The organism is Flavobacteriales bacterium, from assembly GCA_016779935.1.
GTDB lineage: Bacteria > Bacteroidota > Bacteroidia > Flavobacteriales > UBA7312.
On sequence record JADHMQ010000010.1, the window covers coordinates 1 to 57,671 of the forward strand.

General features: G+C 35.9%; 47 protein-coding genes and 2 tRNA genes (1 of these 49 running past the window's edge). 24 read left to right on the forward strand and 25 right to left on the reverse strand.

What is annotated here, in order from left to right; all coding sequences use genetic code 11:
* Position 1 precedes the first annotated feature (1 nt).
* The 3 genes from ISP73_05955 to mutS all read right to left on the reverse strand — a co-directional run bounded on the left by ISP73_05955 (position 2) and on the right by mutS (position 2,826).
* A tRNA-Leu gene (locus ISP73_05955) sits at positions 2–87 on the reverse strand.
* Positions 88–133: 46 nt separating this feature from the next.
* Positions 134–205 (reverse strand) — tRNA-Gly (locus ISP73_05960).
* Between the two features lie 59 nt (positions 206–264).
* The gene (mutS, locus tag ISP73_05965) at positions 265–2,826 is read right to left on the reverse strand and encodes a DNA mismatch repair protein MutS (protein MBL6658129.1); all 2,562 of its coding nucleotides are present in this window, start codon (positions 2,824–2,826) and stop codon (positions 265–267) included.
* 88 nt (positions 2,827–2,914) lie between these two features.
* Here mutS and ISP73_05970 point away from each other — a divergent pair, with 88 nt between their 5' ends.
* Positions 2,915–3,439: an RNA methyltransferase gene (locus ISP73_05970; GenBank protein ID MBL6658130.1), complete on the forward strand. Its 525-nt coding sequence runs from the start codon at positions 2,915–2,917 to the stop codon at positions 3,437–3,439.
* Between the two features lie 2 nt (positions 3,440–3,441).
* Here ISP73_05970 and ISP73_05975 read toward each other — a convergent pair whose 3' ends face one another.
* Entirely contained in the window at positions 3,442–4,965 is a 1,524-nt protein-coding gene (locus ISP73_05975) for an OmpA family protein (protein MBL6658131.1), read from the reverse strand.
* Between the two features lie 156 nt (positions 4,966–5,121).
* Here ISP73_05975 and ISP73_05980 point away from each other — a divergent pair, with 156 nt between their 5' ends.
* A complete protein-coding gene (locus ISP73_05980) occupies positions 5,122–6,801 on the forward strand; it encodes a hypothetical protein (GenBank protein ID MBL6658132.1) in 1,680 nt (559 codons plus the stop codon).
* A gap of 47 nt (positions 6,802–6,848) precedes the next feature.
* Here the strand turns inward: ISP73_05980 and ISP73_05985 are convergent, their stop codons facing one another.
* Together ISP73_05985 and folK are read right to left on the reverse strand one after the other, a co-directional pair.
* Positions 6,849–7,478 carry a deoxynucleoside kinase gene (locus ISP73_05985; GenBank protein MBL6658133.1) on the reverse strand — a complete coding sequence of 210 codons (630 nt, stop codon included), beginning with the start codon at positions 7,476–7,478 and terminating at the stop codon, positions 6,849–6,851.
* Positions 7,475–7,960, reverse strand: coding sequence for a 2-amino-4-hydroxy-6-hydroxymethyldihydropteridine diphosphokinase (folK, locus tag ISP73_05990; protein ID MBL6658134.1), 486 nt, complete (start codon positions 7,958–7,960; stop codon positions 7,475–7,477). Before folK ends, ISP73_05985 begins: the two co-directional genes overlap by 4 nt.
* Before the next feature lie 105 nt (positions 7,961–8,065).
* Between folK and sppA the strand changes: the two genes are divergently transcribed.
* Positions 8,066–9,817: a signal peptide peptidase SppA gene (gene sppA / locus ISP73_05995; GenBank protein MBL6658135.1), complete on the forward strand. Its 1,752-nt coding sequence runs from the start codon at positions 8,066–8,068 to the stop codon at positions 9,815–9,817.
* 14 nt (positions 9,818–9,831) lie between these two features.
* Positions 9,832–10,506, forward strand: a complete 675-nt coding sequence (locus tag ISP73_06000; protein MBL6658136.1) for a queuosine precursor transporter — start codon at positions 9,832–9,834, stop codon at positions 10,504–10,506.
* Here the strand turns inward: ISP73_06000 and ISP73_06005 are convergent.
* Positions 10,503–11,270, reverse strand: coding sequence for a DUF2797 domain-containing protein (locus ISP73_06005; GenBank protein MBL6658137.1), 768 nt, complete (start codon positions 11,268–11,270; stop codon positions 10,503–10,505). The genes ISP73_06000 and ISP73_06005 overlap by 4 nt on opposite strands.
* A 68-nt stretch (positions 11,271–11,338) precedes the next feature.
* Here ISP73_06005 and ISP73_06010 point away from each other — a divergent pair, with 68 nt between their 5' ends.
* Entirely contained in the window at positions 11,339–12,859 is a 1,521-nt protein-coding gene (locus tag ISP73_06010) for a GH3 auxin-responsive promoter family protein (GenBank protein ID MBL6658138.1), read from the forward strand.
* Between the two features lie 33 nt (positions 12,860–12,892).
* On the forward strand, positions 12,893–13,507 hold the full coding sequence (locus ISP73_06015) for a deoxynucleoside kinase (GenBank protein MBL6658139.1): 615 nt from the start codon (positions 12,893–12,895) through the stop codon (positions 13,505–13,507).
* A 76-nt stretch (positions 13,508–13,583) separates the two neighbouring features.
* Here ISP73_06015 and ISP73_06020 read toward each other — a convergent pair whose 3' ends face one another.
* Positions 13,584–16,091, reverse strand: a complete 2,508-nt coding sequence (locus ISP73_06020) for a sodium-translocating pyrophosphatase (protein ID MBL6658140.1) — start codon at positions 16,089–16,091, stop codon at positions 13,584–13,586.
* A 30-nt stretch (positions 16,092–16,121) separates the two neighbouring features.
* Entirely contained in the window at positions 16,122–17,105 is a 984-nt protein-coding gene (locus ISP73_06025; GenBank protein MBL6658141.1) for a pyruvate dehydrogenase complex E1 component subunit beta, read from the reverse strand.
* Between the two features lie 163 nt (positions 17,106–17,268).
* On the opposite strand from ISP73_06025, the gene ISP73_06030 reads away from it, so the two are divergent.
* Genes ISP73_06030 through ISP73_06060 form a run of 7 tightly spaced genes read left to right on the forward strand, consistent with a single transcriptional unit; the run spans position 17,269 to position 23,654 of the window.
* Positions 17,269–18,015 (forward strand): electron transfer flavoprotein subunit beta/FixA family protein, encoded by a 747-nt coding sequence (locus tag ISP73_06030; GenBank protein MBL6658142.1) that lies wholly within the window; start codon positions 17,269–17,271, stop codon positions 18,013–18,015.
* A gap of 2 nt (positions 18,016–18,017) precedes the next feature.
* Positions 18,018–18,983 carry an electron transfer flavoprotein subunit alpha/FixB family protein gene (locus tag ISP73_06035; GenBank protein ID MBL6658143.1) on the forward strand — a complete coding sequence of 322 codons (966 nt, stop codon included), beginning with the start codon at positions 18,018–18,020 and terminating at the stop codon, positions 18,981–18,983.
* Positions 18,983–19,570: a bifunctional nuclease family protein gene (locus tag ISP73_06040; protein MBL6658144.1), complete on the forward strand. Its 588-nt coding sequence runs from the start codon at positions 18,983–18,985 to the stop codon at positions 19,568–19,570. Before ISP73_06035 ends, ISP73_06040 begins: the two co-directional genes overlap by 1 nt.
* A 9-nt stretch (positions 19,571–19,579) precedes the next feature.
* Positions 19,580–21,247, forward strand: a complete 1,668-nt coding sequence (locus tag ISP73_06045) for a Na+ dependent nucleoside transporter (protein MBL6658145.1) — start codon at positions 19,580–19,582, stop codon at positions 21,245–21,247.
* Between the two features lie 3 nt (positions 21,248–21,250).
* The gene (locus ISP73_06050; GenBank protein ID MBL6658146.1) at positions 21,251–22,045 is read left to right on the forward strand and encodes a thymidylate synthase; all 795 of its coding nucleotides are present in this window, start codon (positions 21,251–21,253) and stop codon (positions 22,043–22,045) included.
* Complete coding sequence (locus tag ISP73_06055) at positions 22,045–23,157, forward strand: saccharopine dehydrogenase NADP-binding domain-containing protein (GenBank protein ID MBL6658147.1); 1,113 nt, start codon at positions 22,045–22,047, stop codon at positions 23,155–23,157. The genes ISP73_06050 and ISP73_06055 overlap by 1 nt, the downstream gene beginning before the upstream one ends.
* Positions 23,154–23,654 carry a dihydrofolate reductase gene (locus tag ISP73_06060; GenBank protein MBL6658148.1) on the forward strand — a complete coding sequence of 167 codons (501 nt, stop codon included), beginning with the start codon at positions 23,154–23,156 and terminating at the stop codon, positions 23,652–23,654. The genes ISP73_06055 and ISP73_06060 overlap by 4 nt, the downstream gene beginning before the upstream one ends.
* Here ISP73_06060 and clpX read toward each other — a convergent pair.
* The 3 genes from clpX to tig form a co-directional block, all read right to left on the reverse strand.
* Positions 23,651–24,889 carry an ATP-dependent Clp protease ATP-binding subunit ClpX gene (gene clpX / locus ISP73_06065; GenBank protein MBL6658149.1) on the reverse strand — a complete coding sequence of 413 codons (1,239 nt, stop codon included), beginning with the start codon at positions 24,887–24,889 and terminating at the stop codon, positions 23,651–23,653. The two genes, ISP73_06060 and clpX, sit on opposite strands and share 4 nt — an antisense overlap.
* A gap of 68 nt (positions 24,890–24,957) precedes the next feature.
* A complete protein-coding gene (clpP, locus tag ISP73_06070; GenBank protein ID MBL6658150.1) occupies positions 24,958–25,635 on the reverse strand; it encodes an ATP-dependent Clp endopeptidase proteolytic subunit ClpP in 678 nt (225 codons plus the stop codon).
* A 13-nt stretch (positions 25,636–25,648) separates the two neighbouring features.
* Entirely contained in the window at positions 25,649–26,989 is a 1,341-nt protein-coding gene (gene tig / locus ISP73_06075; GenBank protein ID MBL6658151.1) for a trigger factor, read from the reverse strand.
* 198 nt (positions 26,990–27,187) lie between these two features.
* Here tig and ISP73_06080 point away from each other — a divergent pair, with 198 nt between their 5' ends.
* From ISP73_06080 to ISP73_06090, 3 genes are read left to right on the forward strand one after another with little or no spacing between them, the layout of a single operon-like run.
* Positions 27,188–28,315, forward strand: coding sequence for a hypothetical protein (locus ISP73_06080; protein MBL6658152.1), 1,128 nt, complete (start codon positions 27,188–27,190; stop codon positions 28,313–28,315).
* Positions 28,316–28,327: 12 nt separating this feature from the next.
* Entirely contained in the window at positions 28,328–29,623 is a 1,296-nt protein-coding gene (locus ISP73_06085; protein ID MBL6658153.1) for a discoidin domain-containing protein, read from the forward strand.
* Positions 29,623–30,408, forward strand: a complete 786-nt coding sequence (locus tag ISP73_06090) for a hypothetical protein (GenBank protein MBL6658154.1) — start codon at positions 29,623–29,625, stop codon at positions 30,406–30,408. Before ISP73_06085 ends, ISP73_06090 begins: the two co-directional genes overlap by 1 nt.
* Here the strand turns inward: ISP73_06090 and ISP73_06095 are convergent.
* From ISP73_06095 to ISP73_06110, 4 genes are all read right to left on the reverse strand, one after another.
* Positions 30,401–30,745: a GNAT family N-acetyltransferase gene (locus ISP73_06095; GenBank protein MBL6658155.1), complete on the reverse strand. Its 345-nt coding sequence runs from the start codon at positions 30,743–30,745 to the stop codon at positions 30,401–30,403. The two genes, ISP73_06090 and ISP73_06095, sit on opposite strands and share 8 nt — an antisense overlap.
* Before the next feature lie 463 nt (positions 30,746–31,208).
* Complete coding sequence (locus tag ISP73_06100) at positions 31,209–32,921, reverse strand: M3 family oligoendopeptidase (GenBank protein ID MBL6658156.1); 1,713 nt, start codon at positions 32,919–32,921, stop codon at positions 31,209–31,211.
* A 5-nt stretch (positions 32,922–32,926) separates the two neighbouring features.
* Positions 32,927–33,355 carry a DUF5606 domain-containing protein gene (locus ISP73_06105; GenBank protein ID MBL6658157.1) on the reverse strand — a complete coding sequence of 143 codons (429 nt, stop codon included), beginning with the start codon at positions 33,353–33,355 and terminating at the stop codon, positions 32,927–32,929.
* Positions 33,356–33,419: 64 nt separating this feature from the next.
* Positions 33,420–33,881 carry a type I restriction enzyme HsdR N-terminal domain-containing protein gene (locus ISP73_06110; GenBank protein MBL6658158.1) on the reverse strand — a complete coding sequence of 154 codons (462 nt, stop codon included), beginning with the start codon at positions 33,879–33,881 and terminating at the stop codon, positions 33,420–33,422.
* A 16-nt stretch (positions 33,882–33,897) separates the two neighbouring features.
* On the opposite strand from ISP73_06110, the gene holA reads away from it, so the two are divergent.
* The 4 genes from holA to yidC all read left to right on the forward strand — a co-directional run bounded on the left by holA (position 33,898) and on the right by yidC (position 40,703).
* Positions 33,898–34,896 (forward strand): DNA polymerase III subunit delta, encoded by a 999-nt coding sequence (gene holA, locus ISP73_06115; GenBank protein ID MBL6658159.1) that lies wholly within the window; start codon positions 33,898–33,900, stop codon positions 34,894–34,896.
* Between the two features lie 30 nt (positions 34,897–34,926).
* On the forward strand, positions 34,927–37,176 hold the full coding sequence (locus ISP73_06120) for a TonB-dependent receptor (protein MBL6658160.1): 2,250 nt from the start codon (positions 34,927–34,929) through the stop codon (positions 37,174–37,176).
* An 87-nt stretch (positions 37,177–37,263) separates the two neighbouring features.
* Positions 37,264–38,886: a CTP synthase gene (locus ISP73_06125; GenBank protein ID MBL6658161.1), complete on the forward strand. Its 1,623-nt coding sequence runs from the start codon at positions 37,264–37,266 to the stop codon at positions 38,884–38,886.
* Positions 38,887–38,891: 5 nt separating this feature from the next.
* Positions 38,892–40,703, forward strand: coding sequence for a membrane protein insertase YidC (gene yidC, locus ISP73_06130; GenBank protein ID MBL6658162.1), 1,812 nt, complete (start codon positions 38,892–38,894; stop codon positions 40,701–40,703).
* Here the strand turns inward: yidC and ISP73_06135 are convergent, their stop codons facing one another.
* Both ISP73_06135 and ISP73_06140 read right to left on the reverse strand, forming a co-directional pair.
* A complete protein-coding gene (locus tag ISP73_06135) occupies positions 40,704–41,432 on the reverse strand; it encodes a menaquinone biosynthesis protein (GenBank protein ID MBL6658163.1) in 729 nt (242 codons plus the stop codon).
* Entirely contained in the window at positions 41,404–41,916 is a 513-nt protein-coding gene (locus tag ISP73_06140; protein MBL6658164.1) for a DUF456 domain-containing protein, read from the reverse strand. The genes ISP73_06135 and ISP73_06140 overlap by 29 nt, the downstream gene beginning before the upstream one ends.
* A gap of 91 nt (positions 41,917–42,007) precedes the next feature.
* On the opposite strand from ISP73_06140, the gene ISP73_06145 reads away from it, so the two are divergent.
* Positions 42,008–44,062, forward strand: a complete 2,055-nt coding sequence (locus ISP73_06145; protein MBL6658165.1) for a T9SS type A sorting domain-containing protein — start codon at positions 42,008–42,010, stop codon at positions 44,060–44,062.
* Positions 44,063–44,171: 109 nt separating this feature from the next.
* Positions 44,172–45,524 carry an adenylosuccinate lyase gene (gene purB / locus ISP73_06150; GenBank protein ID MBL6658166.1) on the forward strand — a complete coding sequence of 451 codons (1,353 nt, stop codon included), beginning with the start codon at positions 44,172–44,174 and terminating at the stop codon, positions 45,522–45,524.
* On the opposite strand, the gene ISP73_06155 is transcribed toward purB, so the two are convergent.
* From ISP73_06155 to ISP73_06175, 5 genes are read right to left on the reverse strand one after another with little or no spacing between them, the layout of a single operon-like run.
* The gene (locus ISP73_06155; GenBank protein ID MBL6658167.1) at positions 45,521–46,069 is read right to left on the reverse strand and encodes a hypothetical protein; all 549 of its coding nucleotides are present in this window, start codon (positions 46,067–46,069) and stop codon (positions 45,521–45,523) included. The genes purB and ISP73_06155 overlap by 4 nt on opposite strands.
* Positions 46,070–46,075: 6 nt before the next feature.
* Positions 46,076–47,275, reverse strand: coding sequence for an L-2-hydroxyglutarate oxidase (gene lhgO, locus ISP73_06160; protein ID MBL6658168.1), 1,200 nt, complete (start codon positions 47,273–47,275; stop codon positions 46,076–46,078).
* An 8-nt stretch (positions 47,276–47,283) separates the two neighbouring features.
* Positions 47,284–48,132, reverse strand: a complete 849-nt coding sequence (locus tag ISP73_06165) for a hypothetical protein (GenBank protein ID MBL6658169.1) — start codon at positions 48,130–48,132, stop codon at positions 47,284–47,286.
* Positions 48,125–48,664, reverse strand: a complete 540-nt coding sequence (locus tag ISP73_06170) for a YceI family protein (GenBank protein ID MBL6658170.1) — start codon at positions 48,662–48,664, stop codon at positions 48,125–48,127. Before ISP73_06170 ends, ISP73_06165 begins: the two co-directional genes overlap by 8 nt.
* A gap of 28 nt (positions 48,665–48,692) precedes the next feature.
* Positions 48,693–49,997 (reverse strand): MFS transporter, encoded by a 1,305-nt coding sequence (locus ISP73_06175; GenBank protein MBL6658171.1) that lies wholly within the window; start codon positions 49,995–49,997, stop codon positions 48,693–48,695.
* Between the two features lie 101 nt (positions 49,998–50,098).
* Between ISP73_06175 and ISP73_06180 the strand changes: the two genes are divergently transcribed.
* Complete coding sequence (locus tag ISP73_06180) at positions 50,099–51,694, forward strand: SulP family inorganic anion transporter (GenBank protein ID MBL6658172.1); 1,596 nt, start codon at positions 50,099–50,101, stop codon at positions 51,692–51,694.
* Positions 51,695–51,737: 43 nt separating this feature from the next.
* Here ISP73_06180 and ISP73_06185 read toward each other — a convergent pair whose 3' ends face one another.
* Entirely contained in the window at positions 51,738–54,722 is a 2,985-nt protein-coding gene (locus ISP73_06185; GenBank protein ID MBL6658173.1) for a T9SS type A sorting domain-containing protein, read from the reverse strand.
* Positions 54,723–54,975: 253 nt separating this feature from the next.
* Complete coding sequence (locus ISP73_06190; GenBank protein ID MBL6658174.1) at positions 54,976–57,243, reverse strand: aconitate hydratase; 2,268 nt, start codon at positions 57,241–57,243, stop codon at positions 54,976–54,978.
* A 99-nt stretch (positions 57,244–57,342) separates the two neighbouring features.
* On the opposite strand from ISP73_06190, the gene ISP73_06195 reads away from it, so the two are divergent.
* Positions 57,343–57,671 carry the 5' portion of an ABC transporter permease gene (locus tag ISP73_06195; GenBank protein MBL6658175.1) on the forward strand. Its footprint extends 901 nt past the window's final position, so only the first 329 of its 1,230 coding nucleotides appear in the window; the start codon lies at positions 57,343–57,345; its stop codon lies off the right edge, out of view.

Below are 57,671 nucleotides of genomic sequence, written 5' to 3' on the forward strand. Positions count from 1 at the left end.
GTACCCAGGGCGGGACTTGAACCCGCACGGACATTACTGTCCATTGGATTTTAAGTCCAACGTGTCTACCAATTCCACCACCTGGGCTTGGGGTAATACAATAAAAATCCTCTTTTATTCAAAGAGGATGTTGAGCGAGTGATGGGATTTGAACCCACGACCCTCACCTTGGCAAGGTGATGCTCTACCCCTGAGCTACACTCGCAGTAGGGAGGGCAAATGTAATACATTTTTCAGATTGCACAAACCCTCCTTTTAAATTTTTTATTGACCTATAACCTTTTTTATCTCATTCAACTTCATAAGCGCCTCGACTGGTGTAAGTGAATTAATATCTAAATCTTTTATTTCATCGCGAATACGCTCTAATATAGGGTCATCGAGCTGAAAGAAACTCAATTGTAAATCGTTATCATTTCTTGATTCAATTACTCTGGACTTTCCTTCTGACGAATGGGCTTTTTCAAGACGCTTCATTATTAGCTTTGACCTATCTACCACTTGCTTTGGCATACCTGCCATTTTTGCTACATGTATTCCGAAGCTATGTTCACTACCACCTTCAACTAACTTTCTCAAGAACAAAATTTGATTATCTATTTCCTTAACCGACACATTGAAATTCTTTATGCGTTTAAATGTAGACGTCATATCGTTTAACTCGTGGTAATGAGTAGCAAATAGGGTTTTTGCCTTGGTAGAGTGTTCATGTACGAACTCAGCAATTGCCCAAGCAATGGAAATACCATCATAAGTGCTTGTTCCACGACCAATTTCATCCAGTAATATTAGGCTGCGATCTGAAATATTATTCAAAATACTCGCTGTCTCGTTCATCTCAACCATAAAAGTTGACTCACCTTGAGAAATATTATCAGACGCCCCTACTCTAGTAAAAACCTTATCGACAATGCCAATGCTAGCGCTTTCTGCCGGTATGAAGCAACCCATCTGAGCTAATAAAACGATTAATGCTGTCTGACGAAGTATTGCGGATTTACCTGACATATTCGGTCCAGTAATCATAATTATCTGCTGATCATCTCTATTTAAGTACACATCGTTAGCAATATATTCTTCTCCAACAGCCAGTTGCTGCTCAATAACAGGGTGTCGACCATTTTTAATACTTAATTCGTAGCCGTCGTTAATTTCTGGCTTGGTGTACCTATGTCGCTTTGATAGTTCAGCAAAAGACAATAAGCAGTCTAATTGCGATATGCGTTGAGCATTAATCTGTACTTCTGGAATGTAATCAATCAGACTCAATACTAAGTTGTTAAATAAACTAGTCTCTAAGGCTAAAATCTTTTCCTCTGCTCCTAATATTTTGGTCTCTAATTCCTTTAATTCTTGAGTAACATAACGTTCAGCGTTAACTAAGGTTTGCTTTCTTATCCACTCCTCTGGAACTTTATCTTTGTGTGTATTTCTTACTTCTAAGTAGTAGCCAAATACATTATTAAAAGCAATTTTAAGGGATGGAATAGCAGTACGTTCTGTCTCTCTTTCAAGAATTTGCTGCAAATGTGTGTGACTATGCTCAGCGATAGAACGCAAATCGTCTAGCTCAGAATTTACACCCTTTGAAATCACCTTACCCTTGCTCACCGCAATAGGTGCGTCATCATTAATTTCTTTAGCGACCCTATCTCTGATAATTTCACATAAATTTAGATGATCAGACAACTGTACAAGTGACTTATTATTGGATTTTTTGCAGTATGCTTTTATTGGCTCAATAGCATTCAACGCCTTCTTAAGCTGCACAACTTCTCTTGGATTAATACGTGCAGTAGCTACTTTGGAAATCAAACGTTCTAAATCACCTATTTCTTTAATATTAGAAGATAAAACGTCCGTTTCGGCAGTCATAAAGTAGTCAACAGCAGAAAGTCTATCTTCTATAAGGGTTTTTTCCTTCAAAGGAAAAGCCATCCATCGCTTTAACAATCGTGATGCCATTGGTGTAATGGTAAAATCAATGATGTCAATTAAAGTAATGGCATCCTCACTTGACGAGTTAAATAACTCCAAATTTCGAATTGTAAACCTATCCATCCACACATGATTAGACTCTTCAATCCTCTGAAGGTTAACGATGTGTTTAATGTGGTTGTGATGTGTTTCTGAAAGGTAATGCAAAGCTGCTCCTGCTGCAATAGTTCCTGCCGTCATGGACTCAACGCCGAAGCCTTTAAGAGAAAGGGTGCCAAAATGTGCCAATAACTTCTCTTTGGTAAAATCATCAGTAAACACCCAATCTTCTAGTGTACTGGTGTAATATTTATCCCCAAAAAGTTGACTGAATTTTTGGCTAAACTGTTTTTGAATAACTATTTCCGAAGGGTTAAAACTTTGAATAAGCTTACCCACGTATTCGTCCTTGCCTTGTGCTAGTAAAAACTCACCGGTAGAAATATCTAAAAAGGAAATTCCCATTTCTTTTGCCCCAAAATGAATGGAGGCTAAAAAATTATTGGACTTATGGTCAAGGACTTTATCATTGTAAGACACACCTGGAGTGACAAGCTCCGTTACCCCCCGCTTTACGATCGATTTGGTTGCCTTTGGGTCTTCTAATTGGTCGCAAATGGCTACACGTTGCCCTGACCTTACTAGTTTGGGAAGGTAGGTGTCTAAAGCATGATGAGGAAAGCCCGCTAGAGCATCATTCGAGGAACCGTTTGAACGCTTTGTCAGTGTAATTCCTAAGATTTTAGACGCTTTGACCGCGTCATCACCAAAAGTCTCGTAAAAATCACCTACCCTAAACAAAAGCATAGCAGTAGGGTATTTTGCCTTAATGCTGTTGTATTGCTTCATCAAAGGAGTAACCTTCTTCACACCACTTGTATTTTTTTTAGCTGCCAACGGTCTATTTTATATAATTTAGCAAACAGATTTTTAAAAGATGCGTAAGTTAAAAAATAAGGAGTTAAATCGTTTAAATTTAGAAGAATTTAAAAGTACAAAAAAATTACCGATTGTTATCGTGCTCGATAACGTTAGAAGTGCCCATAATGTAGGTTCAATATTCAGAACTTCAGATGCCTTTTTGATTGAAAAGGTAATGCTCTGTGGTATTTGTCCAACTCCACCAAAAAAAGAAATACGAAAAACTGCTTTGGGAGCAACCGAATCTGTTGATTGGGAATACTTCGAAAATACAATCGACTGCATTAAATCTCTATCTGAAGATAATTTTTCCATACTTAGCGTTGAACAAGCGGACAACTCTATTAAACTTCAGAATTTTGAGATTGATACATCAAAAAAAATTGCCTTAATTTTTGGCAATGAAGTAAGTGGAGTAAGTGATGATTGTATTGACTTAAGTAATGGAGTTATAGAAATACCCCAGCACGGAACAAAACATTCTTTCAACGTTTCAGTCAGTGCTGGGATTGTTCTTTGGGACTTAGCTAAAAAGCTATAGTCCTATTTCTTAATAAAGTCAACTCTTCTGTTCACTTCATTCATGTAGTCTTCTAAGTTGTAGCCACCGTTCTCTGAGTCTGCGCTGAAATTAGATTTTAGCAATAATGGACTTGTTTCACCTTTTGAAACCACTTCAAACCTATCAGCATCTACACCAAAGACATCAACAAGATATCGAATAGCGTTTTCTGCTCTTTCCTTTGCTAACTCTAAATTGAAGTCAACAGTACCTCTGTTGTCAGCATGACCAACGACAAAGTATTTATCGCCCTCATTTTCATTCATAATTTTTGCAGCTATTGCTAGCCTTTTGAAGTCTTCACTACGAATTTTAGTACTTGCTGTACTGAAGAAAATTGATGGCAGAACAGTTGATGATGAATTGGCAGATGACTTTTTAGATACTTCTATACCTTGATAATTTACTATAGCACCCTTAACAGAATTTTCTAAATCTCTACTGTCTGGAACACCGTCACCATCTGTATCTATTTCAACACCATCAGAATTTACCTTAGCATTTCTTGCTGTGAAAAGATCTTTATCTTGATAATCGAAAACACCATCATTATCTACATCCATAGGTACCCCTGAACCGTCTACACTAACACCTTCAGGCGTTTCATTATCTTTATCAAAGTAATCTGCAACACCATCTTCATCCGTATCTTTTGACATCTTTTGGACTTTTTGAGCAATACGTTTTTGAGTGTGATAAACTTCATTTAATGGATTATACCAAAGCACGGATTTCTTTTTTGAACCTAAAGAATAGTTCAGCCCTAGTGAAAATGACATAAATTTGTCTTTTGAAGCTAAAAGATCTCTTCTTCCTGAGTTTTGAGCGACATCAATATAATCTGAATTAATCAAATAATATTTAATTTTTGCAGCAAAGTCAAAACGATCATTAATTTTAAACAATACATGTGTTGCGGCTTTTACATATGCCTCTGTTTGCAAGTCTTTATTTTCTAAATCACTACTCTCATACCCTCTGTATCCTAAAACCTCATTATTTGATATTTTTCTATGCACTGAACGGAATGACATAAGGCCAGCTCCAAATTCACCCAAGACTGTAAATTTTGAAGGTTTGAGTTTAGAAGTGTTCAGAACAAAATTTGATAAATTAAGCAGTAAACTTCCATCAAAATTTGTGTAATGTGCCAAAAATTTTGTTGATTCAGAATCCAAACTAGCACTGTAATCTGAAGAAGTGCAATAATCACAACTGCCAAAAGCTCTTCTTATACCAGCTAACTTTCCAATACCAACCTCTGCTTGAAGGCCATAAACATTATTAAACATTTTTTTCACATTGACAGCTCCTGAAAATCGAAACTCATTAAAGTTCCCAACCCTTGAGGGATAAAAATCATGCTGTTTAATGTCACCCAAGAAAATATTGGAGGATAAGAAATCAGCACCGACAGAAAATGAATTAAATTGTGAACTTCTCGTCTGAGCATATGAACTTAAAGAGCCAAGAAGAAGTAAAAAGACTATTGTTAAATTTTTCATGATTTAAAATTATTTATTTTGCCCACAAAAGTACGTTATTTAATAAAACATTGTTAACAATGGTATATTTAAAATTATACCATGCACACACATCGTTTGTAACCTAATAAATATATATTTGCAATTATCAACTAACTTTAAATGAAATTCATGATAATGAAAAAGACAATTTTTTTCAAATCCTCAATAGTATTCACAGTTCTATTATTACTTAGTTCTTGTGGATTAGATTTAATGGTTTCTAAGTTCAACACTTTAGAATACTCAGTCACGCCAACTCAGGTTGAAGTTCATGGCGGCGTAATCAATATTGAATTGGATGTCAATATTCCAAAAAAATATTTTCAAAAAAACGCTTCTGCTGAGTTCAGACCCATGCTAGCAGAGAGTGCTGACAGCGAAAACAAAGTGTTTTTTGAGCCTGTAAAACTACAAGGTGAAAAAGTTTCCTCTAACGGCAAAACTATTGGCTACGTAACTGGCGGTAAGTTTACTTATGAAGGTAGCGTTAATTATACCGATGATATGTTTGCATACGATCTATTTGCAACAGCTACAGCCACTATGAATGACAATAGTAAATACTTAGGTTCATTGAAAATTGCAGATGGCGTTATGGCTACTGCTACAAGAGTAAAAGACAATGAAGAGCCAAAATTTGCTGACCACACTTATGAAAAAGAAACTATCCTTGAAGAAACTGCTGTTATATACTTTACCGTAAATAACTCTACTGTAAGATATTCACAAAAAAGTTCTGATGAAGTAAAGCGATTAAAAGAATTCGCTAAACAAGGATTTAAGACAAAAAATATTGAAATTTCTTCTTATGCTTCACCAGAAGGAAGCTTAGATGTTAACGATAAAGTTTCTAATAATAGATCTAAATCGACATTCTCCTACGCTAAGCGATTAATGAGGGATTTAAAAGTTGACGGAGCTTATAACGATGATATTTATATCAATAGTTCTAAAGGTGAAGACTGGGGCGGTTTCAATAAGCTTGTAAACTCTTCGGACTTAAAAGACAAAAGCAAGGTTTTAAATATTGTCAGAAATCAGAAAGACCCACAAAAACGAGAGGAAGCTATAAGGGATATGGCTGAAATTTATGACGCAATTGAAGATGATGTTCTTCCTAAACTAAGAAAAGCAACTATAACTCTTCGTGTGTATGAGCCTAAGAAAACGGATGAAGAAATTGCATCTTTAGCTATTTCCAACCCTTCTCAGTTAGACATGAAAGAAATGCTATTTGCTGCTACTTTGTTAAATGACAATTCAATTAAGAAAACCATTTATAAGGCAACTACAAAAGCATATCCAAACGACTATAGAGCCTATAACAATTTACTATGCCTGAATATCATTGAAAAAGACTTCAATAGTGCTAAAATGAATTTAGGTAAAGCTGAAAAGTTAGGCGCTAACGCAAAGGAAGTAAGTGAAAACAAAGGAATAGTGGCTGCTTTTGAAGGCGATTTTGAAGGGGCTAATTCATTGTATAACAAATCAGGAGCATCTGATTTAAATAAAGGCATACTAGCAATCAAAATGGGTAATTATAAATCCGCTAGCAGCAAACTAAAAGGTAATGGCTACAATGCCACACTTGCTCAAATCCTAAATGGGAATAATGCTACTACAAACGATAAAACAGCTGATGGATATTATCTAAACGCTATTTCAAATACACGCTCAGGCGATTTTGGTAAAGCTGTACAAAACTTAACTCAAGCAATAAGTCTTGACGCAAAACTATCAGACGAGGCTGCTAAAGACGTTGAGTTCTTAAAACTAAAAGATAACTTAGAATTTCAATCCTTAGTTAAATAATTTAATGAATTTCTAAAATTTAAAAAGTCCGTTGTAACGGGCTTTTTTTATATAATAATTCTATGTATTCCTTTATCATAAGTCTGTTCGGTAAGCTTCACTAACTTATGGAAAGTGAACTTATCAGCAACAAAATCTTTGTCTGAAACATCTACAATAAGAACAGGATAATCTGTTTGTTTTTTAAAAAAATCAAAATACTTATTCTGAATATCTAACAGATAAGTATCGGTAATATCTTGCTCATAATCTCGGCCTCTTTTAAGGATATTTTGTTGCAATCGATTTACATTAGAGTGCAAATACAAAATTAAATCTGGCTTTGGTAAGTTGTTAAGGGCAATATCAGAAAGTCTATTGAACAATAATAACTCGTCATCGGTTAAGTTATTCTTTGCGAACAACTTTGATTTAACGAAAAAATAATCTGAAACCAAGCCTTTTGAAAATAAGTTCTGGTCTCTAAGCTCACCAAGTTGACGATAGCGTTCAGCCATAAAAAACAACTCTAATGAAAAGGCATACCTTTCAGGGTTTTTATAAAATTTAGGAAGAAATGGATTATCAGCAAACTCTTCTAAAATAAGCTTATAGCCCAACTTTTCAGACAGCATATTTGAAAAGGTAGTTTTCCCAACCCCAATATTTCCTTCTATAGCTATGAATTGATAACTCATACCTTAACTACTTTTGAATAATCTGTACACTCCTTTAATAAATCACTGATAGTCATCTTCAATACTGGGTGAACAAAACGTTCTGCTATTTCACACAGTGGCAAAAGCGTAAAGCGTCTTTCCCAAATTCTAGGATGTGGAACGCTTAACTTCTTTGATTCTATAATGTCATTATTATAAAACAAAATATCTATATCAATTTCTCGCGCTAAATATTCAATAGAATTTAGCCTCACTCTCCCTAATTCTTTCTCAATAAGTTGACATTCGTCTAAAACCTTATCCACTTCAAAATCTGTTTTGATTAATAGCACTTTATTTAAAAATGAATTCTCATGACTAAACCCCCATGGAGGAGACTCATATAAAGAGGATTCTTTAACTACTTCTCCTACATTACGAAATATAAGACCTACAGCTTTATCAATATACAATTTAGAGTCTCCTAAATTACTACCTAAAAGCAGATAAACATAATTCATTCTACTAATTTAATTAAGCTTAAAGAATAAATCCTACAAATATTCTAAAAAAATGTAACTTTGAATTCAATTGTTAAGCAAAATCTCTCAGCTATGCTAAAATTCATTAAAAGCGTTTTCAAATCAGTTTTTGTTACTATAATTTCATTTTTTCTTATTGTCTTGATATGTGTTTTTATTGGTATTTCATCTTCTAGTTCAGAAAAAGAAGTTGTGGTGAAGGATAAAAGTATTCTTGAAATTAATCTAAATGATAAAGTGGTTGACAGAGGCTCAGAATTTGATTTTGATTTTAATTCAATACTCGATGAAGAAAATACATTTGGATTAAATACAATTCTCAAATCCATTGAAAAGGCTAAGTATGACGATAGAATTAGTGGTATTTATTTGAATATAGAAATGCCACAAACGAGCTCTGCAACAACTAACGAAATCAGAAATAAACTTCAAGAATTTAAGGACTCAACAGACAAGTTTATAATTGCTTATAGTGAGGTGTATTCCCAAAAAAGCTATTACCTATCATCAGTAGCAGATGAAATCTACTTACACCCAGAGGGTGCTATAGAATTTAAAGGCCTTTCATATGAAGGGATGTTTTTTAAAGGTGCTTTAGAAAAATTGGAAGTAGAACCACAAATAATCAGACACGGTAAGTTTAAAAGTGCCATTGAACCTTTTATTCTTGACAAAATGAGTGACGAAAATAGATTGCAAGTCAATCGTTTTCTTTCCTCTATATGGAATAATATGAAGATGGGAATTTCAAGGGCTAAGAATATTTCGGAAGATGAATTAAATACTCTTGCTGAAAATCTATCAGTTCAATCTCCTATTGACGCTGTTAACTTCGGATTGGCAGATGCTCTACTGTTTGAAGATCAAGTAAGCGATACCATCAGAAAAAAAATACAGATAGAAAAAGATGCTGAAATCAATAAAATATCTCTAAGAGAATATTCTGATGTAAGCGTTAAAACTGCTAAAAAGAAGTATTCCAAAGATAAGATTGCTGTTATTTACGCTCAAGGTGGAATTAGTAGTGGAGAGGGAGATAATTTAAATATTGGTTCTGTTACTACTTCAAAAGCAATTAAAGATGCAAGAGAAGATAAAAAAGTTAAAGCGATAGTCTTAAGAGTCAACTCACCTGGTGGAAGTGCTTTAGCCTCTGAAACTATTTTGAGAGAAATGGAATTAGCAAAAGAAAGTAAACCTGTTGTTGTATCCATGGGTGATGTTGCTGCATCAGGAGGTTATTATATTTCTTGCAAAGCTGACACCATAGTTGCAAACCCTACAACTATAACTGGATCAATTGGCGTATTTGGTATGTTGCCTAACCTTGAGAAAATGATGAAAAACAAACTCGGGATTACCACTGATAGAGTAAAAACAAATGCATATTCGGACTTGGGGTCACCATTTAGAGCTTTGACTACTAATGAAAGAGGTATTATACAAAATCAAGTTGAAAGAATTTATGACACTTTCATCACAAATGTTTCTGAAGGAAGAAATATGACAAAATCAGCTGTTGACTCCATTGGTCAGGGTAGAGTATGGACTGGAGAGGATGCCAAAGAATTAGGGCTCATAGATGTTCTTGGCGGATTAGAAGATGCTATAAATATAGCAGCTGAAATGGCAGGTTTAGATAATTACAGAATCAAAAATCTTCCTAAACTTAAAAATCCAATTGAAGAAATTTTAGAAGATTTGGGCGGTCAAGTCACAACGAGGTTAGTGAAAAATGAAATAGGTGAATCGTATCAGTATTACCAACAAATAAATAATATAATGCAAATGGAAAACGTACAAATGCGTATGCCTATGCAATTTGAGATTTATTAGTTAGATTTGCTTTTGTGAGAGAGCAAGCACAAACACTTTTCCTTATACTTAGCGGCGTTTTTATTGCTGCCTTAGTAAGTTGTAACCTAATTTTTCAAAAGTTTTTTAGCTGGTCCCCATTCGGACTATATACATTTGAGATTTCCGTAGGAATTTTACCTTACCCCATTACATTTCTAGTAACCGATATTATTTCGGAAATATATGGTAGAAAAAAAGCCAATAAAGTGGTTTTAGCAGGTTTATTTTCAAGCCTTTTTGTTCTTGCCATTATTATGGTAGCCAATGCCACTCAAGCAACAGAATGGTCACCCATTGACAACCAAGTATTTAGCAGTGTCTTTGGACTTACTGGCGTAGCTGTTGGTGCGTCTATGCTAGCATACTTACTGGCTCAATTTATAGATATACGTGTTTTTCACTTTTGGAAAAAACTAACTAAAGGAAAATATCTGTGGTTAAGAAACAATGCCTCTACTTTCACTTCTCAACTGGTAGATACTGCCACCATTTTGATACTATTATGTTTAAGCGAAAGTATTGCCTGGGACAAATTCTGGCTCTTGTTACTAAATGGCTTTCTATTTAAAGTGATTATGGCTATGATTGACACCCCAATACTGTATTTAATTATCGGTATTATCCGTAAAAAGTTTAACTTGAAAGCAGGTCAAGAATTAGACTTTTAATATTCCAAACTCACTACATAGCCCTGATGCTTTCTTATATTAAGAACATTCAGGTAATCAAGCATTAAGTATTGTCCTTTTATTCCAGTAAGTACTCCTTCAATAACAGGGAGTTTATCAAAACCTAAACTCTTTACCTTTTCAGGGTAATCAAGAACGGGGTAACTTAAATCCTGTAATTCAGAATCAACCACATACTTTCTTAAATCAGCGGACAGATTTTGAGTCATTTCCTTCTTTAACTCTACAAGGTTTATATTAGGGTTTATCTGGTTCTTCAACATCTTCTGCCAATGGGTTTTATCAGCAATAAAAGCTTTAAGAGATACTTCTATCATTCCCGCTAGGTATCTATTAGGCGCTTCAGCTAATATAATTGTTTGAACTGCCCCTTGGTCAATCCATCTAGTGGGAATTTGAGGTTTTCTGGTGATACCTACTTTAGCATTTGCTGTTAAAGCTAAATACACTATTTGTGGGGTTAAATGGTATTTGGCTTCCCATTCCATATCCCTTCCAATGCCTAAATGAGCTTGACACCTTTCTGGATGAATAATACATTCTGAAGCTAAAGGTGAACTTTGAAAACATGGGTAGCACATACCTTGATTAAATGACTTATACGTTTTTGCTCCACAATTAGTGCAGAAAATATCATTCTCATAAGTTAGGCGAATACGTTTGTTAATTAACAAGTTCATATCAATCAATTCCTCACCAATGGGTAAATGGTAATGTATAGGTGCCTTCAGCTCTGCCTTCATTTTTAGTAATCCACCTGTTATTTTCATTTCAAAATATTATTTTTATGCATCAATACTTTAACCAAGATATGATTTTTTCTTTAAAAAATTCATTAATGTCATGGGTAATGAGAAAACGAATTCATCAAATAGATTTGTTCAGAAATTACCCTCATGAAGTTCAGCAAGAATGGCTTGAATCTCTATTAAACACAGCTAAAAATACCGAATGGGGTAAGCAGTATAGGTTTAATGAAATACAATCTTATGAGGAATTCAAAAAAAGAGTTCCTATATCAGATTACAATGAACTTAGTCCATTTATCGACCGCTTAAGAAAAGGCGAAGAAAATATTTTATGGCCTAGCGAAAGTAAATGGTTTGCAAAATCATCTGGAACAAGTGGAAACAAAAGCAAATACATTCCCGTTACTAAAGAATCTCTCTATGATTGCCACTTTAAAGGCGGAAAGGATATGCTAACAATATACTGCGACAACTTCCCAGAAACACAAGTGTTCAACGGAAAAAGTGTAATAATGGGCGGTAGTCATGAACCCTCCTTGAATGAACAAAAAAAGGAAGGGGATTTGTCTGCAATTATAGTAGAAAACTTACCCTTTTGGGTAAACGTGCACCAAACCCCAAATAAAGAAATTCGCCTAATGAACGATTTTGAAAAAAAAATCGACCAAATGGCTTTAATTACATCACAAGAAGATGTTACTAATATTTCTGGAGTTCCTTCTTGGATGCTTGTTTTGTTTCATAAAATATTAGAAAAAACAGGGGCAAAAAATATCAGTGAAGTCTGGCCAAACCTTGAACTGTATATGCATGGCGGAGTACAATTTACACCTTATAAAAATCAGTTTAACACCCTTATTCCAAAAGGAGTCAACTACTTAGAAACCTACAATGCCTCAGAAGGTTTTTTCGGCATTCAAGATCAAAAGAATACCAATGACATGTTGCTTATGTTAGATTATGGTATTTTTTATGAATTTATCCCGACAGAAAAATTAAGCGAACGAGAAGCTATTGGCATTTGGGATGTAAAACTTGGAGTTGATTATGCAGTCGTGATTTCTACCAATGCAGGCCTTTGGAGATACCTTATTGGTGATACGATACAATTCACCTCAATAAAGCCCTACCGCTTTATTATAAGTGGACGAATTAATCAATTTATAAATGCTTTTGGTGAAGAAATTATTATGGCAAATGCTGAACAAGCCATAAAAATAGCCTGTCAAAAAAACAATGCTGAAGTCAATGAGTACAGTGCAGCACCAAAATTTATGACAGATGGCAAAAAGGGAGCTCACGAATGGGTATTCGAATTTAACTCCCCTCCGAATAGCACAACTAAATTTATACATGACCTTGATAATGCTCTCAAAGAATTAAATTCAGATTATGCTGCCAAGAGAAACAAAGATATGGCACTAGAAATGCCAATTGTTCATTTTGTACAGAAAGGTTTTTTCTATAAATGGATGAAATCACAAGGAAAATTAGGGCGTCAATTTAAAGTGCCAAGACTTGCAAACCATCGTAATCACATTGAATCTATTTTTAATTTGATGGAAGCTATGAAATCAGAATAATTCCTATTAAATTAGTGGCTAAATTTTATTGAAATGCACATAGCAATAGCTGGAAACATCGGCTCTGGTAAAACCACCTTAACAACTCTTTTATCAAAACATTATAGTTGGGAGGCGCAATACGAAGATGTTGATGACAACCCATATCTTAACGACTTTTACAAGGACATGCAACGCTGGTCCTTTAATCTTCAAATTTATTTTTTGAATAGTAGATTTGCTCAAGTACAAGAAATACATAACGGCGACAAAGACGTTATACAAGATCGAACAATGTATGAGGATGCATTTATATTTGCTCCTAACTTACATGCAATGGGATTAATGAGTACTAGAGATTTTGAAAATTATAAAAGTCTTTTCAATCTAATGAATACTTTTATTCCTAGCCCAGATTTACTCATTTACCTACGTTCAACAGTTCCTAATTTGGTAGAACAAATTCAGAAGAGAGGGAGAGATTATGAGAACTCTATAAGAATCGATTACTTATCGCGTCTCAATGAAAGGTACGAAGCATGGATATCTTCATACACCCATGGTAAACTTTTAATTATTGAAGTGGATAACCTTGATTTTCAACAGAATAAAGAAGACTTAGGCTTCATAATCGATAAGATTGATGCCGAGATAAATGGATTGTTCTAATTTTCATTAAAAAACTAGACACAAAAAAACCCAGCTTATGCTGGGTTTTTTATTAGTAATAAAGTATGTATTAAACTTATTTTATATTAATTTCTCCTCTAATCATATCATCAGTTGTGAATTCAAAGATTACAGGCATACTTCCCGACTCAAATTTAAGATTACCACTAGAAACATATAATCCGTTTACTGGTTTTTTTACACTTATAGAGTTGAAAGAAAGCACTCTAGAAGACAAAATAGGATTTTTAGATTTTAAAGGTTTTAAATCTTTAACTTTAAAACCAACTTCAAAACCCTTATCACCTTTTTTGAAAAAGGTATTAACATTTACTTTCAATCTTTCACCATCAACATTAATGACTACAACACCAGTAGTTAAATCTCTAGAATACTCAGTTGTCATTTCCGTTTTTACTGGCATTTCAGAGGTGCTTTCAGTAGCATTAACTGGCACTAATGAAGGTGCAATTACTAAAGCTACAACAGACATTAATTTCAATAAAATGTTTAGAGATGGACCTGAAGTGTCTTTGAATGGATCACCAACAGTATCACCAACAACTGCAGCTTTGTGAGCATCAGTTCCTTTACGCCCTGACTCTTCAATCATCTTCTTAGCGTTATCCCATGCTCCACCTGCATTAGATTGGAAAATTGCCATAAGGACACCACAAGTCGTTACACCTGCAAGTAATCCACCTAACATCTCAGCACTTCCTAAAAATCCAACAAGTACTGGAACAACGATAGCTAATAAACCAGGAAGAACCATCTCGCGAATTGATGCTTTTGTAGAAATTTCAACACATTTGTCGTATTCTGCAACACCATCTGCTGCATCAAATATTTTCTTGTCAGCAGCAGAAGCTTTAGACATATCAGAATTATTCTTACGCATTACTTCTAATGCTGCTTTTAGTGCTGGAATATCTCTAAACTGTCTTCTTACCTCTTCAATCATTGCCATAGCTGCGCGGCCTACAGCATTCATTGATAATGCAGAGAACACAAATGGTAGCATACCCCCTACTAATAAACCTGCCATAATTTCTGGCTTAGAAACATCAATAGATGTAATTTTTGCGGTTTTCATGAAAGCTGCAAATAATGCTAAAGCGGTAAGAGCAGCAGAGGCAATAGCAAAACCTTTACCAATAGCTGCAGTAGTGTTACCTACAGCATCTAATTTGTCAGTTCTTTCTCTAACTTCTGGATCTAATTCAGCCATCTCAGCAATACCACCAGCGTTATCAGAAATAGGACCGTAAGCATCAACTGCTAACTGAATACCAGTATTAGCTAACATACCTACTGCTGCAATTGCAATACCGTAAAGACCTGCAAATTTGTGAGAAACTAAAATTGCCGCAGCAATTAAAATAATCGGAATAGCTGTTGACATCATACCTACTCCTAAACCAGCAATAATATTTGTTGCTGAACCAGTTTCTGATTGCTCAACAATAGAGTTAACTGGTTTTGTGCCTGTTCCAGTGTAGTATTCTGTTACTTTTCCTACTGCTAATCCAGCAACTAAACCTGCAATAGTTGCCCAAAAGACACCCATTGAAGTGTACTGAATGCCAGATTCTATCCATGTTTCAGGAAGCATAGCATTAATAATGAAATAAGAAGCAACTAGCATTAATCCTGCTGAGCCAAATTCACCAATGTTAAGTGCTGCATGTGGCGAACCACCGTCTTTTACTTTAACGAAGAATGTACCGATAATTGACATTATAATACCAACTGCAGCTAAAGCTAATGGCAAATACACAGCTCCCAAGCCATCAAATTGAGCTTGGAATTCTGGTAATGTTGCATAAACAGCACCCAATACCATTGTACCAATAATAGAACCGACATAAGATTCGAATAAGTCAGCCCCCATACCAGCAACATCACCTACGTTATCACCTACGTTATCGGCAATAGTAGCAGGATTTAGAGGATGGTCTTCTGGAATACCAGCTTCAACCTTTCCAACTAAGTCAGCACCAACATCAGCAGCTTTAGTGTAAATACCACCACCAACACGTGCAAATAATGCAATTGATGAAGCACCAAGAGAAAATCCAGAAAGAACATTAAGTACCTCTCCTAACTCCCAACCTTGACCACTGTAGATCATAAATAAAGAACTTAATCCTAGTACACCTAAACCAACAACTCCAAGTCCCATTACAGCACCACCAGCAAAAGCAACTTCTAAAGCTGCCCCTAAAGATGTTCTTGCAGCATTAGTTGTTCTTACGTTTGCTTTAGTCGCTACTCGCATTCCAATGAATCCAGCAAGTGCAGAACAGATAGCACCAACAATAAATGATACTGCAACCATTCCGTTTGAGCCATCCTCGCTACTTCCTTTGAAGTAAAGAAGTATTGCCACTGCTAAAACAAATACAGATAATACTTTGTACTCCGCCTTCAAGAAGGACATTGCACCATCGGCAATATTCTTAGCAATTCTCGACATTTTTTCAGTTCCTTCCTCTTGCTTAGAAACCCAAGCATTCTTCCAGAATACATAGACTAATGCCAGTACACCGAACAACGGAAGATAATCTACAATCATTTTCATATTTTGAAATTTTAGTTAATTTAGGTTAATTTAATTCTTAGTGTAGGTAACTTCTTTGACCGCCTCAATGAGCTTGTCTTTGTTTGGTAAAAAGGCTTCAACTAGTGTAGGTGCATAAGCCATTGGAGTATCCAAACACGTTACTCGTTTTATTGGTGCATCAAGGTAATCAAAAGCATCCTTTTGCACTCTGTATGAAATTTCAGTAGCAATAGATCCAAGCGGCCATGCCTCTTCTAATACTACTAATCTATTAGTCTTCTTTACCGATTCTAATATTGTATCGTAGTCAATCGGTCTTACTGTTCTTAAATCTATAACTTCAGCCTCTATTCCTTGTTCAGCCAGTTCATCAGCAGCTTTGTAAGCCTCTTTTATTATCTTCCCAAATGACACAATAGTTACATCTGTACCTTTTCGTTTGATGTCTGCAACACCAAGAGGCAATAAGTATTCACCTTCAGGAATTTCACCTTTATCACCATACATCTGCTCTGACTCCATAAAAATTACAGGATCATTATCTCTAATAGCGGATTTTAATAATCCTTTTGCGTCGTATGGGTTTGATGGTACTACAACCTTTAGACCAGGACAATTAGCATACCAACTTTCAAAGGCTTGTGAGTGTGTAGCTCCAAGCTGACCGGCAGATGCTGTTGGACCTCTAAAAACAATAGGAATTGGGAACTGACCACCAGACATTTGCCTCATCTTAGCAGCATTACTGATAATTTGGTCAATAGCAACTAATGAAAAGTTAAAGGTCATAAATTCAATTATTGGTCGAAGACCATTCATGGCCGATCCAACACCAATACCAGCAAAACCAAGTTCTGAAATAGGGGTGTCAATAACGCGTTTTTCACCAAACTCATCAAGCATTCCTTTAGATGCTTTATATGCGCCATTGTACTCCGCTACCTCTTCACCCATCAGGTAAATGTTAGCGTCTCGACGCATTTCCTCACTCATGGCTTCACAAACAGCCTCTCGAAATTGTACTTCTCTCATTGTATTCCTACTCTATTTAGGGTCTGCAAAAATAACATTTTTTACAAATTACCAAAGCGAGAAAACTACTATTAAAATCTTGTTGATACTAAAGTGTTATTCGTGCTCAATAATTACTTAAAAATCTTACTTTTGTGAAATCATAACTAACACTAATTTAACGATGAATATACTGGTATGTATTAGTAACGTCCCAGACACAACTTCCAAGATTGAATTCACTAGTGACTCTGCCTCATTTTTAACTGAGGGAGTACAGTTTATTATCAATCCTTACGACGAGTTTGGACTAACTAAAGCTATAAAACTTAGAGAACAACATGGCGGCAAAGTCACTGTTGTAAATTTTGGCGAAAACACAAGCGAGCCAACCTTACGAAAAGCACTTGCAATTGGTGCCGATGAAGCCATAAGAATTGATGGTGTACCTACCGATAGTTTTTTAGTTGCCAAAGAACTGTCCAAAATTATTTCAGAAAACAACTTTGACCTCATTGTATTAGGGAGAGAATCCATAGACTATAATGGTGGTGCAGTACCGGCTATGATTGCCGAGCTATTAGACTTGCCATTTGTAAACGCTTGTACCGGTCTAACTATAGATGGCAATGAAGCTAAGATGGAACGAGAAATTGAAGGCGGCAAAGAATTTATCAGTGCGACTCTTCCATTGGTTATTGGAGGGCAAAAAGGATTGGTAGAAGAATCGGATTTACTGATTCCTAATATGCGTGGCATTATGACTGCGAGAACAAAACCTCTAGCCGTAGTTGAAAGCAGCAGCAATTCTGGAAAAAGTTCTTCAGTATCGTTTGAAAAACCAGTCGCAAAGCAAGACTGTAAAATGGTAGAGGCTGGTCAAGAAAAAGAATTAGTAACCTTACTTCATCAAGAAGCTAAAGTAATATAAATATGTCTGTAGTAGTTTTTGCCGAAAGTTGGAACGGCACATTTAAAAAAGGAACATTTGAAATACTAACATATGCTCATGATGTGGCAAAAAAAATGGATGCTAAATGCATTGCCCTTACCATTGGAAACATTTCGGATGACATTAAAGTACTAGCCAAATATGGCGCTGACAAAGTGCTTAGCATTTCTAATAATTTTGATGCTTGTGATAATAAAGGCATTTCATCAGCAATAGCACAAATTGCTGATGCTGAAGGTGCTAAAATTCTTATTCTTTCAAACACTAATACTGGAAAAACCATCGGACCAAGAATAGCCGTAAAAATGGACGCTTCATTTATAAGTAATTCGATTGAAGTACCTACCGAATCAAGTCCTTTAGTAGTTAAGAAAAAATCCTTTTCAGGTAAGGCATTTGAGATGGCACAAAGCCATACTGATAAGACAGTTATTGCCTTATCACCTAATGCTTACTCCATTACTGAAAACAACAATGACTCTTGTGAGTTTACAACCGTCGATTGTCAAGTAGATGACACCAATGTAACTTCAATTAAAGTTGAAAAAGCAAGCGGTAAAATTAGCTTAGCAGAAGCTGAAATCGTGATTTCTGCAGGACGAGGACTGAAAGGACCAGACAATTGGGGAATGATTGAGGAACTTGCTGATTTACTAAATGCTGGAACAGCCTGTTCTAAGCCCGTCTCTGATATCGGATGGCGACCTCACAGCGAACATGTTGGTCAAACTGGCAAAGCCATTGCACCAAACCTATATATTGCTATCGGTATTTCTGGCGCTATTCAGCACCTTGCTGGAGTGAACTCATCCAAAGTTATGGTGGCTATTAATACCGACCCTGAAGCCCCATTCTTTAAGGCTGCCGATTACGGAATTGTAGGCGATGCTTTTGAAGTTGTACCACGACTAATTGAAGAAATAAAACAATTCAAATCGTCTAATTAATGAAATTGATTCAACTAGATATAGTTGGACTATCCAATAGCCAAACCCAATCCGGTGCATTTGCTCTTGTACTTGGCGAAGTTCAAGGAAGACGAAGACTGCCAATTGTTATCGGAAACTTTGAAGCTAAAGCCATAGCAATTGCCCTGGACAATGAGTTCAAAAGTCAGCGCCCTATAACACATGATTTATTCAAAAGCATATGCAAAGGTTATGATATAGTCGTTCAAAAAATCGTTATCAGCTCCATCAATTCTGGTGGAATTTTTTCCTCTATCATCTATTGCATAGATATGAATGGGAAAGAAATTGAAATTGATTCTAGAACCTCTGATGCTGTTGCCATAGCTATTCGTTTCAAAGCACCCATATTTACTTATGAAGCTATTCTCGATGAAGCAGGTATTATTTTGGAACAAGACATCACTGATGAAAAAGAGGTTGTAGAACACAACAAGCTGGAAGACTCTTCAACTTTTGAAAACTTTAGTAATTCTGAACTCAAAGAACGTTTAGAAAAAGCTATACTTGAAGAAGATTATGAGCTTGCCTCTAAACTAAGGGATGAAATTGAAAAACGAAAATAAAAACAGCACATGCTTAGACACCTAACCTTACTCTTTCTATCTCTAATTTCTTTGAGTATATATGCTCAAGAAATTAATAGAAAATGGATGTTTGAAAGCATCACACAGATTAATGATGCCACTCCAATAAGAACGATTGGCACAGATGATTTTATGCTCATTAATAGCGATGGCACCTTTGAATACGAAATAGCCTCTGTACCTCTCAAAGCCTCTGGAGAGTGGAGTTTAGTAGGCAATACACTTCAATTTGACTATAACCTACCATCAGACACCAGTCGATTTTATAAAATAGAGCTTTCCACAAACGATCTCATTCTTAGTGAAAACGGTATTAATTACGCATTCAGATCTAGCCTTCAAGACTACAAAAATGGAGGTTTTAACATAATGAATATTATAAGAGGACTACTGGGAATTGCCGTACTTATTGGTATAGCCTTCATTTTTAGTAGAAATCGAAGAGCCATTAATTGGTCATTAGTCTGGAAAGGATTGCTCATTCAAATTATATTTGCACTAGCCATTCTCAAAGTACCATTTATACAACGTTTATTTGACTGGCTCAGTTCTATTTTTGTAGTGCTTCTAGGTTTTACTCAAGAAGGTTCGCTCTTTCTGTTTGGAAATTTAATCAGTGACACCACTAGCTTTGGCTATATTTTTGCCTTTCAAGTATTACCAACTATTCTTTTCTTTTCAGCACTTACCAGTATACTATTTTACTACGGCATACTTCAAAAGGTCGTTTATTTCTTCGCTCTTATAATGAAGAAAACCTTGAATTTATCGGGTTCTGAAAGCTTAGCTGCTATTGGTAACATATTCTTAGGGCAAACGGAATCCCCACTACTCATTAAGCCCTATATAGAGAAGATGACGCTTTCAGAATTGCTATGTCTGATGAGTGGCGGAATGGCAACAATTGCAGGCGGTGTACTTGCTGCCTACATTGGATTTTTAGGCGGTAATGATCCCGTTCAGCAATTATTTTTCGCTAAGCATTTATTGGCTGCTTCTGTAATGTCCGCTCCAGCTGCTGTGGTAGCTGCAAAAATACTCTTACCAGAAACAGAAGAAGTTAGTCAGGACATGACTATTTCTGATGAACAACTAGGTAGTAATGTCTTGGAAGCTATAAGTATAGGGACTGGACAAGGTATAAAACTAGCAGTAAATGTAGGAGCAATGCTACTAGTATTTATCGCTTTTATTTCTATGGTAAATTACTTCCTAACGAATTTTGTTGGTGACTTCACGGGTATAAATACATGGGTTGAAAATATTACAGATGGCCAGTTTACAGGCTTTAGTTTAGAGTTTATTTTGGGTTATGCTCTTGCCCCTATTACATGGCTTTTGGGTGTATGCAAAGAGGATATTGTTTTGGTTGGTCAACTATTGGGTGAAAAAACTATACTTAATGAGTTTGTAGCCTACGTTTCTTTAGGAGAAATGAAAGCCTCGTCCAGATTTTTTGAAGAAAAATCAATTATAATAGCTACCTATATTTTATGCGGATTTGCCAATTTCTCTTCTATTGGCATTCAAATAGGTGGTATTGGAGCTTTAGCGCCATCGAGAATGAAAGATTTATCAAGACTAGGAATATTAGCACTTATTGCAGGGACATTAGCGTGTTTATTTACCTCTGTAATTGTAGGAATGATTTTATAAAATATGCAACAGTATTTAGATTTAATGACCAGAGTGATGAATGAAGGCACTCTAAAAGCAGACCGCACAGGAACAGGAACAAAAAGTGTGTTCGGTCATCAAATGCGATTTGATTTATCCGAAGGTTTTCCATGTGTAACGACAAAAAAACTACACCTTCGCTCAATTATTCACGAGTTACTGTGGTTCCTCAAAGGCGACACCAATATCAAATACCTCAAAGAAAACGGGGTAAGAATATGGGACGAATGGGCAGACGAAAATGGAGACTTAGGGCACGTTTACGGTTACCAGTGGAGGAGTTGGCCAACACCTGATGGTCGACATATTGACCAAATCACTCAAGTTGTCAATCAGATAAAGAACAACCCTGATAGTAGACGAATGATTGTGAGTGCCTGGAACGTAGGCGAAATCGAAGACATGGCACTACCACCCTGTCACGCTTTCTTTCAATTTTATGTAGCAGACGGAAAATTATCCTGTCAATTGTATCAAAGAAGTGCTGATATATTTTTGGGCGTTCCTTTCAATATTGCTTCTTATGCCTTATTGACTATGATGATGGCTCAAGTATGTGATTTAGAAGTTGGCGATTTCGTTCACACCCTTGGTGATGCTCACATATACACCAATCACTTTGAGCAAACTGAATTGCAACTTAGCAGAGACACTCGACCACTTCCAACAATGAAAATAAACCCAGAGGTAAAGAGTATTTTTGACTTTAAATACGAGGATTTTGAGCTTCAAAATTACGACCCACATCCACATATTAAAGGAAAAGTAGCAATATAATGGCAAAAATAATCGTTTTAGGCGCTGGTCTTGTTGGCGGCGTAATGGCCAAAGATTTGACCAATGCACATGAAGTTACTTCAGTAGATTATAGCGAAGATGCTTTGTCGCCACTAAAAGCATTGGGTATTCATACCATTCACGCCGATTTATCGGATACAAATACCATACAACGACTTATTAGCGATTACGACTTAGTGGTAGGAGCAGTACCCGGATTTATGGGTTATAAAGTGCTTGAAACCGTTATAAAATCACAAAAAAACATCGTAGACATTTCCTTTTTCCCTGAGGATCCTTTCGGGCTCGATGAACTCGCCAAAGAAATGGGAGTTGTAGCAGTAATGGATTGTGGTGTAGCACCAGGAATGGGTAATATTATTTTAGGGCATCATGATAAACTAATGAAAATATCCGATTACGAATGTTTGGTAGGTGGACTTCCAGAGGTAAGAGAATGGCCCTATGAATATAAAGCCGTCTTTTCCCCTATTGATGTAATCGAAGAATACATCAGACCTGCACGTTATGTTCAACACAGTCAGCTCATTACTAAAGAAGCCTTGTCAGATACTGAGCTAATTGAATTTGAGGGTGTTGGCACTTTAGAGAGTTGGAATTCGGACGGTTTGCGTTCACTTATAGACACCATGCCTCACATTCCTAATATGATTGAAAAGACACTACGCTACCCTGGTTGTGTGGAGTATTTGAAAGTCTTGAGAGCTAGCGGATTTTTCTCCTATGATGAAATAGAAGTTAACGGTCAAATGGTACGACCCATTGATTTAACCTCAAAATTGCTTTTTCCTAAGTGGCAATTGAAAGATGGTGAAAAAGACTTTACCGTCATGCGAATTCGCATGACTGGCGAAGAAGATGGTAAAAAAGTGAGGTATCAATACGATTTACTAGACCGTTATCAAGACAATACTATTTCTATGGCACGAACAACAGGCTTTACGTGTACTGCTGTAGCAAATTTAGTTGTGAATGGAGAATACAATAGGGTTGGGATTTCACCCCCAGAATACCTTGGCGGACATTTTGAATTTGTCAGAAATTACCTAGAACAAAGAGGGGTCATTTATACATTAAATAAAAGCGCATGAAAGTTTCCTTAATCGTTGCTGTATCAGAAAATAAGGTCATTGGAAAAGACAATGATTTAGTTTGGCATTTGCCTACAGATATGAAGTTCTTTAAAGATACTACAAAACACCATTTTGTAATTATGGGCAGGCGAAACTTTGAGTCTATTCCCCACAAATACAGGCCCTTACCAAACCGTACAAATGTAGTGGTTAGTCGTCAAGAAAACTTTGAGGCTGAAGGCTGTATAGTAGTCAATTCTATTGAGGAAGCTATCGACTTGGCTAAAAAAGCCAACGATAATGAACCTTTTGTTATTGGTGGCGGACAGATTTACAAGTACGCTCTGGATAACAAACTCATAGATAGAGTTTATCTTACACGTGTACATACCGAAATTGAAGGCGATACTTTTTTTGAAGATTTGGACGAGAGTTGGGAATTAGTAAATGAGAAACACCACCCAGAGGACGATAGACACTGCTTTTCGTTTACCTTTCAGACCTTTGAGCGTTAGGCTACTTTTAGTTTCTTGAGTTTAGAATTCTCAATTTTATTCTGAGCATATTCTAGAGTGAGTTTAAATTCCTTTATCTCTTCTTTGGATGGACTATCGAACATTACATCTATCATAATAGTCTCGCAGATGGAACGCAAGCCCCTTGCTCCTAACTTAAAGTCAATGGCTTTATCAACGATATAATCTAATACATCATCGTCTATAGTTAGCGTTATGCCATCCATTTCAAACAATTTCACATACTGCTTTGTGAGTGAGTTTTTAGGCTCTGTAAGGATTTGACGCAGTGTGCTTTTATCTAAAGGCTTTAGATGAGTAAGCACTGGCAAACGCCCAATTAACTCAGGAATAAGTCCGAAACCTTTAAGGTCTTGTGGGGAAACGTATTGTAATAGATTGTCTTTATCTACTTTTTCTTTTTTAGTTGATGAATAGCCAATGGCTTGGGTACTTAATCGTTTACCTATGACTCTATCAATACCGTCAAATGCTCCACCGCAAACAAACAAAATGTTGCGTGTGTCAATAGATACCATTTTCTGTTCGGGGTGTTTTCTTCCGCCTTGTGGTGGCACCTGTACAACAGCACCTTCTAAGAGTTTTAGCATTGCTTGTTGAACACCTTCACCAGAAACATCTCTAGTGATTGATGGGTTATCGCTTTTTCTAGCAATCTTATCCACCTCATCGATGAATACTATTCCTCTTTGAGCAGCTTTTACATCGTAGTCTGCGGCTTGTAATAGTCTTGAGAGAATGGCTTCAACATCTTCACCAACATAACCTGCCTCAGTAAGTACTGTAGCATCGGCAATACAGAAAGGGACATTTAATACTTTTGCAATAGTTCGTGCTAGGAGTGTTTTACCCGTACCTGTTTCTCCGATCATAATAATATTGGATTTTTCAATCTCAATTTCTTCAGCATCTGTGGATGGAGGTTGTACTAATCTTTTGTAGTGATTGTAAACGGCTACGGACAATACTTTTTTTGCTTCATTTTGTCCGATAACGTATTTGTCCAAATGGTCTTTAATGTCAATAGGCTTGAGCAAATTCATTTGTGCGGCAAGCACTTGCTGATCTTTGCCTTCTTTTTCAGAATGAACAATACCAACTGCTTGCTCTATACAGCTATCGCAAATATGAGAGTCAATGCCAGCGATGAGCACATTAGTGTCTTGCTTATCTCTTCCGCAAAATGAACAATTGATATTTCTCTCTTCAGACATGGTACAAAAATACTAAAAAACCACACACTCTAGGCATGTGGTTTTCAATTAGTCTTATTTTAAATAGATTAGGCTTTCTTAACGAGCACTTCGTCAATCATACCGTATTGTTTGGCTTCTTCAGCCGTCATCCAATAGTCTCTATCGCCATCTTTCCAAACTTCCTCGTAAGTTTTGCCAGAATGATGAGCTATAATTTCGTATAATTCCTTTTTCAACTTCTGAATTTCACGAGCGGTAATTTCAATATCTGAAGCTTGTCCGCTAGCACCACCCAAAGGCTGATGAATCATTACGCGCGAGTGCTTTAAAGCAGTACGCTTTCCAGTCGCTCCAGCACACAACAATACTGCACCCATTGAGGCTGCCATACCTGTACAGATAGTAGCTACATCAGGGTTAATGTATTGCATGGTATCGTATATGCCTAAACCGGCATAAACACCTCCACCAGGTGAATTCAAGTAAATTTGGATACCTCTTTCAGCGTCAACAGACTCTAAGAATAAGAGCTGTGCTTGAATGATGTTGGCAACATAATCGTTGATAGGTACGCCAAGAAAGATGATTCTATCCATCATCAATCTAGAGAACACATCCATTGATGCTACATTCATTGAACGTTCTTCAATAATTGTTGGCGAGATGTAGTTGGCATAAGCCGACTGAAAGCGATCTAGTGTTGTACTGCTAATACCACGGTCTTTGGTGGCAAATTTTCTAAATTCTTCTGAGGGGTCAAACATAGTATTATGAGGTTTATTTTTCAGAAGCTAATTTAACAAATTCATCGTAAGTGACCTCTTTATTTTTGAGACTAAACTTTTCCTTATACAAACTCATGGTTTTTACGTCATAAAGCTGATTGTAAACTTTCTTACGTTCTTCCTCATTACCTAAGACTTGTACGGCTATCTCTTCTAATTTTTTGTCATCTGGAGCCGCTTGTCCGTACTGAGCAAAGTTAGAAACGATAAGTTCTTTAGTATGGTTGATAACGTCTTCATTTTTTACTTCAAGCTCATTATCTTTTATGATTTTGTTTTCAATCAACTGCCATTTTAAGCTCTTGGCATACTGCTCGTATTCTTGCTCTACTTGCTCTTCAGTAAGTCCTTGCTCGTTGGTGGTTACTAACCACTTTTTTAGGAATGTATCTGGCAAGGATAATTTAGTTTTTTTAATGAGGTGAAGAATCACATCATTTTTCAATTTATTATCGCTTTCGCCTACAAAAGATTTTTCTACTTCTTCTTTGACCTTGGCTCTGAATTCTTTTTCGCTTTTTACAGTGTCTTTTCCAAAAACTTTATCGAATAAATCCTGCGTCATATCTGCCGGTTCCATTCTACTGATTTTATTGACTTTGAAATTAAAGTCACTATCCAAAGTCTCTAATTCTTCCTTTTTGATGTTCAACATATGGTGAACATCGTTTGAAAATTCTTTATTTATGTGCAGCTTCACTTCATCGCCTGGGGCTAAACCGACTAATGCTTTTTGAGCTTTTTTGTCTTGCACAATATCCAAAGCTAACGAAGCGGTATGTTGTATTCCGCCTTCTAGAACATTACCCTCAGCATCAAGTTGAATAAACTCACCCATCATAAGGTCTGTTTTCTCAGACTTCTCTGGCTGAGTCATTTTACCATAACGCTTTGCCATATCGGTTACGTAATGGTCTACCATCTTTTTATCGGCAACGATTTGTAGGTAATCGAATTTTCCTTTTTTGTCAAGAGTCACTTTAAACTCTGGTGCTAAGCCCATTTCATACTCAAAAACGAATTCGCTAGCATTATCCCAATCTACTTCATTGGTTAATGGTAAAGGATTACCCAAAACCTCCACTTTATTTTCGGTAATGTGCTTGTATATACTTTCTTGAAGCAGTTTGTTTACTTCATCAATCAGCACAGATTTACCAATCATTTTTTTAACCTGTCCCATAGGTACTTTACCTTTACGGAAGCCAGGAATGTTTGCTGTTTTTCTGTAATTGACTATGACCTCTTCCACCTTGGATTGATAGTCATCCGCTTTAACTTCTACTTTAAGTATAGCGTTTAAGTCGTCTATTTTCTCTTGTATAATATCCATACTAATTCTGAACTTCTTTACTATTAATGAGGCGCAAAAATAAATAATATTATGTTATGAGCCATTCTAATTGACTGGCAATATCTTTTTTTTGTATATTGCAGTTCTCCATCTATTAAACTTAAAGTTATGATTGTATACAAGCCAACTTGTCGGCAATTTATATTTGTCCTTTTTTTCTTTTTTGCTGTTCATTGTATGGGTCAGAATGGCAGCCAATTGATACGAATTCATACCGTCAGTAATATTGCTTCGATGAACGCCATAAGCACTCCTATGGAAGGAAATCTAGTATATGTTCAAACTGTTGATGCTATATACTACTACGATGGCACCAATTGGTTGGCTTTGTCTTCTAGCTCCTCAGCAAGTACAATCAGTTGGAAATTAGCAGGGAACCAAGCTTCTTCCACTGATGTTATAGGAACAACCAATAACAGTGACCTAAATATTCGTACCAATAACATACAAAGAATGACAGTAAAAAATGATGGGAAAGTGGGTATTGACATCACCAACCCCAGTGGTGCTTTTCAAATAGGAGAAACTCAAGGAGGTGGGTATGTTTTTCTAACGGCAAGTACAACAAGTGCCGAAAATGAAATAATAGATAATGATTTAAGCACTACTGGTTGGATAAATATTGGAAATGAAGTCCTGTACAATGGGTCTTCACAAATTCTCATCGGAGCATATAATTTAATTAAATCAACCCAAACTACATTATCATCTCCGTCCTCGCTAGTTTTTCAAGCTAGGTCAAACGATAATAGCCCTTGGGTTACTTTAGATACACAAACAAGCATTAACTGGTCAGCAACAACAATGTTTCAAGTAATGTTTACTACTATTACCCAAACTTATGAAGATTACAGAATAGTTTTTAATAGTGATGGATATTTGGTAGAGGCGCGTATGTTTGAAAGACAACCACCAACAGAAGAAACTAAATTTATTGTTTTAGAAAATGGTAATGTTGGTGTCGGCACAGACAATCCAACTCAAAAACTACATGTAAGTGGAAACATTTTAGCTAGCGGAACTATAGCCCCTGATTACGTTTTTGAAAGTTACTTTGAAGGGGAAAGCCAATTAAATCCTGAGTACCAGTTTACTGAACTAGAAAAAACCATTGAATTTGCCAAGAAACACCACCACTTGCCGAATATTCCTTCTGCAAAAGAGGTAAAAGAACAAGGCGGTATAGTACTCAATAAAGCAGTTGAACAAAATTTAGAGAAAATCGAGGAATTATACATTCATACAAGTAATTTAAATAAAGAATTAACGGAAATGAGAAAAACAATTTTAGAGTATTTGGAATAACAAACTAAAAACATGAAAAAACTATATTGCATCCTAAATCTACTCATTTACAGCTTGGCGTACAGTCAGACTAGCGACCAGTTAATTCGTATTCAGTCAGTCAGTAACCTTTCTACAATGAATGCCATAACTAATCCATTAGAAGGAAATCTTATTTATGTAGAAAGCACAAGCCTCGTATATTATTATAATGGTGCCAATTGGGTTTCAATAGCATCTACAAATTCAAATTCAACAAATGGTTGGCAACTATTAGGGAATACAGCTACTTCCTCTGATTTTATTGGAACTACCAACAATACTGATTTTAATATTCGCACCAATAATACTCAGAGAATGACAGTAAAAAATGATGGAAAAGTAGGTATTGGAACGAATAATCCAACTGGCATTTTTGAAGTATCTACTCAAGGGACAAATCAAAACTTAATACCTCCAATGAGTAGTAATACGGACAACAACATAAGTGTTTCAGTAAATTTTCATTCTGGACATACTAGCTCTTTAACTAATTCAGCCTTTCACATCTTTGACAATAATAATAACACATCAATTACTGCTAGTTCTACCGCACCAACATCGAGTACAATCACCAATCCAGCTTTTTGGGTAATGGTTGATTTTGGGAACATTAATTACGTAGTTAATTCCTATGATTTTAGGGTTGATCCTAATGAATCTCAAAATACCCCCAATAAATTCAAACTAGAAGGCTCCAATGATGGTACAAACTGGACATCTTTGGAAAATTTACACACTATTAATGAATCTGCTTATCAATGGAACCCTCTACAATCTTTTAACATTACTAATACCACTTCTTATAGATATTACAAATTTCATGTGTATGAGATAAATTCTAACGTTACAATAGGTGATGCAGTAGTTGGAGAATGTAAATTGATTGAACTAAATCTTTATGGCGTAATCTCAAGTTTTTCTGTAGCTACAAATGGGAATGTAGGAGTGGGTACCGTAAACCCCAGCGAAAAACTACAGGTATTAGGTAATATTCTGGCTTCAGGAACTATTACACCTGATTATGTTTTTGAACATTATTTTGAAGGAAAAAGTCAACTAAAGCCAGAATACCAATTTACTGAACTAGAAAAAACCATTGAATTTGCCAAGAAACACCACCACTTGCCGAATATTCCTTCTGCAAAAGAGGTAAAAAAACAAGGTGGCATACTGCTAAATAAAGCTGTTGAACAAAATTTAGAGAAAATCGAGGAATTACACCTACATATCTATCAAACCTTAAAAGAGATTGAAGAAATTGAAAAATTAATACTAAAACTTGATTAATGAGAAAATATATACTGCTAACTCTTTTTTCAATATTTAATTACACATCCATCTGCCAAAACTTTAATCAGTTGATTTGTGTAAATATCGTTAGTAATGAAACTACAATGAATGCTATTAGTAGTCCACAAGAGGGAAATCTTATATACGTTCAAAGCACAGATGCTATTTACTATTATGACGGAACAAATTGGATGCTTTTTTCCAATGGTAATTCATCAAGCTCTAATGACTGGAATTTAGCGGGAAACTCAATAGCTTCCTCCAACTTTTTAGGAACCTCCAACAACACTGACTTAGATATTCGCACCAATAACACACAAAGAATGACAGTAAAAAATGATGGGAAAGTGGGCGTCAACACTCTAAGTCCAACTGGTGCTTTTCAAGTTGGAAATAATCAATTTATTATAGCTAATAACGGTAATGCAGGCATTGGCATAAACCCTAATGAAAAACTTCATGTTAGCGGAAATATTTTGGCTAGCGGAACAATTACCCCTGATTACGTTTTTGAAAGTTACTTTGAAGGGAAAAGCCAACTAAAACCTGAGTACCAGTTTACTGAACTAGAAAAAACCATTGAATTTGCCAAGAAACACCACCACTTGCCGAATATTCCTTCAGCAAAAGAGGTAAAAAAACAAGGCGGCATACTACTAAACAAAGCGGTTGAACAAAATTTAGAGAAAATCGAGGAATTATTCTTACATCTATACGAACTTAATCTTAAAAAAGATAGCCTAAAGGAAGTATTCAATAAGAAGATTGCCGGAATCAAATAGATTTGTAAACTCTAGTAGCGGTTTCACCAATATTAAAATCTTGCTTAACAAACTGTCCAATAGAAGTTTGTTTGCACCAAGATTCAATAGAGTATCCTTTACCAGAGTAATTGTCTTTTACCCATTGCATGCGCGTGTCCCATAGCAATTTATAAATGCCTCTTCCTCTGAATTCTGGAGAAACAAAAGCATCCTGAAACTTAATAACTTTATCTTTTTGAAAAGTCAAATTGACCCAACCAACGGCTTGGTCATCTGTCGTCATGGCTACCCAACCCAAAAAGTCCCTTGAATGAGTATGTGCTACCACACGTATACTAAATCTGGACCTCTTCATAAACAATTGCTTTCTCTTTAATTTAGATTTAATCATCATAATAACAGCATAATAACACCACAATAATAACTTAAAAACTTAATCCTAAAATTATTGAAAACCCAATTTTGGGTTAATAAATTCAAAATTTTTAGCCCGCAAAAATAATTTTTTTTACAATACAGTTACATGAAAAAATGACGCCTTAAAAATAAACTTATGTTTTCTTAAAATTACTAGAGTAAGATTGTAAAATCACTTAAAAAGAATCTGCAAAAAAAAGACAGTTTAAAAGACGTCTTACAACAAAAAATTGATCTATTTGAATTAATGCAAACACACATATTTATATTTTCACTTCAATTTGGACTAAAACAAGCTGGCATAGCTCCAAGTGATTGAGCAAAATAAATCGAAAGAAAAAAAGATTAGCATAAAAAAACCTCCTGTTGTCAGGAGGTTTTGTATTATTTAGAAACAATAATTAACGATTTAACTGAGCCTTTATAAAGTCTGCCAATTCGTTCACATAGTCTTGAGAGAAATTAAACTCAATTCCTGCCGTTTGATATATCTCACCGATAGACTTGGTATAGCCTAGTCTTAAAGCTTCGTCATATTTATTTAAAGCTTCTTTACCCAATTGCTTATAGCTTCTCCACATTGCAATAGCTCCTAATTGAGCCATCCCATATTCTATGTAGTAAAACGGCACTTCGTATAAATGCAATTGCTTTTGCCATAGATTCAATAAAGCCTCTTCTTGCCCGTCCCAATCAACGATTGAACTGCCCAATTTTTGCATAATATTTTTCCACTCCGTTTTTCTTTCCTCAGCAGTATGAGGTGTGGTATATATCCAGTGCTGAAATTTATCTATGGCAGCTATCCAAGGCAAACCCTCTAATACTTTTTGCATTTGTTCGGTCTTTGCACGTTCTAGCTCATCCGTATTAGAATAGAATTCATCCCATGTATCCATGCTTATTAACTCCATAGACATAGAAGCCAATTCAGCAACTTCTGAAGGTGTACTTTTGAAATCGCATAAATCCAAATCTCTACTCAAGAAAGAGTGTACAGCGTGTCCGCCCTCGTGCACCATAGTCACTAAGTCGCGTTGAGAACCAACTGCATTCATATAAATAAACGGCACGCCAATTTCATATAATGGGTAGTTGAAACCACCAGGTGCTTTACCTTCTTTAGAAACTAAGTCGAGGTGCTTCATTGCCTTCATAGTACTCAAGCATTGTCCATAATACGGACTAAGTCGCTCAAAACAACGTATAGATTTATCAATTAAATCCTCACCGTCTTCGAATGGTTTTAAAGGGGCATTCCCTTCAGCATCTACAGCAGTATCCCAAGGCTTATAGGCCTCTAACTTCATTTTGTTTTTTCTGTCCACATCAAAGGATTCAATGATGGGCACAATTTCTTTTTCTATGGCAGCATGAAAATCGGCACAATCTTCGGGAGTATAATCGAATCTTCCCATAGCTGCAAACATATAATCGCGGTAATTATCAAATCCAGAATTTTTGGCAATCTTTTGCCTCAAAGCAATTAAGTCATCAAATAGCAGGTCCAATTTTTCAACATCCTCCGCACGTCTTTGGCTCATCTTTTCATAGGCATCTTGACGTTTGCTTCTATCAGTATCTTTCAAGAACTGAGCTGCTTTTTGCATAGTCATTTTTTCGCCATCAATCTCCACAGTCATTTTAGCTGAAATAGCACCATACTCCTGTTGCTTAGTTTCCATTTCAGTAAATAGTGGTATATTTTCTTCTCTAAAAATCTCAATGGACTTGTGCAGCCCCCTAAGGTAAATACGATATTTCTCTTGGTCTAACTCCTTAATAAATGGGCTCTCGGTTACTTTTAAGTTTAACTGGTGAGTGAATGGGGCTACCTTAGGCGATATTTCTGTAACCCAAAAGTGAAAGGTTTTTGAAAGCTCTTCGTCTCTGGTATCAATATTCATTTTGATGTATCGCCAAGCTTGCTCCTCTTCTAATACAGATTCTAACTCACTACGATTAAGCATCCATTGTTCTAAGTCTGCCACAGACTGAATGTTAGCATCAAGCAAACTTTGAAAGTAATTTTCTATTTGTGACCACGACTTTACTTCTAAGTTTTCGTCTATAAAATGTCGCTTTGGTCGTTTAGGGATATCTGCTGTAAGCATAATTTTTAGTTTTTTTCTTCGGTTTTTTCTTTCACTTTTTTAGTGGCTTTAGGCACTTCGATAAATCCATTTTCTTGCAAAATGTTGTACCACTGTGCTAACTTTTTAATGTCGGAATGGTACACTTGATCTTCATCAAATTCTGGCAAAACCTCACGCATCCAACTAAACATTTCATCTTTTGAAGATTTGTGATTAATGCATTGCCCTCCATTTTCTTTTTTGGCAATAGCATCGAAAATATCGGCTAACGGTGTAGTGTCAGAATAGGTGTAAATGCCAATATCTTCTAATGCACTTACCTGATGAGAAGCGTATAATGGCATACGTTTTTTATCAACGATACCTTCAACAACAATGGTATTTTTAGCTTGACTAACTAGCTTATACAAACCAGGCTTTCCTGAAATAGATAGTATTCCTTCTAGATTCATTTTTAAAAATTTTAGAAGTGCAAAACTACAATTTTGAAACTAAGAATAGGAAATATATTGAAAATTAATACGAAGATTCTATAGTGCTAAAAGACGGGATATCTTCAAGAAAAGTAAAGCTATTACTGTCATAGTTCATCTGACAGCAGTAATGCTTTAGGCCATTGGTAACAAGTAAAAAAGGCACTTTTAACTCAAAATTATAGCGTGCAATTTGCTCAAATACACTCTGATTAATCTTTACTGTCGATGCCTTACATTCTACCAATAAAATGGCTTTACCATTACGGTCATAACAAATAATATCGGCACGTTTGTTCATGCGATTGTAAGTCAATCCTTGCTCAACAGTAATCCAAGCAGGAGAAAATTGCTTGTCATAAATAAGGTGGTGCACCATATTCTGACGCACCCACTCTTCAGGGGTAAGTTTGACGTATTTTTTTCTAATAACATCAAAAATATGTGTGATTCCTTCAATACTTTTAAGATTGAAGTCGTATTTTGGCAAACTCAAATCAGACATCATAAGAAGCAAAGAAATGAAATTTGAACACATCCTTTCAGATTTAGAGGCAAAAAAATACAGTCCAGTGTACTTTTTGATGGGAGAAGAAAGTTTCTTTATTGATAAACTATCTGATTTTATTGGTCAAAATGTGTTGGATGAGACTGAAAAAGATTTTAACCAATCGGTTATCTACGGCAAAGAATGCAGTATTGAAAGTGTATTGAGCAAAGCTAAACAGTTCCCCCTAATGGGCGATAAAGTTGTGGTAATTGTTAAAGAAGCTCAGCATCTTAAAAAAATTGAACAACTGCAAAGCTATATCGAAAACCCTCAGCAGTCTACTATTCTAGTCATTTGCTATAAAAATAAGGTGTTAGACAAACGCAAAAGCTTTGCCAAAGCAGTAGCAAAAAATGCTGTTCTATTTGAAAGTAAAAAACTTTACGACAACCAAATTCCTGAATGGATAAGCAATTTTGTGAAGAGCAAAAACTACCAAATTCAGCACAAAGCGGCTTATTTGCTAGGGGAATATTTGGGTAACGACCTAAACAAAATCACTAATGAGCTAAATAAACTCATGATTATTGTTCCAGAAAATTCAGAAATTAGCTCAGACGTTATTGAACGAAACATTGGAATTAGTAAAGACTTTAACAACTTTGAACTTACCAACGCTTTAGGTCAAAAAGACATTTTAAAGTCCAACAGAATTGCCTCCTATTTTGCCAATAATCCAAAATCAAATCCTCTTGTAGTTACTTTAGGCGTTTTATTCAGTTTTTTCCAAAAAGTACTGCTTTACCATGTACTTACGGATAAATCTCAACGTAATGTTGCTACAGAACTAAAAATCAATCCCTATTTTGTAAAAGACTATCAACTGGCTTCCAAACACTATGGAAAGCGTAAGTGTATGACCATTATCTCATTACTGAGGGAATACGACATGAAATGTAAAGGGGTTGACAATGCCACCACTCCTGATGGTGAACTTCTTAAAGAATTACTTTATAAAATTCTGCATTAAATACAGTAACTTTGGACCTTTAAACTTTGAATGAAGAAATTAAACACCCTCATATTTTTTATTTTCATTAGCGTCGGACTTTTTGCTCAAAAAGGCGACATACGTGGTTTTGTTTACGATAAAGATAATGGAGAGCCCATCATGTTCTGTAATGTCATTGTTGAAGGCTTGGCAATAGGTACAGCTACAGACGTTAATGGATTTTTCAATATTAGTGGTGTGCCGGCAGGAAATCAAACCTTGTTGGTAACCTACATAGGTTATGATACGCTAAGACAAAGCCTAACTTTAAAAAATAAACAGATACTCAATCAGAAACTGGAAATTTCTTCTTCCTCTGTTCAGATTGAAACCGTTACAGTTTCGGCAGACAGACAAGAGATGAAATCCGAAGTAAAAGTATCTGTAACAAAAATTACACCTAAAGACATAAAAATTATTCCGGCAATTGGTGGTGAGCCTGACCTCGCCCAATACCTGCAAGTTTTACCTGGCGTAGTCTTCACTGGCGACCAAGGTGGACAACTGTATATTAGAGGAGGGTCGCCCATTCAAAATAAAGTATTGCTAGATGGAATGATTGTGTACAATCCCTTCCACTCTATTGGTTTATTCTCTGTTTTTGATACAGACATTATGAGAAATGCCGATATTTATACCGGTGGTTTTGGCGCTCAATATGGTGGTCGTATTTCATCCATCATGGACATCACCACAAGGGATGGCAACAAAAATAGACTGAGTGGAAAAGTAGCTACAAGCTCTTTTGGCAGTAAGCTAATGCTGGAAGGGCCTTTATTCAAAAAAGGGGGGAACTCTTCCTTCATTATGTCGGCTAAGACTTCTTATCTCGACAGGAGTTCCAAAACACTTTATACATATATTGATACGGCGGGTTTACCTTATAGCTACACAGACCTCTACGGTAAAATATCCTTTACAGGAAATAGCGGAAGCAAATGGAGCATGTTTGGCTATAACTACCAAGATAAAGTAAGTTATAGAGATGTATCTAACTTAGGTTGGAAATCTGGCGGTGTAGGGAGTAACTTCATATTAATTCCAAGCGGCAACTCTACAATTATTGAAGGTACATTTGCCTATTCATCATACCTTATCAAGCTTGAAGAAGCACTCCTTCAGCCAAGGCAAAGTGGGGTTAACGGCTTTAATTTAGGGCTTAATTTTACCTCCTTCCAAAACGAAAATGAAGTCCAGTACGGCTTAGAAATTTTGGGATATCAAACCGATTTTGACTTTACTAATGCTACCGGCATTCAAATTGAACAAAAAGAAAATTCCACAGAACTTTCTGGATTTATAAGATACAAAATCAAAAAAGGAAAATTCATTTTTGACCCAGGTGTACGAATCTACAAATACAATTCTCTTCGTGCTACTTTTGAACCTAGACTAGGCGCCAAGTTTTTGGCAAGTGAAAAACTTCGACTAAAACTAGCAACTGGAAAATATTCTCAAAACCTAGTCAGTACGAATTCCGACCAAGACGTTGTGAATCTATTCTATGGGTTTTTATCCGCTCCAGACAATTTACCGGATGAATTTAGAGGCGAAGAGGTAGTAAATGGTCTGCAAATGGCAAACCACCTTATCGTTGGTATGGAATACGACATTTCTAATAAAATAGACTTTAATATAGAGGGTTATGTCAAAGACTTTACACAACTAACGAACATCAATAAGAATAAATTAACCGCATCAGATCCAGACTTTATTGTTGAAGAAGGACGTGCTAAAGGGGTTGACTTTGTGCTTAAATACAATGACCCAAAAATTTACTTTTGGCTAGTCTATTCGCTAGGTCATATTAGCAGGACTGGAGAGGAAATTACCTATAACCCACACTTTGATAGACGTCATAATGTAAACCTTGTGAGTACGTATCGATTTGGCACCGACAAGAGTTGGAGTTTTGATGCACGTTGGAACCTTGGTTCTGGTTTCCCATTCACACAAACACAAGGCTTTTATCCTAATCTAGATTTTTCTGATGGTATAGACACTGACTATACCTCTGAAACCGGAGGACTTGGTATTTTGTACGCCGGACTAAACGAAGGGCGTTTACCTTGGTACCACCGATTAGATATTGCCCTTAAAAAGACACACGACCTTAGTAAAAATTCAAACTTTGAATGGAACGTTGGAGTTACCAACCTTTACAATAGAGAGAATATTTTTTACTTCAACAGAATAGAATATAAGAGGGTAAACCAACTGCCTATTATGCCTAGCGCAGGCATGAGTTTAAGTTTTTAAAAAAAATATATCTTCAATTTATTTCTTCTTATATTTTACTTTATTTTGCAGACGATAAATTAATTAGTAAAAAACATTCATTTACTCATGAGCAAATCCTCTCCAACTAAGTATATATTCGTTACAGGGGGAGTTACCTCCTCACTTGGAAAAGGAATTGTCTCAGCATCACTCGGAAAACTTCTGGAAGCAAGAGGTTACTCAGTAACTATTCAGAAGTTAGACCCATATATAAATGTTGACCCTGGCACCATGAACCCATACGAACATGGCGAGTGTTTTGTGACCGATGATGGGGCAGAAACCGATTTAGACTTAGGCCACTACGAACGTTTTTTATCATCTTCTACCTCACAGGCCAATAATGTAACAACTGGAAGAATTTACCAATCCGTTATCAATAAAGAACGCCGAGGCGATTACCTAGGAAAAACCGTTCAGGTTATCCCACACATTACAAATGAAATAAAAGACCATATCAAAATTCTTGGTCAAACTGGAAAATACGATATTGTTATTACTGAAATTGGTGGAACGGTAGGTGATATTGAATCTTTGCCTTTTATAGAAGCCGTAAGACAGTTAAAGTGGGAAATGGAGTCCGATGCCATCAGTATTCATCTGACACTTATACCTTACCTCTCTGCTGCTGGAGAATTAAAAACAAAACCTACTCAAAATTCTGTTAAAAAACTTAGAGAGCTTGGTCTTCAGCCAGATGTTTTGGTGTGTAGAACTGAGCATCATCTGAACTCTGAAATAAGACGTAAAATTGCACTCTTCTGTAATGTGGAACGAGATGCTGTTATTGAATCTATGGATGCTGAAAGTATCTATGACGTACCTTTATTGATGCAATCCGAAAAACTAGACCAAGTATCACTTCGCAAACTCGGACTGAAAGATGAAACAAAAGTGACTCTCAACGAGTGGAGTTCATTCTTAAAAAAGCTCAAATATCCTAAAGACACAGTTAAGATTGCCGTGGTGGGTAAATACGTTGAGCTTCAAGACGCATATAAATCCATTGCAGAATCATTTATTCACAGTGGCGCTGCTAATGAGTGCAAAGTAAAGGTAAGTTGGATACATTCTGAAGAAGTCAATAGTGATAATGTATATGAAAAATTAAATCAATATCATGGTTTACTGGTTGCTCCTGGTTTTGGCGATAGAGGAATAGAAGGAAAAATAGAATCTGTAAAGTATGCTAGGGAAAACAAGGTGCCCTTTTTAGGTATTTGTCTTGGTATGCAATGTGCCGTTATTGAATACGCCAGAAATGTATTGAAATTAGAAGATGCTCATACTACAGAAATCAATCCAGACACTACACATCCTGTGATTGATATTATGGAGCACCAAAAAGAAATACTCCACAAAGGAGGCACTATGCGACTAGGGTCTTACGCTTGTAAGCTAGAAGATAACTCAAAAGCCTTTGATTGCTATAAAAAATCAGAAATTCAAGAGCGTCACAGACATCGCTTTGAGTTTAACAATGACTTTAAAACTCAGCTTGAAGAAAATGGAATGAGAACAACTGGAATTAATCCAGAGTCATCCTTAGTTGAAATCGTTGAAATTGACCAACATCCTTGGTTTGTTGGCGTACAGTTTCATCCAGAATATAAAAGTACCGTTGCCAAACCTCAACCGCTTTTTGTCGGTTTTGTAAATGCAGCTTTAACCTACTCAAAACAACACTAATTCACATGGACAAAAATTCCTTAACAGGTGTTATCCTAATCGTTCTAATTGTAGTTGGCTACAATGCTATGTTTCCTCCAGTTGTAGAAACAGAAACACCAAAAGAAGAAAATAATACGACAGTAGTTCTTGAAGCAAAAGAGAAAGTTATTGAACAAAATTCCACTACACTTTCTTTGGATACTGTATTGGTAAATGAAGCATATGAAAGAAGCTTTGGCGTATTTGCCCCTTCTGCTTCGGGCTCTGAAGAGGCTATAATTATTGAAAATGAGAAGTTATCATTAAGCATTTCTCCAAAAGGTGGACGAATAATTTCAGCAATCCTAAAAGAGTATCAAACTTCCGATTCCTTACCACTAAACCTTATTGACAAGGATTCATCTGCATTCAACATTACATTTTTCTCTGAAGGAAATAGAATCATTAATACTGAGGACCTTTATTTTCAAGCTAGTAATCAATCTGACCAATCGGTTTCAATGCGATTAATGGCATCCAATGGTGGCTATCTCGAATACGTCTATAATTTGAGCAATGACGATTTCATGATGGACTTCCAAATCAATACGGTTGGCTTGGAAGATATTATTCCTTCAAACAGAAATGAACTCGAACTAAACTGGACCATCAACCTTCCACATACTGAAAAGAGTATGGAAAACGAAAGGATGTATTCAACGGTTTATTACAAGTACCTCAACGATGATGTTGACTACTTATCTGAAACAAAAGACGATGAAGAAACTTTAGACGGTAGAGCGCAATGGATTGGTCTAAAGCACCAGTTTTTCAGCACTGTATTTATAAATAATGCGGGTTTTGAAAAACCCACTTCAGTAAGTGCTGTTACCAACGAAGGCTCTCAAAGGTTTGTTAGAGAACTATCCTTAGAAACTACTCTACCATACAAGCATGAATCTAGAGAAAGTATTCCCTTGCAAATTTATTTTGGACCTAACCACTACGAAACACTTTCGGCCTATAATATGGAGCTTGAGCGAATGATTCCTCTTGGATGGGGAATATTTAGATGGGTAAACAAATACGCTGTTATTCCTATTTTCAACTGGTTAGATAACAGTATTACAAACTACGGTATCATTATTCTAATAATGACCATAATAATTAAAATGGTGCTTGCACCATTTACTCTCAAAGCCTACAAATCACAGGCTAAGATGAAAGTCTTAAAACCTGAGATTGATAAAATTAATGAGAAGCACAAGGACAAAGATCCTATGAAGGCTCAACAGGAAACTATGGCTTTGTACAAAAAGACAGGGGTAAACCCATTAGGTGGATGTATTCCAATGTTATTGCAAATGCCGATCCTCTTTGCCTTATTTAGGTTCTTCCCTGCTAGTATAGAATTACGTCAAAAATCATTCTTATGGGCAGATGACTTATCGAGTTATGATTCTGTATTAAGCCTACCGTTTGAAATACCGTTTTACGGTGATCACGTGAGTTTATTCACCTTATTGATGACCGTTTCAACCATTCTCTATACTCGAATGAATAGCCAGATGAGTGGCCCTCAAATGGCACAAATGAAATGGATGATGTACTTGATGCCAATCATGTTCTTAGGCTTCTTCAATAACTATGCTGCCGGATTAAGCTACTATTACTTCCTAGCTAATATGGTGACATTCGGACAACAATTTGTAATGAGAAAATACTTCATTGACGAAGCGGCTATTCTTACACAAATGGAAAACAATAAGAAGAAACCTGTTAAGAAGTCAAAATTTCAGAAGCGTTTGGAAGATATGGCGAAGAAGCAACAAGAAGCTGCTTCAAAAAGAAAGTAATTAGGGCATTAGCTCAAAAAATAACTGCATCGACTTTCTTTTATCATCAGTAAGATGGTAGTTTATTATCTCTTTCAGATATTTTCTTTTATCAATAGTAGTATCAAACAAATGGCTTTTACTTTCAATAGCCACATCTAAATTATCAATTCCATATTCTAAGGCTTTGCAAAAAGCCAATTCTTTTTTCACATCTAATGGAGTATTGCTCACCCAACAGGCAAATACAAATGGTAAAGAGGTGTGCTTTTTCCACTCTTCAGAAAGGTCATAAATATAATCGAAAGAGCCCCTATATGCATTGGCTCTATCCCCAATAATAACTCCTGCTGTTCGACCTTCTATGTTTTCTTCAAAAGAGTCTTTACCATCAATGAATTTAGGCTTGATATTCCAAAATTTTTGACACAGTATTTGTACTAAAGCATTTGAGGTTTTAGAATGGTAATCCAAATAAATAGTCTCAATTTCTTCCAAAGGACACTCACTAAACAAACATACCGTCTGCACAGCACCATCAGAAGAAATACAAAATGGACTAATAATTTTTGAATAGTCTAATTGTGGAATTATTGCCACTGGCACTAGAGCTACATCCACTTCCATATTCAATAGCTGAGATGCACAATCCGAAGGGATGGCAGTAGAAATTTCTATTTCTAACTGACTATTTTCCAAGCCAAAAACAAATGGAATACTATTAAGATATGATACCGAACAAACTTTCAAAGTAGGGAGTTATGATTAAACAAAATTCATATATGAGGTATCCACAAACGACAAGCTTAAGCACTAAACCGCCTATAAAACCTATTAAAGCTCCTGAAGCTATCTTCAAGACTCTCATCATATCTTCTTTCTCATCCAAATAAGCACCGATAAAAGCTCCTGCAAATGGACCAATTATAAACCCAAATGGTATCGGAGCAAACAGACCTACAAACAGACCAATCATGGTACCATTGATGGCTTTTTTAGTGCCTCCAAATTTTTTAACTCCATAGACTTGAAGCCAAAAGTCAGCTACAGTTACGGCAATGACTATTCCTGCCCATTGAACTAATACCGAATCTTCAAATTTATAGTCCGTGAATATTGAAAGGATTAGCAATGCCGCATAAGCCAAGGGGGGTCCAGGAATAACCGGCACAAAACAACCCAATAATCCTAATGCTAAAAGAACAACACAAATAATAATGATTAATGAAGCCATGGTGCAAAAATATTAAAGGTTTTTTGATTAAAGTTTTTTAAGTCCGTAATTATTTCATTAAACTTGTTGAATAAACATTAATTAAAAAAAAATGCAAAAATTATTTACTATTGCTTTTTTACTGTTTTCTTTCACGACAACATTCGCACAATTTTCATTCAGTGACGATTTCGAATCTTACGCGCTAGGAAATTACATCGGAGAAGCCGATACATTATGGACAACTTGGTCTGGAACTACTGGAGGAACTGAGGATGTCCAGACCACTATGGCAAACGCATATAGCGGCTCACAATCTATTTATTTTTCTTCCTCTTCTGCAAATGGTGGCCCACAAGATGTGGTTTTGCCTTTCGGTGAAGTTTTTGACCAAGGAGATTTTGATTTTTCATCACGATTTTTCGTTAATGGTGGGGCATACTTTAACTTTCAAGCAGAAACAACAATTGGAAACACATGGGCTGTTGACTGTAATATGAATAGTGACGGAACTATTGTCTTTTCTACAGGAGGTGGCGGCACTGTTTTCTTGAGCTCTACCTACCCTTCAGAAGAATGGTTTAAGCTAGATGTGAAAATTAATCTAACACTAAACAAATGGGAAGTATTTATCAATGATAATTCAATTGGCTCATTCTCAAATACTGTTAATGAAGTAGCGTCTCTTGATTTATTCCCCCTGAATGGACATTCATTCTATGTAGATGATGTAATGGTTTCTCACCAACCATTTAATCCAATTGGTATCAATGCTATTTTAACAGATTTAAGCATACCTTCCTATATTCAGATTCCTGCAGATGTTGATATCGAAGGAAGCATACTAAACTATGGAGCTGATACTATTACTTCAATGGACATCGTTTGGACTGACGGCACAAATTCATTAACCGACAATGTTAGTGGAATATCAATTCCAACTCTTGGCACTTATGATTTTACACATGCTGACCAATTGTCAATGACAACTCTAGACACAGCAAATATTTCCGTTACTATTGAAAATATAAATGGTGGTTCTGATGTAGACACTTCAAATAATTCCATTGACTTTACCATAATCAGTGTTGAATTTGTAACGCAACGCATTCCATTATTTGAACACTTTACAAGTAATACTTGCGGTCCTTGCGCTAGCTTCAACCCTGGTTTCCAAACACTTCTTGACGCCAATAACGTTAATGAATTATCAAACGCTAAAGTCGGTGCTATTAAATATCAAGTGAATTGGCCAGGAAGTGCTGACCAATCGTTTAATGCCGACGTTGCTTCAAGAGTAAGTTATTACAACGTGCAAGGTGTGCCATCGGCACATATTGATGGTATATCAACATCTAGCTCTCAAGATGAAATAGACGAGCATGCAGCGGCACCATCTTTTATAAAAATAGAAGGAACAGCAGTTGCAACAGATGGAACAGATTTAGACATTGAGCTTACAGTAACCTCTTATGTAGACTATCCTAATGCCAGTATTCATATCGCTGTTGTAGAAGATGAGTATAACAATACTGCCGGAACAAATGGTGAAAGTGAATTTTTTCAAGTATTGAGGAAGATGCTTCCAGATGGTGATGGAACTACTGCTGATTTGAGTAATGGAAATAGCGTTACAGTCAATGAATCAGCAATTTTTGCAGTAGGAAATGTAACGGCAGACTCTTATAGGTTGTGGAATGGCTTAGGAAATTGTAGAGTCGTTGCCTTTGTACAAGATGAAGACAGCAAGCAAGTTATTGATGCTAGAATTATAGAAATCACTGGTGATTTAGAAGTAACACCTAGTTGGGAGTGTGTATCTAACGCTTGTGTTGACCCTGGAACTGGTGAAGGAGAATACTCTTCATTAGCTGACTGCGAAACTCAATGTGTTACTACTAGCATTTCTGCTTGGGAAGATATTAATGTTCAGTTAATGCCAAATCCGGCTATGGATAACTTATCTATTTCGATTAACCCTAGTTCTCAAGCACTTAATTTGAGCATCCTAAGTATGACAGGTCAAAAAGTTTTTGAAAAGAATTACGGTATTTTGGATGACGAACAGCTCTTAACTCTAGACATAAGCGACTTATCTACTGGTTTCTATACACTAAAAGTTCAGTTAAACGATAAAACATCTATTCTTAGGTTTATCAAACAATAATCCCTTTTGAAAATATTTTTAAATCAGTCCAACTTAGTTGGGCTGATTTTTATTGCCTAAATTCAAAAAGTGTAAATTTGCAGCGTTCAATACTAATACCATACGATTAATGTCATTATCTGCTTTAACTGCAATTTCTCCAATAGATGGTCGATACCATTCAAAAGCCAATGAACTTAGTGTCTTTTACTCAGAAGCAGCACTAATAAAATACCGACTTAGAGTAGAAGTGGAATACTTTATTTCTCTTTGCGAATTACCTTTGCCACAACTTGAGAATTTTGATTCAGATTTATACAGTTCTTTGAGAGATATTTATCTAAAATTTGACGATGAAGACGCTCAGAAAATTAAGGATATCGAAAGCATTACAAATCATGACGTTAAGGCTGTAGAATATTTTATTAAAGAACGTTTTGACGAGCTTAAAATAAGTGAGTACAAAGAGTTTATTCATTTTGCATTGACCTCACAAGACATTAATAACACAGCTACACCTCTTCTTATTAAGGAATCTGTTGAAGATGTTTACGTTCCTAACTATATGGAATTATTAGATAAACTCATTAGTTTAAAAAATGAATGGGCATCTATTCCATTATTAGCGCGTACACACGGTCAAGCGGCATCCCCAACCTTACTGGGTAAAGAAATAATGGTATTTATCGAACGTCTTGAACGACAAATAGGCTTATTAAACATGGTGCCGTTCTCCGCGAAATTTGGAGGTGCAACAGGTAATTTTAATGCCCATCACATTGCTTACCCTGAAATCGATTGGGTTTCTTTTTCAAACGATTTTGTAGATAACAATCTTGGACTAGACCGTTCACAAGTTACTACTCAGATAGAACATTACGATAACCTCGCTGCTCTTTTCGATAATCTTAAGCGTATTAATACCATTCTCATTGATTTAAGTCGAGATGTGTGGACATATATTTCAATGAATTATTTCAAGCAAAAAATAAAAGAAGGCGAAGTAGGTTCATCGGCAATGCCTCATAAAGTAAACCCTATTGACTTTGAAAATGCTGAAGGGAACTTAGGAATAGCGAATGCTATATTTGAACATCTTTCCTCGAAACTTCCTGTTTCTAGACTTCAAAGAGATTTAACAGACTCCACCGTCCTAAGAAACGTTGGTGTACCTATGGCACATACATTATTAGGTTTTAAATCTATTCTAAAGGGGCTGAATAAATTGATTTTGAACGAATCTGCTATTAATGCTGATTTGGATGATAATTGGGCTGTAGTGGCTGAAGCTATTCAGACTATTCTGAGAAAAGAAGGTTATCCAAAACCTTATGAAGCACTTAAAGAATTAACTCGAACGAATAGCGTCATCGAGAAAGATACTTTAGCTGTATTTATTGATGGACTTGCCATTAGTGATGACCTCAAAGACTATTTAAAAGATATTTCTCCTTTTAACTATACTGGAATAGAAAAACTTTAATTGACCTTGTACTTGGCAAGATAGTCAGACCAATTCCAAATAAAATTACTCATTAAATCTGTTAGTTCTTGTAAAAAGACAGGATTAGGCTCGTTTTGATTTTTCAGTAAATCGCCCTGAAATTCATTAAGGTTATACTTTACAAATATTGACTTTGCCATGGCTTTTTCGATTGTTGTATCATCTGAATACTGCTCTTTAAAGAACTGTTCATAATCCAAAAACATATCGCGAACTAAATCCTCTTCCATATCAAAGAAACCTATTAGCTCATTTAGGCTAGCGTGGTGCAAACGATGAACCACTTCATCGTCAAAATGTTCAGATAAAGAATGATTATTTGCAGCAAATACAATCATTAAAAACCAGTTTGTATCCTCAAGTTTTAAATTGGGTGACTCTTCAAATTTTCGGTTATCATTTACAAATTCAATGATTTCAGGAAAGCCCAATTCAATAACTTCGAATAGGGTTTTGGTATAAACCACTGCCAATTCTTGGATAGATACTTTCTCTTTCTTGTTAAAGCCAAATATTTTCAACATATATCGCTAAGTTAAACTAAAATTCTTTTTAACTATTTCTAGCACTTCATCACCAATGGATAAACAAGCTGTTGCAGCTGGCGAGGGAGCATTCAACACATGAATACTATTGCCTTTACATTCAATTTTGAAATCATCAAAAACATCTCCATCGTGACCTAATGCCATAGCTCTTACCCCACTTCGTCCTTCTACAATATCATCCATCGTCAACGAAGGTATTAATCTATTTAATTCTTTCAAAAATAATCGCTTGGAAAATGCTCTTTTATATTCTTTTAGTCCAAACCTCCAATGTTTGAAAAACAATTTCCAAGTGCCTTTGTACAACAAGGCTTCAAAAGTATCTCTGAAATCAAAGTCCGTTTTACCATAGCCTTCTCGCTTAAAGGTAAATACCGCATTTGGTCCACACTCAATCGTGCCATCAACCATTCTAGTAAAATGAACTCCTAAAAATGGAAATTCTGGGTTTGGCACGGGGTAAATTAAATTTTTGACTTTTGATTTTCCTTTTTCTGAAAGGTCATAATAATCGCCTCTAAAACCGACAATTCTTACATCCGAATCAACATTATCTTTTTGTGCCATTCTATCGGAAAATAATCCAGCACAGAACACTTTATAATTAACCTCAAATCGTCCTTTTGACGTATGAATAGTGTCTTCATCAAAGGATTTTACCTCACAAGAAGTAATGATTTGACTATTTGAGTTTATGCCTTTAATCCGTTCAGCCAATTTATTGGTTACGCCTACAAAATCAATTATTCCAGATTCGGGCACCCATAAAGCTGCAACACCTTCTACATGTGGCTCAATTTCTTTTAGCCTTTCCTTTGTGATTTTTTCTACACCAAGAAGTCCGTTAGCTTTACCCCTTTCATATATTCCATCTAGCCTATTCAGCTCTTCATTATCAACTGCAACAACAACCTTGCCACAAACATCGTGATTGATGCTGTGTTCTTTTGCAAATTCGACCAATTGCTTTCTTCCGTTTACACAATTTTTAGCCCTGAAAGAACCAGGTTTATAGTATAATCCGGAATGAATTACGCCAGAATTACGCCCAGTCTGATGAGCTGCTAAAATATCTTCTTTCTCTAAAACCAATAGATTCAAATGAGGATATTCTTGTTGAATTTTAAAGGCACAGGAAAGTCCTACAATTCCACCACCAATAATAGCTATATCTGATTGCATTGTATTGTTTACCATTCAAAAACTCTTGAAATATTAAACCCAAAATAGATATCGCCTTCAAAGAAGTCGCCACTAGTCTGAGTTAGAAATACATGTTCATTCATCCCTCTAGAGTTACTTAAATGCAATGAGAAAACATGTCCGCCAGTTTCAATATCAAATCCAATAGACAACATGTTTTGATGGGTTGATGAGAGTTCACTTAATGCGTAAAAATACTCCCCATTTAATGTTACTCTTTTAGAGAATTTATAACGTCCTCCTAGACCTAAAAACAACGGGTCAGAAGAGGTGCCAAAGACAAATTGATTCAAATGAACATGAGTAGGTAAAACGATCGCCGAAAACTTGGAACTAAACTTTCGAGCTATGATGAGCTGATTGGCAAAAGATATCTGATTTAGAAAATCGTAATCTGCTTGCTGTCGTAATGACTCTGAAGGGTGTGCTAAAAACAATGCCGAAAAAACAGATAAAACTACTGGAGATTTATCGGATTGATTCAAAATTTTTCCTTTTAAAGATGCGTCGTATTGTTTGTTGGTAGAGCTACGCCCTACACTCACTGCTATTCGGTCAGACACACCATAGTCTAAACCCATCCTGACTTGTGAATTATCTAAACCCCAAAGGTTATAAAAGCCAGAATTTAAAGTACCAAAGCGGTGTTGAATTAAAAATTTAAATTCTCCTTTTGAAGATTGTTTAGAGGATTGAGCATTTACTACTCTACTATCTTTAAATAAAGAACTGACAACTTTGGGTTCAGCATTATCCTCATTCAATAAGCTCAATAAATCTTGACCAAACGAAAATTGGGCGGTTGACAAAAGCATCAGTAGTATTAATCTAATCATTGGAGAGTTTTTGAAGATTCATCTCTATGTTAACATTTATTTCCTCAGCAATTTTATACATCATTATTTTTGGAATATCAATATTGAAATCATCCAATATAATATCAAATTTCGAACCAATCGTCAGTTTGTCATCTTTCAACGAAATGGTAGCCGTCATATTCATTTGACGGTTAATGCCATGAAGTAGAAAATTACCTTTTACATCAATGGTTTGTTCTTCAGACAAATCAAGACTTGAAATATCAGGGATAACGCCAGTAAATGTCGAATTAGGGAATTTTTCGCTTTCCATATAACTTTCGTTAAAGTGTTCTTGCATAAGAGAGTTGGGAAATACGAAATCTTCAATCAAAATTTGAAAAGCAAAACCGCCAGTTCTTAAGTCAACAACTCCAGTTGCTTTTTTATTTACAGCTTCAATGTTTTCTATTGGTGCTTCAGAATAAAAACTAACTACACCTTCTTTACTTAAATATTGCTGAGCAAAAATCTGTGATGAAAAAAGAAAACAAACTAAGATTAAACGCATGTAACAAAGATACTAAATCTGTTGGCTTTTAAACTTTTTTCAAAAAAAGGTATCCACAACTAAATAACAGTATCACAACAAATAATCCTGCTTGCTGAGTGTTGAAGTATGAAGTCGCCATGCCAAAAAATAATGGTCCAACAAAAGCAGTGGCCTTACCCGAAAAGGCATAAAAACCAAAAAATTCATTTCTATTTTTTTTAGGGGTAATTCGAGCCATCAAAGAACGACTAGAGGATTGATTTGGTCCTGAAAAGAGACCAATAAAAATTGCCGCTAACCAAAATAAGTTTTTAGAATTGAACCATTGAGGGATAAGGCTACCTCCAAAAATCAATTCAAATAAGCCAGGTAGCTCAGGTGATAAAATAGCTATGACGCATGCCAATGCTAAAAATACAATACTCCAATTGACGACCTTTTTACTTCCTATTCTATCATCGAAATACCCGAAGATAAAAGCCCCAAGTCCAGCTAAAATATTCAAAACAATGCCTAGCATCATTATTTCTTCGAATGAGAAACCAACAGTAGTTGAGGCATATATTCCTCCAAAAGCAAAAATGGTAACTAAGGCATCATTATAGAATAAGCGCGCCAGGAGGAAACGATAAATTGTTTTATGGTCTTTTACTTTCTTGAAGGTGTTTTTTAATTGCTCAAAGGCTTGTTTTAAAACGGTTTTTATTGAAATTTCTTTATTCTTTTTAGCCTCTTTGACGCCAAAAATTAGAGGCAAACTAAAGATAAGAAACCATACAGCAACCAATAAGTTCGTTGCCCTAATATGTTCACCACTGTCAACATCAAAACCAAAAATTGGCGCTTCGGACTGAACCAATAGTACTAATGATAGCGCTAAAGCAATTAGTCCACCTAAATAGCCCAAACCCCAAGCTAATCCGGAGGTCTTTCCCATTCTTTTTTCTGAAGATATATCTGGCAAATATGCATTACAAAAAACTGTACCTATCTCAAAACTAATATTAGCAATCACAAATAATAGCAAAGCATATGCCACTTGCCCTTCAAGTGGAAAAAAGAGCAAGGCTGTAGCAGAAATGCAGATGAAAGTAGAAATTGCCATTATTTTTTTTCTAGCACCTACCTCATCGGCGATAGCTCCCAAAAAAGGCGATGTAACTGCCACAACAATAGCAGTTAGTGACACTGCCCAAGACCACCATTGTGTCCCTTCAATTTCTGTTGGTGCTATTGATTTTGTAAAATAAGTTCCATATACAAAGGTTACCACTAAAGTAGTGAAGGCCGAATTGGCAAAATCATAAAATGCCCAAGACCAAATGGTTGCTTTATTATCTTTTTTAAACATACAATCGAATGTACAATTAAAAACGGAATAATAATTAGATGATTTTTTAAACAATCCATTGAAAAACCTACTTTTGCCGACTTAATCAAAACAATAACTCATTGAGCAATTTTAGATTTATTGACAAAACAAACGGAAGTGTAAAAGACGATATCCTTTCAGGACTTACCGTAGCACTCGCACTTGTACCTGAGGCTGTAGCCTTTGCATTTGTAGCAGGTATTTCACCAATTGTTGGTTTATATGGTGCTTTTATGATGGGCTTAATCACCTCTATTTTTGGTGGTAGACCAGGAATGATTTCTGGAGCAACGGGCGCTTTAGCTGTTGTAATGGTTCATTTGGTAAGTGAAGGAAATATACTCGGTGGCAATGATGGTGCTGGTCTACAATACCTCTTTGCTACTCTTATTTTAGCTGGAATTTTTCAAATGTCTGCTGGAGCATTAAGGCTAGGGAAATTTGTTAGGATGATTCCGCACTCCGTTATGATGGGTTTTGTTAATGGATTGGCAATAGTTATTTTTATTTCTCAGCTCGGAATGTTTAAATCTAATGGAGAATGGCTCAATGGTGGCACTCTATATATTATGTTAGCTCTAGTAGGGTTAACAATGGCTATTATGTATTTCTTGCCCATGTTAACCAAGAAAGTGCCTGCTGCTTTAACGGCAATTGTGATAGTATCATTAATCGTCATTTTTGGAGGTTTAGAAACTGAAACCGTTAAATCTTTTATTATTTCTAATGGTGGCGAAGGTATAAAAGCGGGCTTGCCAAGCTTCAACGTACCTATGATTACATTGAGTTTTGAGACGCTACGATTTATAACGCCTTACGCGCTTATTCTTGCTGCTATTGGGCTCATTGAGTCACTAATGACATTGAATCTTATCGATGAGCTTACAGATTCTCACGGACATGGAAACAGAGAATGTGTGGCTCAGGGAGCTGCTAATTTTGTAAATGGTTTCTTTGGCGGAATGGGCGGTTGTGCTATGATTGGACAGAGCATCATCAATATCAAATCTGGTGGTAGAGGGCGACTTTCGGGCATTACTGCTGCCTTAGCCTTATTAGGTTTTATATTATTTGGCTCTACTTACATTGAAATGGTTCCTATTGCTGCACTAGTTGGCGTAATGTTCATGGTAGTTATTGGTACCTTTGCTTGGAGTAGTTTTAAAGTATGGAATAAAGTGCCGGTAAGTGATGTATTTGTGATTATTCTTGTTACTGGAATGACTGTAATATTTGATTTAGCCATTGCTGTAATTGCTGGTGTCATTGTATCCTCTTTAGTCTTTTCTTGGGAAAATGCTAAACGCATTAGAGCTAGAAAACACATTGACGAACACGGAGTAAAACATTACGAAATATATGGACCATTATTCTTTGGTTCTATTGAGTTATTTCAAAGTAAATTTGACGTAGCTAACGACCCTAAAGAAGTTATTATTGACTTTAAAGAATCCAAAATTACTGATCAGTCAGCCATAGAGTCTATCAATAAGCTAACTGAGAAGTATTTGAAGAATGGCAAAAGCATTCACCTCAGACATTTATCTTCTGACTGTATTAAACTCATTAAAAAAGCAGAGAAGATATGCGAGGTTAATGTGGTAGAAGACCCTAATTACTTTGTAGCTATCGACAATTATAGACAATTAATGAGCACAAAAAATAAGGAGGCTTAAAAAAAGCCTCCTTATTAACCTTAATTCTAGTTAAAAACTAATTTTACTTAATCAGAATACGTTTGTTAAAGGATAAATTATCATTTTTCAAGTTCAATATATATACCCCTTTTTCAACATCTGTTAATTCGATATTGACCTTAAAATCATCCACTTCTTGTGCATAAACCACTTGACCTAGGGTATTTGAAATGGATAGCTTCAAGTCATTAGGCAACTTATTCAAATCTATTGTAAAATAACCATTGTTCGGATTTGGATAGACCTCTACATCTGACTTTTCAAACTGATATATAGAGGTTACAGAATCGAGGGATGTCACCGCAATACATTCTGAAAGTTGAGTACAATTACCAATAGTAATCTTGCAGGCATACTCACCCAATTCTGAAGCTGTAAAGTCAGCACTAGTCGCTCCAATAATTGGAGTTAAATCCTCACAGTTTACCCACTGGTAAGATGCGGAAGGATCGCTTTCATTGGATGAAAGGTTAAAGTTATAAAACATATCTATTGATAAGTCTACATATAAAACTGAAAGATAAGTCTCAATTATACTATCACAATTGTTTGTATTTGGAATGGTGTCAAAATAAATTCCCGTTTCAGTATATTGATTTCCTGTAATAGACACAAAAGTATCACACTCAATTATTTCCAAAAAATCAAATGTTACATTATTAACAACAATATCCATTATGAAGACACTATCACAGGTCTGTAATGAGATTGTATCTGTATAAATGCCTGTAGAATCATAAGCAAATCCAGATGGTGATATAAAACTAGTACAAACCGTATCTTCAATAAAGATATAGTCAGTACATTTATTAATCCTAAAATTATCTACATATACATTTATATCTTGATTACTCAGTTGTGATTCACCATAAAAAGCAAACTTTACCTTTCCTGAATAAGGAGATAAATCGATTACAATTTTATCTTCTACGCTAATTGAGTTTGAATCATTCCATTCTTGCAAAACATTAGCGCTTGACCATGTATTACCATTATCTGTTGAAATGATAAAAGCAAATTTATCGTCACTTCCTAAATTTGAACCATTGGTGCCAAAATAATTTGTTAAGCCTAAATCAAATTCAACTTGATAATTGGTTTGGGCTGTTCCTAAATCAAATGAGTTTGTAATAAGCCAATCGTTTACATATTCTCCATATATATTAATACGAGCAGAGCCTGTATATCCATCATTACCAAAACCATCTTCCGTCCAATTTGAACTTAACATGCTCGTAAACTGGGTAGTATCGCTTAATAAACCTTTTGCCTGAGACCAACATATGTTAGGTAATACATCGTCAAACGTTTCAAGAGTTGATGGTGGCGAAGTTGCACCGCAGCCTGTTATAAACGAAAATGGGCCTACCCATTCACTCGAATCCAAACCAGCGCATAAAATAGTTACATAAAACTCATATTCTGTTGACTGAGTTAATGAATTCATCAATAAACTATCAGTATTGGATTCTATAAGAAATCCTGTCCCCAACTCAAAACCTAGAGCACCTAATTCTACGTAATAAATAGAATCGTTAGAATTTCCTGACCAACTTAAAATAGCTGAAGTATCCATTATAGAGCTTGCATCTAAATTTATTGGGTTAGGGCAAGGGGGTATTTCTGTTACTTCAAAATTATCGATATATAAATCTATATCATTATTGATGATTGGTGAATAAGCATAAAATGCTATTTTAATCTCATCAGTATAAGCAGAAAGATCTATTACAACCGATTCGCCAGAGTTTGAAAAAGTCATTCCAGGACCCCATGTTCTTAAGGTGTCATTTTGACTCCAAGTTAGTCCATTATTCTCTGAGATAACTACTGAAAACTGGTCATCACTGCCAAAAGTATTTGCAGAAGTGCTATTGTAAGACGTTAAGGCTGCATCAAATTCCAATTGATAAGCAATTGAACCATCCCCTAAATCAATAGTTGGACTTATAAGCCAATCGTTTACATTACCATATACATTTATTTTAGCGGCATCATCACTCCCCGTATTAGCAAAAACTCCAGAATCCCAATTTGATGTTTCAAAGTTAGTAAAGGATGTAGAATCTGAAATAATGCCTCTTCGTCTTGTCCAACAATTAGAGAGGTGATTTGTAAACGTTTCAAGATAATCAGGAACTTGGGATTGACAAAGTGTAGTAAAATTAATTGTCGTTAAAATAGATGTATCACCTGCACCACAAATCTCTTTAACTAAAAAATCATAATTGGTATTAGGTGTAAGTGCATTTATAGATGTAGACGTTCCAATAGCTAGCAACGTATCAGAGAAAGCTACTGTTGAATTAGCCGTTTCAACCACATTAACTACGAAATTAGATGTCGAATCGGCAACCCACTCAAAATAAGCTGAGGAAGCAGTCAAACTGTCCATTGATAAACTATCTGGTTTTTGACACGTTTGCACCAAACCATGAAAGGTTATATTGGGATAAAATGCATTTACTGCCCCTTGAGGCGGTGAAGAAGGGTCAGGGTTATTAGAATCATTAAAGTAATAAATAGAATTATTTGTTACTCCCTCTGTACAATAAAAATGATTACCCCAAGCACCATAACCTCCAGCATTATCTTCAACAGCGAGAACTATGTTTTCTGTACCATTATAGCTAAAAGCACTATCGAAAACAATATGAACGGTATCACCAACTACAGAAACGGTGCCTGAATACACAGTATCAAATGTAGAGATATCTATCCAAGATGATGTGCCAGCAAATGAGGATTGGCTAGTATGACCGATATATACATTCCAGTCATCCGCAAAAGATAAATCCAAACTAGGAGTTCCATAATAGATAATAGCCGTTATATCACCAGAAACACCTATTAAAGTAGAAGAGTATATACTTTGAGAATAAGAATAACCATAATATGCCTCTATAGGTATACTTTTTCCAGTTTCAGTACCCTCTCCTACTTTAATTTGAGAGAAAGAAAAAGTGGTTAGTAATAGAAATACTAACAATAGTAGATGTTTTTTCATAATAGTATAAGTTTTGATTCCCTATCAATTTATAAAAAAAATCACCCCCTCACCGTATTTCGACGAAATACGGGATTTAATAGATAAACAAATTATTAATATCGATAAAAGAGAATTTACACTGACAAATTAAATTTACATACTATCATTTAAAGCATGAATTTTGTTACCAAAACGTCATTTTTTTATTAAGTGAATAAAAAAAACGCATCAATACAAGTTGATGCGTTTAATATCTTTGTAACAAAGTGGTTTAAGCGTTTTGTTCTCTAATTAGATTTAGTGCAGAACCCGCCTTAAACCAATCGATTTGCTGAGCATTGTAAGTATGGTTTAATAGTATGCTATCTGTTGAGCCGTCAGTATGAAGCACCTCTAAAGTCAATTGTTTTTGAGGCGCAAAATTTGCTAAATCAATTAAGTTAAAGGTATCGTCTTCTCGTATTAAATCGTAATCGCTTTCGTTAGCAAAAGTCAAGCCAAGCATCCCTTGTTTTTTCAAGTTCGTTTCGTGAATCCTTGCAAAAGATTTTACTATCACGGCTCTTACCCCCAAATGACGAGGCTCCATAGCAGCATGCTCTCTAGATGAGCCTTCACCGTAATTGTGGTCACCCACTACGATAGTATCAACGCCAGCCGCTTTATATGCTCTAGCTACATTGGGCACTTCGTCTTTACTACCATCCAATTGATTAACTACGCTGTTAACAGCACCGCCAAAGGCATTAACTGCTCCAATGAGGCAATTGTTAGAGATATTATCCAAATGTCCTCTGAACCTCAACCATGGACCTGCCATTGATATATGGTCAGTGGTACATTTGCCCTGTGCTTTGATAAGTAATTTAGCCCCTGTTATATTACCGCCATTCCATGGAGTGAAAGGCGTTAGCAATTGCAGTCTGTTAGAGTCTGGATTAACCACTACTTCTACGCCACTACCATCAATAGCTGGAGCTTGGTATCCGTTATCTTGTACATCAAATCCTTTTTCTGGTAATTCTAAACCTGTAGGCTCTGCTAAGCTAACTTCTTCGCCATTTTTATTCGTTAATGTATCCGAAATAGGGTTAAAATCTAATCGCCCTGAAATGGCTATTGCCGCTACCATTTCTGGCGAGGCTACAAAGGCGTGTGTATTGGGGTTACCATCTGCTCGTTTAGCAAAGTTTCTGTTAAAAGAGTGAACGATGGAGTTTTTTTCTTGTTTGTCAGCCCCTTCTCTATCCCACTGACCAATACATGGTCCGCAAGCGTTTGTAAAAATTCGAGTCGACTCAAACTTGTTAAAGCTGTCAATAAGACCGTCTCTTTCAGCAGTATAACGCACTTGCTCCGAGCCAGGATTTATTCCTAAAGTTGCTTTAGGCTCTAGTCCTTTAGCAACGGCATCTTCGACAATAGAGGCAGCACGTGTTAAGTCTTCATAAGAGGAGTTAGTACATGAGCCTATCAATGCCCATTCAATATCTAAAGGCCAATCGTTTGCTCTGGCTTTGTCTTTCATTTCTGAAACTGGCGTTGCCAAATCTGGCGTAAAAGGACCGTTCAAATGCGGCGTTAATTCTGAAAGGTTGATTTCAATGACCTCATCAAAGTACTGCTCAGGGTTTGCATAAACTTCTGCATCACCAGTCAAATGTTCTTTGACTTGGTTGGCTGCATCAGCAACATCGTTTCTGCCTGTTGCTCTGAGGTATCTTTCCATACTCTCGTCATAACCAAAAGTAGAGGTAGTAGCTCCTATTTCAGCACCCATATTGCAAATGGTTCCTTTTCCTGTACAAGAAAGCGACTCGGCACCTTCTCCAAAATATTCAACAATACAGCCCGTACCACCTTTTACAGTAAGTATTCCTGCCACCTTTAATATAACATCTTTAGCAGAAGTCCAACCGTTAAGTTTTCCTGTAAGCTTAACACCTATCAATTTTGGAAATTTCAATTCCCAAGGCATCCCTGCCATTACGTCTACAGCATCGGCACCACCCACACCAATAGCAACCATACCCAATCCACCTGCATTTACAGTGTGAGAATCTGTTCCTATCATCATACCTCCTGGGAAGGCATAATTTTCTAAGACTACTTGGTGAATAATCCCTGCTCCTGGCTTCCAAAAGCCAATGCCGTATTTATTACATACAGAACTTAAAAAATTGAATACCTCATTATTGGTGTTCAAACTTTCTTGTAAATCTTTATCTGCTCCAATTTTGGCTTGAATAAGGTGATCGGCATGAGCTGTTGAAGGTACAGCTACTTTGTCTTTTCCTGCTTGCATAAATTGAAGGAGTGCCATTTGAGCAGTTGCATCCTGCATAGCTACTCGGTCAGGACCAAAGTCAACATAATCTACACCTCTTGAGAATGCTTTATCGTTATTTTCATTCCACAAGTGAGTATATAGAATCTTTTCTGCTAAAGTCAAGGGTTTGCCTACTAGTGTTCTTGCACGTTCTACGCCTTGTGGAAATTTAGCATAAACTGCTTTAATCATTTCAATGTCAAATGCCATAATGTGTGTAAATTTTGATAACGTTAAACCTTATTTTTAGCCTTGCAAAAGTAATTTTTTAAATCCAGTATTACAAGAGAAAACCGTACATTAGCACTGATGAAATTAGTCATTGAAAATATAAAGATTGCTCTTCAGTCGATACGAACTAATCTTCTTCGAACAGTCCTGACTATTTTCGTTATTGCCATTGGTATATCTGCTTTAGTAGGTATTCAAACGGCTATTGAATCCATTAAATCTAGCATTAGCGAAAACTTTACACGCATGGGCTCTAATACCTTTAATATTAGAAACAAAAGCTCAAACGTTAGAGTCGGCAAAAAAGGGACAAAACCAAAACGGTATGCATCCATTACTTATGCTGAAGCTAAACGATTTAAAGAGCGTTTTGCCTCTACTACCTCAATCTCAACATGGGCAAGCAG

Coding starts and splice junctions, on each gene's coding strand:
- ISP73_06155 (MBL6658167.1), bottom strand. CDS start 46,069: ATGTTGAAAATATTTGGCTTTAACAAGAAAGAGAAAGTATCTATCCAA.
- ISP73_06185 (MBL6658173.1), bottom strand. CDS start 54,722: ATGAAAAAACATCTACTATTGTTAGTATTTCTATTACTAACCACTTTT.
- ISP73_06175 (MBL6658171.1), bottom strand. CDS start 49,997: ATGTTTAAAAAAGATAATAAAGCAACCATTTGGTCTTGGGCATTTTAT.
- ISP73_06145 (MBL6658165.1), top strand. CDS start 42,008: ATGCAAAAATTATTTACTATTGCTTTTTTACTGTTTTCTTTCACGACA.
- ISP73_06170 (MBL6658170.1), bottom strand. CDS start 48,664: ATGCGTTTAATCTTAGTTTGTTTTCTTTTTTCATCACAGATTTTTGCT.
- ISP73_06110 (MBL6658158.1), bottom strand. CDS start 33,881: ATGTCTGATTTGAGTTTGCCAAAATACGACTTCAATCTTAAAAGTATT.
- mutS (MBL6658129.1), bottom strand. CDS start 2,826: ATGAAGCAATACAACAGCATTAAGGCAAAATACCCTACTGCTATGCTT.
- ISP73_06030 (MBL6658142.1), top strand. CDS start 17,269: ATGAATATACTGGTATGTATTAGTAACGTCCCAGACACAACTTCCAAG.
- ISP73_06140 (MBL6658164.1), bottom strand. CDS start 41,916: ATGGCTTCATTAATCATTATTATTTGTGTTGTTCTTTTAGCATTAGGA.
- ISP73_06085 (MBL6658153.1), top strand. CDS start 28,328: ATGAAAAAACTATATTGCATCCTAAATCTACTCATTTACAGCTTGGCG.
- ISP73_06120 (MBL6658160.1), top strand. CDS start 34,927: ATGAAGAAATTAAACACCCTCATATTTTTTATTTTCATTAGCGTCGGA.
- ISP73_06010 (MBL6658138.1), top strand. CDS start 11,339: ATGATTTTTTCTTTAAAAAATTCATTAATGTCATGGGTAATGAGAAAA.
- ISP73_06025 (MBL6658141.1), bottom strand. CDS start 17,105: ATGAGAGAAGTACAATTTCGAGAGGCTGTTTGTGAAGCCATGAGTGAG.
- ISP73_06190 (MBL6658174.1), bottom strand. CDS start 57,243: ATGGCATTTGACATTGAAATGATTAAAGCAGTTTATGCTAAATTTCCA.
- ISP73_06045 (MBL6658145.1), top strand. CDS start 19,580: ATGCTTAGACACCTAACCTTACTCTTTCTATCTCTAATTTCTTTGAGT.
- tig (MBL6658151.1), bottom strand. CDS start 26,989: ATGGATATTATACAAGAGAAAATAGACGACTTAAACGCTATACTTAAA.
- ISP73_06105 (MBL6658157.1), bottom strand. CDS start 33,355: ATGAATCTAGAAGGAATACTATCTATTTCAGGAAAGCCTGGTTTGTAT.
- ISP73_06035 (MBL6658143.1), top strand. CDS start 18,018: ATGTCTGTAGTAGTTTTTGCCGAAAGTTGGAACGGCACATTTAAAAAA.
- yidC (MBL6658162.1), top strand. CDS start 38,892: ATGGACAAAAATTCCTTAACAGGTGTTATCCTAATCGTTCTAATTGTA.
- clpX (MBL6658149.1), bottom strand. CDS start 24,889: ATGTCTGAAGAGAGAAATATCAATTGTTCATTTTGCGGAAGAGATAAG.
- ISP73_05975 (MBL6658131.1), bottom strand. CDS start 4,965: ATGAAAAATTTAACAATAGTCTTTTTACTTCTTCTTGGCTCTTTAAGT.
- ISP73_06095 (MBL6658155.1), bottom strand. CDS start 30,745: ATGAAGAGGTCCAGATTTAGTATACGTGTGGTAGCACATACTCATTCA.
- lhgO (MBL6658168.1), bottom strand. CDS start 47,275: ATGCAATCAGATATAGCTATTATTGGTGGTGGAATTGTAGGACTTTCC.
- ISP73_06125 (MBL6658161.1), top strand. CDS start 37,264: ATGAGCAAATCCTCTCCAACTAAGTATATATTCGTTACAGGGGGAGTT.
- ISP73_06165 (MBL6658169.1), bottom strand. CDS start 48,132: ATGATTAGATTAATACTACTGATGCTTTTGTCAACCGCCCAATTTTCG.
- purB (MBL6658166.1), top strand. CDS start 44,172: ATGTCATTATCTGCTTTAACTGCAATTTCTCCAATAGATGGTCGATAC.
- ISP73_06015 (MBL6658139.1), top strand. CDS start 12,893: ATGCACATAGCAATAGCTGGAAACATCGGCTCTGGTAAAACCACCTTA.
- ISP73_05985 (MBL6658133.1), bottom strand. CDS start 7,478: ATGAGTTATCAATTCATAGCTATAGAAGGAAATATTGGGGTTGGGAAA.
- folK (MBL6658134.1), bottom strand. CDS start 7,960: ATGAATTATGTTTATCTGCTTTTAGGTAGTAATTTAGGAGACTCTAAA.
- ISP73_06090 (MBL6658154.1), top strand. CDS start 29,623: ATGAGAAAATATATACTGCTAACTCTTTTTTCAATATTTAATTACACA.
- ISP73_06005 (MBL6658137.1), bottom strand. CDS start 11,270: ATGAAGGCAGAGCTGAAGGCACCTATACATTACCATTTACCCATTGGT.
- holA (MBL6658159.1), top strand. CDS start 33,898: ATGAAATTTGAACACATCCTTTCAGATTTAGAGGCAAAAAAATACAGT.
- clpP (MBL6658150.1), bottom strand. CDS start 25,635: ATGTTTGACCCCTCAGAAGAATTTAGAAAATTTGCCACCAAAGACCGT.
- ISP73_05970 (MBL6658130.1), top strand. CDS start 2,915: ATGCGTAAGTTAAAAAATAAGGAGTTAAATCGTTTAAATTTAGAAGAA.
- ISP73_06060 (MBL6658148.1), top strand. CDS start 23,154: ATGAAAGTTTCCTTAATCGTTGCTGTATCAGAAAATAAGGTCATTGGA.
- ISP73_06055 (MBL6658147.1), top strand. CDS start 22,045: ATGGCAAAAATAATCGTTTTAGGCGCTGGTCTTGTTGGCGGCGTAATG.
- ISP73_06100 (MBL6658156.1), bottom strand. CDS start 32,921: ATGCTTACAGCAGATATCCCTAAACGACCAAAGCGACATTTTATAGAC.
- ISP73_06050 (MBL6658146.1), top strand. CDS start 21,251: ATGCAACAGTATTTAGATTTAATGACCAGAGTGATGAATGAAGGCACT.
- ISP73_05980 (MBL6658132.1), top strand. CDS start 5,122: ATGAAAAAGACAATTTTTTTCAAATCCTCAATAGTATTCACAGTTCTA.
- ISP73_06020 (MBL6658140.1), bottom strand. CDS start 16,091: ATGAAAATGATTGTAGATTATCTTCCGTTGTTCGGTGTACTGGCATTA.
- ISP73_06040 (MBL6658144.1), top strand. CDS start 18,983: ATGAAATTGATTCAACTAGATATAGTTGGACTATCCAATAGCCAAACC.
- ISP73_06080 (MBL6658152.1), top strand. CDS start 27,188: ATGGGTCAGAATGGCAGCCAATTGATACGAATTCATACCGTCAGTAAT.